The organism is Pseudomonas sp. NPDC089407 (assembly GCF_044900445.1).
In the GTDB taxonomy this organism is placed as follows: Bacteria; Pseudomonadota; Gammaproteobacteria; order Pseudomonadales; family Pseudomonadaceae; genus Aquipseudomonas.
This window is the reverse complement of sequence record NZ_JBJDNB010000002.1, coordinates 136,990-193,265: the sequence shown is the minus strand read 5'-3', so window position 1 is coordinate 193,265 and position 56,276 is coordinate 136,990. Positions and strand designations below refer to the sequence as shown.

Annotated in this window: 48 protein-coding genes and 4 pseudogenes (1 of these 52 running past the window's edge); 25 read left to right on the top strand and 27 right to left on the bottom strand. The window is 62.9% G+C overall.

Going from position 1 to position 56,276, the window contains the following annotated elements; genetic code table 11:
* From ACI2KG_RS02855 to ACI2KG_RS02840, 4 genes and pseudogenes are all read left to right on the top strand, one after another.
* Positions 1 to 331, top strand: the end of a protein-coding gene (locus ACI2KG_RS02855) for a sigma-54-dependent transcriptional regulator (RefSeq protein ID WP_404660706.1). It extends 1,004 nt beyond the left edge of the window; the window shows 331 of its 1,335 coding nt (coding positions 1,005–1,335); the start codon falls outside the window, past its left edge; it ends in the stop codon at positions 329 to 331.
* A gap of 278 nt (positions 332 to 609) precedes the next feature.
* On the top strand, positions 610 to 1,929 hold the full coding sequence (locus tag ACI2KG_RS02850) for an MFS transporter (RefSeq protein WP_258653858.1): 1,320 nt from the start codon (positions 610 to 612) through the stop codon (positions 1,927 to 1,929).
* A gap of 922 nt (positions 1,930 to 2,851) precedes the next feature.
* Positions 2,852 to 3,097 (top strand): annotated as a pseudogene (locus tag ACI2KG_RS02845) (hypothetical protein); the annotation flags it as partial.
* A 121-nt stretch (positions 3,098 to 3,218) separates the two neighbouring features.
* Positions 3,219 to 3,824, top strand: a complete 606-nt coding sequence (locus tag ACI2KG_RS02840) for a flavin reductase family protein (RefSeq protein WP_400614716.1) — start codon at positions 3,219 to 3,221, stop codon at positions 3,822 to 3,824.
* On the opposite strand, the gene ACI2KG_RS02835 is transcribed toward ACI2KG_RS02840, so the two are convergent.
* Both ACI2KG_RS02835 and ACI2KG_RS02830 read right to left on the bottom strand, forming a co-directional pair.
* Positions 3,825 to 4,058 (bottom strand): hypothetical protein, encoded by a 234-nt coding sequence (locus ACI2KG_RS02835; protein ID WP_404660705.1) that lies wholly within the window; start codon positions 4,056 to 4,058, stop codon positions 3,825 to 3,827. It lies immediately after the preceding gene.
* Between the two features lie 196 nt (positions 4,059 to 4,254).
* Positions 4,255 to 4,548, bottom strand: a complete 294-nt coding sequence (locus ACI2KG_RS02830) for a putative quinol monooxygenase (protein WP_404660704.1) — start codon at positions 4,546 to 4,548, stop codon at positions 4,255 to 4,257.
* Positions 4,549 to 4,750: 202 nt separating this feature from the next.
* Between ACI2KG_RS02830 and ACI2KG_RS02825 the strand changes: the two genes are divergently transcribed.
* Positions 4,751 to 5,671 (top strand): AraC family transcriptional regulator N-terminal domain-containing protein, encoded by a 921-nt coding sequence (locus ACI2KG_RS02825; protein WP_404660703.1) that lies wholly within the window; start codon positions 4,751 to 4,753, stop codon positions 5,669 to 5,671.
* A gap of 139 nt (positions 5,672 to 5,810) precedes the next feature.
* Here ACI2KG_RS02825 and ACI2KG_RS02820 read toward each other — a convergent pair whose 3' ends face one another.
* Positions 5,811 to 7,448 (bottom strand): 5-guanidino-2-oxopentanoate decarboxylase, encoded by a 1,638-nt coding sequence (locus ACI2KG_RS02820; protein ID WP_404660702.1) that lies wholly within the window; start codon positions 7,446 to 7,448, stop codon positions 5,811 to 5,813.
* Between the two features lie 114 nt (positions 7,449 to 7,562).
* Here ACI2KG_RS02820 and ACI2KG_RS02815 point away from each other — a divergent pair, with 114 nt between their 5' ends.
* Positions 7,563 to 8,438, top strand: a complete 876-nt coding sequence (locus ACI2KG_RS02815) for a LysR substrate-binding domain-containing protein (protein WP_404660701.1) — start codon at positions 7,563 to 7,565, stop codon at positions 8,436 to 8,438.
* A 407-nt stretch (positions 8,439 to 8,845) separates the two neighbouring features.
* Here ACI2KG_RS02815 and ACI2KG_RS02810 read toward each other — a convergent pair.
* Both ACI2KG_RS02810 and ACI2KG_RS02805 read right to left on the bottom strand, forming a co-directional pair.
* Positions 8,846 to 8,975: pseudogene (locus ACI2KG_RS02810) on the bottom strand (NAD(P)H-binding protein); the annotation flags it as partial.
* 27 nt (positions 8,976 to 9,002) lie between these two features.
* The gene (locus tag ACI2KG_RS02805; protein ID WP_404660700.1) at positions 9,003 to 9,878 is read right to left on the bottom strand and encodes an MBL fold metallo-hydrolase; all 876 of its coding nucleotides are present in this window, start codon (positions 9,876 to 9,878) and stop codon (positions 9,003 to 9,005) included.
* 102 nt (positions 9,879 to 9,980) lie between these two features.
* Between ACI2KG_RS02805 and ACI2KG_RS02800 the strand changes: the two genes are divergently transcribed.
* Positions 9,981 to 10,886: a LysR family transcriptional regulator gene (locus ACI2KG_RS02800; RefSeq protein WP_404660699.1), complete on the top strand. Its 906-nt coding sequence runs from the start codon at positions 9,981 to 9,983 to the stop codon at positions 10,884 to 10,886.
* Positions 10,887 to 11,285: 399 nt separating this feature from the next.
* On the opposite strand, the gene ACI2KG_RS02795 is transcribed toward ACI2KG_RS02800, so the two are convergent.
* The gene (locus ACI2KG_RS02795; RefSeq protein ID WP_404660698.1) at positions 11,286 to 12,155 is read right to left on the bottom strand and encodes an oxaloacetate decarboxylase; all 870 of its coding nucleotides are present in this window, start codon (positions 12,153 to 12,155) and stop codon (positions 11,286 to 11,288) included.
* A 432-nt stretch (positions 12,156 to 12,587) separates the two neighbouring features.
* Here ACI2KG_RS02795 and ACI2KG_RS02790 point away from each other — a divergent pair, with 432 nt between their 5' ends.
* On the top strand, positions 12,588 to 14,039 hold the full coding sequence (locus tag ACI2KG_RS02790) for an MDR family MFS transporter (RefSeq protein WP_404660697.1): 1,452 nt from the start codon (positions 12,588 to 12,590) through the stop codon (positions 14,037 to 14,039).
* A 222-nt stretch (positions 14,040 to 14,261) separates the two neighbouring features.
* Here ACI2KG_RS02790 and ttgR read toward each other — a convergent pair whose 3' ends face one another.
* Positions 14,262 to 14,894 carry an efflux transport transcriptional regulator TtgR gene (gene ttgR / locus ACI2KG_RS02785; protein ID WP_201207697.1) on the bottom strand — a complete coding sequence of 211 codons (633 nt, stop codon included), beginning with the start codon at positions 14,892 to 14,894 and terminating at the stop codon, positions 14,262 to 14,264.
* Between the two features lie 258 nt (positions 14,895 to 15,152).
* On the opposite strand from ttgR, the gene ttgA reads away from it, so the two are divergent.
* The 6 genes from ttgA (at position 15,153) to ACI2KG_RS02755 (ending at position 24,370) form a co-directional block, all read left to right on the top strand.
* The gene (gene ttgA / locus ACI2KG_RS02780; RefSeq protein ID WP_400614692.1) at positions 15,153 to 16,307 is read left to right on the top strand and encodes a toluene efflux RND transporter periplasmic adaptor subunit TtgA; all 1,155 of its coding nucleotides are present in this window, start codon (positions 15,153 to 15,155) and stop codon (positions 16,305 to 16,307) included.
* A 3-nt stretch (positions 16,308 to 16,310) separates the two neighbouring features.
* Positions 16,311 to 19,463, top strand: a complete 3,153-nt coding sequence (ttgB, locus tag ACI2KG_RS02775; protein ID WP_400614690.1) for a multidrug efflux RND transporter permease subunit TtgB — start codon at positions 16,311 to 16,313, stop codon at positions 19,461 to 19,463.
* On the top strand, positions 19,460 to 20,914 hold the full coding sequence (locus ACI2KG_RS02770) for an AdeC/AdeK/OprM family multidrug efflux complex outer membrane factor (RefSeq protein WP_404660696.1): 1,455 nt from the start codon (positions 19,460 to 19,462) through the stop codon (positions 20,912 to 20,914). Before ttgB ends, ACI2KG_RS02770 begins: the two co-directional genes overlap by 4 nt.
* A gap of 363 nt (positions 20,915 to 21,277) precedes the next feature.
* Positions 21,278 to 22,534 (top strand): OprD family porin, encoded by a 1,257-nt coding sequence (locus tag ACI2KG_RS02765; protein ID WP_400614685.1) that lies wholly within the window; start codon positions 21,278 to 21,280, stop codon positions 22,532 to 22,534.
* 211 nt (positions 22,535 to 22,745) lie between these two features.
* Entirely contained in the window at positions 22,746 to 23,669 is a 924-nt protein-coding gene (locus ACI2KG_RS02760; RefSeq protein ID WP_201207692.1) for a LysR family transcriptional regulator, read from the top strand.
* Positions 23,670 to 23,845: 176 nt separating this feature from the next.
* Positions 23,846 to 24,370: a DUF962 domain-containing protein gene (locus tag ACI2KG_RS02755; RefSeq protein ID WP_404660695.1), complete on the top strand. Its 525-nt coding sequence runs from the start codon at positions 23,846 to 23,848 to the stop codon at positions 24,368 to 24,370.
* A gap of 102 nt (positions 24,371 to 24,472) precedes the next feature.
* Here ACI2KG_RS02755 and pcaC read toward each other — a convergent pair whose 3' ends face one another.
* From pcaC to pcaR, 7 genes are all read right to left on the bottom strand, one after another.
* Positions 24,473 to 24,868 carry a 4-carboxymuconolactone decarboxylase gene (pcaC, locus tag ACI2KG_RS02750; protein WP_264360630.1) on the bottom strand — a complete coding sequence of 132 codons (396 nt, stop codon included), beginning with the start codon at positions 24,866 to 24,868 and terminating at the stop codon, positions 24,473 to 24,475.
* A gap of 10 nt (positions 24,869 to 24,878) precedes the next feature.
* On the bottom strand, positions 24,879 to 25,670 hold the full coding sequence (gene pcaD / locus ACI2KG_RS02745) for a 3-oxoadipate enol-lactonase (RefSeq protein ID WP_404660694.1): 792 nt from the start codon (positions 25,668 to 25,670) through the stop codon (positions 24,879 to 24,881).
* 11 nt (positions 25,671 to 25,681) lie between these two features.
* Entirely contained in the window at positions 25,682 to 27,034 is a 1,353-nt protein-coding gene (locus ACI2KG_RS02740) for a 3-carboxy-cis,cis-muconate cycloisomerase (protein WP_404660693.1), read from the bottom strand.
* A gap of 9 nt (positions 27,035 to 27,043) precedes the next feature.
* On the bottom strand, positions 27,044 to 28,333 hold the full coding sequence (locus tag ACI2KG_RS02735) for an MFS family transporter (RefSeq protein ID WP_404660692.1): 1,290 nt from the start codon (positions 28,331 to 28,333) through the stop codon (positions 27,044 to 27,046).
* Between the two features lie 201 nt (positions 28,334 to 28,534).
* Positions 28,535 to 29,737, bottom strand: a complete 1,203-nt coding sequence (pcaF, locus tag ACI2KG_RS02730) for a 3-oxoadipyl-CoA thiolase (RefSeq protein WP_404660691.1) — start codon at positions 29,735 to 29,737, stop codon at positions 28,535 to 28,537.
* A gap of 313 nt (positions 29,738 to 30,050) precedes the next feature.
* Positions 30,051 to 31,397: an MFS transporter gene (locus ACI2KG_RS02725; protein ID WP_404660690.1), complete on the bottom strand. Its 1,347-nt coding sequence runs from the start codon at positions 31,395 to 31,397 to the stop codon at positions 30,051 to 30,053.
* 428 nt (positions 31,398 to 31,825) lie between these two features.
* The gene (gene pcaR, locus ACI2KG_RS02720; RefSeq protein ID WP_400614666.1) at positions 31,826 to 32,701 is read right to left on the bottom strand and encodes a pca regulon transcriptional regulator PcaR; all 876 of its coding nucleotides are present in this window, start codon (positions 32,699 to 32,701) and stop codon (positions 31,826 to 31,828) included.
* A gap of 477 nt (positions 32,702 to 33,178) precedes the next feature.
* Here pcaR and ACI2KG_RS02715 point away from each other — a divergent pair, with 477 nt between their 5' ends.
* Both ACI2KG_RS02715 and ACI2KG_RS02710 read left to right on the top strand, forming a co-directional pair.
* Positions 33,179 to 33,379, top strand: a complete 201-nt coding sequence (locus ACI2KG_RS02715) for a hypothetical protein (protein WP_201207269.1) — start codon at positions 33,179 to 33,181, stop codon at positions 33,377 to 33,379.
* A gap of 313 nt (positions 33,380 to 33,692) precedes the next feature.
* On the top strand, positions 33,693 to 35,165 hold the full coding sequence (locus tag ACI2KG_RS02710; RefSeq protein WP_400614664.1) for an inorganic phosphate transporter: 1,473 nt from the start codon (positions 33,693 to 33,695) through the stop codon (positions 35,163 to 35,165).
* Positions 35,166 to 35,266: 101 nt separating this feature from the next.
* On the opposite strand, the gene ACI2KG_RS02705 is transcribed toward ACI2KG_RS02710, so the two are convergent.
* On the bottom strand, positions 35,267 to 36,742 hold the full coding sequence (locus ACI2KG_RS02705; protein WP_404660689.1) for a helicase HerA-like domain-containing protein: 1,476 nt from the start codon (positions 36,740 to 36,742) through the stop codon (positions 35,267 to 35,269).
* 168 nt (positions 36,743 to 36,910) lie between these two features.
* On the opposite strand from ACI2KG_RS02705, the pseudogene ACI2KG_RS02700 reads away from it, so the two are divergent.
* The 5 genes and pseudogenes from ACI2KG_RS02700 to ACI2KG_RS02680 all read left to right on the top strand — a co-directional run.
* Positions 36,911 to 37,927: pseudogene (locus ACI2KG_RS02700) on the top strand (cache domain-containing protein); the annotation flags it as partial.
* A gap of 93 nt (positions 37,928 to 38,020) precedes the next feature.
* Positions 38,021 to 38,785, top strand: coding sequence for a methyl-accepting chemotaxis protein (locus ACI2KG_RS02695; protein ID WP_400615057.1), 765 nt, complete (start codon positions 38,021 to 38,023; stop codon positions 38,783 to 38,785).
* A gap of 224 nt (positions 38,786 to 39,009) precedes the next feature.
* Complete coding sequence (locus tag ACI2KG_RS02690; RefSeq protein ID WP_404660688.1) at positions 39,010 to 40,131, top strand: glycosyltransferase family 4 protein; 1,122 nt, start codon at positions 39,010 to 39,012, stop codon at positions 40,129 to 40,131.
* Positions 40,124 to 40,888: a DUF2334 domain-containing protein gene (locus ACI2KG_RS02685; RefSeq protein ID WP_404660687.1), complete on the top strand. Its 765-nt coding sequence runs from the start codon at positions 40,124 to 40,126 to the stop codon at positions 40,886 to 40,888. Before ACI2KG_RS02690 ends, ACI2KG_RS02685 begins: the two co-directional genes overlap by 8 nt.
* A complete protein-coding gene (locus ACI2KG_RS02680) occupies positions 40,885 to 41,877 on the top strand; it encodes a lysylphosphatidylglycerol synthase transmembrane domain-containing protein (protein WP_404660686.1) in 993 nt (330 codons plus the stop codon). Before ACI2KG_RS02685 ends, ACI2KG_RS02680 begins: the two co-directional genes overlap by 4 nt.
* A gap of 292 nt (positions 41,878 to 42,169) precedes the next feature.
* Here ACI2KG_RS02680 and purU read toward each other — a convergent pair whose 3' ends face one another.
* On the bottom strand, positions 42,170 to 43,021 hold the full coding sequence (gene purU, locus ACI2KG_RS02675; RefSeq protein ID WP_110742665.1) for a formyltetrahydrofolate deformylase: 852 nt from the start codon (positions 43,019 to 43,021) through the stop codon (positions 42,170 to 42,172).
* 283 nt (positions 43,022 to 43,304) lie between these two features.
* Here purU and mvaT point away from each other — a divergent pair, with 283 nt between their 5' ends.
* The gene (gene mvaT, locus ACI2KG_RS02670) at positions 43,305 to 43,682 is read left to right on the top strand and encodes a histone-like nucleoid-structuring protein MvaT (protein ID WP_060497979.1); all 378 of its coding nucleotides are present in this window, start codon (positions 43,305 to 43,307) and stop codon (positions 43,680 to 43,682) included.
* Between the two features lie 73 nt (positions 43,683 to 43,755).
* On the opposite strand, the gene sbcB is transcribed toward mvaT, so the two are convergent.
* From sbcB to ACI2KG_RS02655, 3 genes are all read right to left on the bottom strand, one after another.
* Entirely contained in the window at positions 43,756 to 45,189 is a 1,434-nt protein-coding gene (sbcB, locus tag ACI2KG_RS02665) for an exodeoxyribonuclease I (protein WP_404660685.1), read from the bottom strand.
* A gap of 57 nt (positions 45,190 to 45,246) precedes the next feature.
* The gene (locus ACI2KG_RS02660) at positions 45,247 to 45,606 is read right to left on the bottom strand and encodes a PilZ domain-containing protein (protein WP_404660684.1); all 360 of its coding nucleotides are present in this window, start codon (positions 45,604 to 45,606) and stop codon (positions 45,247 to 45,249) included.
* A gap of 123 nt (positions 45,607 to 45,729) precedes the next feature.
* The gene (locus tag ACI2KG_RS02655) at positions 45,730 to 46,116 is read right to left on the bottom strand and encodes a tetratricopeptide repeat protein (protein ID WP_201202617.1); all 387 of its coding nucleotides are present in this window, start codon (positions 46,114 to 46,116) and stop codon (positions 45,730 to 45,732) included.
* Between the two features lie 238 nt (positions 46,117 to 46,354).
* Here ACI2KG_RS02655 and pyk point away from each other — a divergent pair, with 238 nt between their 5' ends.
* Complete coding sequence (gene pyk / locus ACI2KG_RS02650) at positions 46,355 to 47,809, top strand: pyruvate kinase (RefSeq protein WP_400614648.1); 1,455 nt, start codon at positions 46,355 to 46,357, stop codon at positions 47,807 to 47,809.
* Between the two features lie 126 nt (positions 47,810 to 47,935).
* Here pyk and ACI2KG_RS02645 read toward each other — a convergent pair whose 3' ends face one another.
* Positions 47,936 to 48,856, bottom strand: coding sequence for an iron-sulfur-binding ferredoxin reductase (locus ACI2KG_RS02645; protein WP_404660683.1), 921 nt, complete (start codon positions 48,854 to 48,856; stop codon positions 47,936 to 47,938).
* A 357-nt stretch (positions 48,857 to 49,213) separates the two neighbouring features.
* On the opposite strand from ACI2KG_RS02645, the gene ACI2KG_RS02640 reads away from it, so the two are divergent.
* Complete coding sequence (locus tag ACI2KG_RS02640; RefSeq protein WP_404660682.1) at positions 49,214 to 50,737, top strand: fumarate hydratase; 1,524 nt, start codon at positions 49,214 to 49,216, stop codon at positions 50,735 to 50,737.
* Positions 50,738 to 50,859: 122 nt separating this feature from the next.
* Here ACI2KG_RS02640 and ACI2KG_RS02635 read toward each other — a convergent pair.
* Together ACI2KG_RS02635 and ACI2KG_RS02630 are read right to left on the bottom strand one after the other, a co-directional pair.
* Positions 50,860 to 51,091: pseudogene (locus ACI2KG_RS02635) on the bottom strand (amidohydrolase); the annotation flags it as partial.
* Between the two features lie 21 nt (positions 51,092 to 51,112).
* The gene (locus ACI2KG_RS02630) at positions 51,113 to 51,703 is read right to left on the bottom strand and encodes a GNAT family N-acetyltransferase (protein WP_404660681.1); all 591 of its coding nucleotides are present in this window, start codon (positions 51,701 to 51,703) and stop codon (positions 51,113 to 51,115) included.
* Positions 51,704 to 51,818: 115 nt separating this feature from the next.
* On the opposite strand from ACI2KG_RS02630, the gene ACI2KG_RS02625 reads away from it, so the two are divergent.
* Positions 51,819 to 52,217, top strand: coding sequence for a nuclear transport factor 2 family protein (locus ACI2KG_RS02625; RefSeq protein ID WP_201202622.1), 399 nt, complete (start codon positions 51,819 to 51,821; stop codon positions 52,215 to 52,217).
* A 124-nt stretch (positions 52,218 to 52,341) separates the two neighbouring features.
* On the opposite strand, the gene ACI2KG_RS02620 is transcribed toward ACI2KG_RS02625, so the two are convergent.
* The 5 genes from ACI2KG_RS02620 to ACI2KG_RS02600 are packed head-to-tail and all read right to left on the bottom strand — an operon-like array spanning position 52,342 to position 56,129.
* Complete coding sequence (locus ACI2KG_RS02620) at positions 52,342 to 52,920, bottom strand: DJ-1/PfpI family protein (RefSeq protein WP_012274008.1); 579 nt, start codon at positions 52,918 to 52,920, stop codon at positions 52,342 to 52,344.
* Between the two features lie 51 nt (positions 52,921 to 52,971).
* Positions 52,972 to 54,129 carry a phosphatidylserine/phosphatidylglycerophosphate/cardiolipin synthase family protein gene (locus ACI2KG_RS02615; protein ID WP_404660680.1) on the bottom strand — a complete coding sequence of 386 codons (1,158 nt, stop codon included), beginning with the start codon at positions 54,127 to 54,129 and terminating at the stop codon, positions 52,972 to 52,974.
* A gap of 1 nt (position 54,130) precedes the next feature.
* Positions 54,131 to 54,712, bottom strand: coding sequence for a YceI family protein (locus tag ACI2KG_RS02610; protein ID WP_404660679.1), 582 nt, complete (start codon positions 54,710 to 54,712; stop codon positions 54,131 to 54,133).
* Between the two features lie 44 nt (positions 54,713 to 54,756).
* A complete protein-coding gene (locus ACI2KG_RS02605) occupies positions 54,757 to 55,053 on the bottom strand; it encodes an amidase (protein ID WP_404660678.1) in 297 nt (98 codons plus the stop codon).
* Entirely contained in the window at positions 55,050 to 56,129 is a 1,080-nt protein-coding gene (locus tag ACI2KG_RS02600; RefSeq protein WP_404660677.1) for a serine hydrolase domain-containing protein, read from the bottom strand. The genes ACI2KG_RS02605 and ACI2KG_RS02600 overlap by 4 nt, the downstream gene beginning before the upstream one ends.
* Positions 56,130 to 56,276 lie beyond the last annotated feature (147 nt).

Below are 56,276 nucleotides of genomic sequence, written 5' to 3'. Positions count from 1 at the left end.
CAGGCTTGGCCGTGCCGCCCCACCGCTGTCGGGTGCACAACTGGCACAGCTGCTGTCGCATGATTGGCCGGGCAATGTGCGTGAACTGGCCGATGCGGCGGAGCGGCATGCGCTGGGGCTGGGTTCACCGAACATCGAGGTGGCGCCTGGCGGGCAGTCGCTGGGCGAGCAGATGGAAGCGTTCGAGGCGCAGTGCCTGCGCGCGGCGTTGCGCCAGCACGGGGGGGCGATCAATGCGGTGATGGAGGCGTTGCAGCTGCCGCGGCGTACGCTGAACGAGAAGATGCAGCGGCATGGGTTGGTGCGTGAGGATTTTGTCGGCCGGGAATGAGCGGAAATCCGCTTATGGTGAGGGCCTGGTAGGCGGGAATTCGCTTATTACTTGGAGATTTTGGGGCTGCTTTGCAGCCCTTCGCGGGCAAGCCCGCTCCTACAAAGAAATGTGAAACATCTGGCGCAACGCGGTCCCTGTGGGAGCGGGCGTGCCCGCGAAGGGGCGTACAGCGCCCCCGTTTGGATCACCCCGCACCCATTTGGCACACCTTCTGCAATCACCTGTGCAAGCTGCGCTACGGCGCGCTCCACAAAAACAACGAGAAGGTATCCCTGATGGATAACGCCACCTCCCTGCCCGCCGGGGCGGCCACCGCGCCTGCCGCAGAAAAAACTACCGCCAGCCGCCTGAAGTCGATCTTCAGTGGGTCCATCGGCAACATGGTCGAATGGTACGACTGGTACGTCTACGCCGCATTCTCGCTGTACTTCGCCAAAGCCTTCTTCCCGGCCGGTGATTCCACTGCACAATTGCTCAACACCGCTGCGATCTTTGCCGTTGGCTTCCTGATGCGCCCGATCGGTGGCTGGCTGATGGGCCTGTACGCCGACCGCAAAGGCCGCAAGGCGGCACTGATGGCTTCGGTACTGCTAATGTGCGCGGGTTCGCTGGTCATCGCTCTCACCCCTGGGTATGAAACCATCGGCGTCGCCGCGCCGGTCCTGCTGGTCATCGCCCGCCTGCTGCAAGGCCTGTCGGTGGGTGGCGAATACGGCACCTCGGCCACCTACCTCAGCGAAATGGCCAGCAAGGAGCGCCGTGGCTTCTTCTCCAGCTTCCAGTACGTGACCCTGATCTCCGGCCAACTCATCGCCCTGGCGGTACTGATCGTGTTGCAACAGACCCTGACCACCGAGCAGCTGTACGCCTGGGGCTGGCGCGTGCCGTTCGTGATCGGTGCGCTGTGTGCCGTGGTGGCCCTGTACCTGCGTCGCGGCATGGAAGAAACCGCCTCGTTCACCAAGAAGGAAAAGGCCAAGGAAAGCCTGATGCGCACCCTGCTGCGCCACCCCAAGGAACTGATGACCGTGGTCGGCCTGACCATGGGCGGTACCCTGGCCTTCTACACCTACACCACCTACATGCAGAAGTACCTGGTCAACACCGTGGGCATGAGCATCAGCGACTCGACCACCATCTCGGCCGCCACGCTGTTCCTGTTCATGTGCCTGCAGCCGGTGATCGGCGGCCTGTCCGACAAGATCGGCCGTCGTCCGATCCTGATCGCCTTCGGTGTACTGGGCACCCTGTTCACCGTACCGATCCTCAGCACCCTGCACACCATCCAGACCTGGTGGGGTGCGTTCTTCCTGATCATGGCCGCGCTGATCATCGTCAGCGGCTACACCTCGATCAACGCCGTGGTCAAAGCCGAACTGTTCCCCACCGAGATCCGCGCCCTGGGCGTGGGCCTGCCGTACGCGCTGACGGTGTCGATCTTCGGCGGCACCGCCGAGTACGTCGCCCTGTGGTTCAAGAGCGCTGGCATGGAAAGCGGCTTCTACTGGTATGTCACTGCCTGCATTGCCTGTTCGCTGCTGGTCTATGCGACTATGAAGGACACCAAGCAGCATTCGCGGATTACTACTGACTGATATCGGCTTGCAGAAATGAAAGGGGCGTTCCAGAGCATGGGGCGCCCTTTTTTCTTACCTGCTCTGATAAAGCATCTCGGCTACCAGGTGCTTGTCAAAACATGTTTGCCGCCTTCGAGATCGAGCGCCGCCCGCGCGGCGCTTCGCGGCACAAGGCCGCTCCCACATCTGTTTCGGGCCAATTATTCCTGTGCCTTTGGCGCGCGAGCCCTGGGTGCATGGCTGGAGATTGATAATGAGCAGAGGCGCAGCCGATATCGATTGGAACAAACAAGGCGGCCAGCGGTGAACTCACAGAAGTGACTGGCCCGGAATAGATGTGGGAGCGGCCTTGTGCCGCGAAGCGCCGCGCGGGCGGCGCTCGATCTCAGCAGCACCGCAAACCTCAACCCATACCTCCAAAGCCCCTGATGAGCCGATTAAAAACCCTATTCGGCTCACAATGTGAGCCGAATAGCCCACTTAATCGGCTCATCTGTGCCTGAAAGCAGATTCAGGACATCTCCAACGCCTGACGCGGCTTACGACGCTGGTACCACCCAGCGCGGTGCTGAGGGTGTTGGAAAACAGGATCGCCACCCAGTAGAACAGCTCACGTTTTAGGTGCGGCGATGGTGCGAGCAATGCCTGAGAAATCGGTTGGTGATAGATGAAAAATACGTTCATTAACCCTATGCGTAAGATTTTTCCTTCTTAACGCGCCATTAATTCAACCCCAACAAGCTGCAATGGCTGGCAGAACGTCGGCGCATGCGCCGACCCTCCCAGAGCCAGGCCGCAGGCTGACTGGCTATGCGCGTACCCACACAAATCGAATAACCCGATCTTTAAACGCTATTTTTTGCGCTTTTTAATCAAATTAATCGGAGTAGCATTAAACCCATAGAAACAATCAACTCACGACCCTCTCGGAGCAACGACCATGAAAAACAAACTGATCCTTACCCTGGCCCTCTCGGTTTTTGCTGCTGGCGCCTTTGCCGAAGATGGCTTTGACCGTACCAACGCCCACACCTTCGCCGCAGCCCAGACTCAGTCGGCCAGCTACGCTGAAGATGGTTTCGACCGCACCGGCGGCCAACGCTTCGCCGAAGACGGCTTCGACCGCACCGGCGGCCAACGCTTTGCCGAAAACGGCTTCGATCGCACCAACGCTCACCGCATCAGCTGACCCCTGCTGCGAGCACCCAGCCCGGCTTTTGCCGGGCTTGATCATTTGCAGGCGGGCACAGGCTTGGCACACTAGGCACCTTGTCCACCAGGAGGTAGGGCCAGCAAGCCCAGCACAGATGTATTACTACGAACCCGCCAAAGGCCACGGCCTGCCCCACGACCCGTTCAATGCCATCGTCGGCCCCCGCCCTATCGGCTGGATCTCTTCACAGGACCGCGAAGGCCGTCTGAACCTGGCGCCTTACAGCTTCTTCAACGCCTTCAACTACATCCCGCCGATCATCGGTTTCTGCAGCGTCGGGCGCAAAGACAGCCTGAACAACATCGAGCAGACCGGCGAATTCGTCTGGAACCTGGCCACCCGGCCGCTGGCCGAGCAGATGAACCAGAGCTGCGCGCCGGTTGCTGCGGACGTGAGTGAATTCGAATTGAGTGGCCTCACTGCCACACCCTCGAGCATCGTCAAGGTGCCGCGCGTAGGCGAAACCCCGGTAGCCTTCGAGTGCAAGGTCAGCCAGATCGTCCAGCTAAAGCGGGCCGACCAGGAGCTGGTGCCCAGCTGGTTGATCCTTGGGGAAGTGGTAGCGGTGCACATTGCCGAGCACCTGTTGAACAACGGCATCTACGATACCGTGGCCGCCGAGCCGATTTTGCGTGGCGGCGGCCCGGCAGACTATTTCGAGCTGGGCAACCTGTTCAAGATGGGCCGCCCGCAAGCCTGATCACCAGATCAGCTCACCCTCTTCGCTGACGCCCTGCAGGCGTTGCAGCTCGGCCGTGGCCGCTTCATCGGCGGTCACGGCGCCCTTGAACACCTGCCCGTCGAGGACCTTGTGAAAACGCGGCGCGCCACCCATGCCCAGCGCCTTGACCGCAATGGCTGCGTTGTAACCACCGCCTTCCACCGGGACCATCGCCGAAACCGCTTCGAACTGCGGGAATTCCCTACGTGCCATGTTGCTCTCTACCTGGTTGATCAGTGCCCGGTATCTTACCCCAGCCACCGCGCCCCTTGTAGGAGCGGCCTTGCGTCGCGAAAGGGCTGCAGAGCAGCCCCAGGGTCTCAGCACAGATGCACAAATCGCCGGGGCTGCTGCGCAGCCCTTTCGCGACGCAAGGCCGCTCCTACAAGGGCCTGCGCCAGCTGAACAATCAATCAAAGGTATGCAGATCCAGGCTGCTGACCACCCGCGCCTGCACCAGCTCACCAAACACTTCCAGCGTCGGCGAAGCAAAGTAGCCACTCATCGCCTGCTGGTCCTGCCAGCTGCCACTGAGCAACCACAGGTCGGCATCGGCCTGCGAACGCTGCACGGTGAAGCTCAGGCAACCCGGCGCTCGCCGCGAGGGCTCGAGCAGGTCACGCAGGCGCGCGCCCAACTCCGCCGAGCGCCCGCTGCTGGCACGAATGAACGCAAGATGGGTGACCGGTTGTTTTAAGGTCATTGCTCAATCTCCTTGAAGCAGGCGGACGGAAAAGCCAGGCTGCCAAGGTTAGGGGCTCTCCCGCGCGACGCGTTAGGCCATTACTGCTGGTCGATTGCCTGATCCTGCAGCGTGGCAGGATCAGGCAATCGACGTGCAGCTTTCGACTAGCGCCCGCCATTGCCCAAACCTATGCTGCGACGGTCAGCAGAGGAAAGCCATCATGACCACCGCCACGCCCACCGACCCGCCCCTGGAACAGCAGCGCCTGGAGCTGGCCGAACTGATTACCCGCCATGCCGGCGAGCCCCACGGCCCGGCATCGGCCATTGCTGACCTGTACCTGGTGCGCTATACCGAGAACGTGCGATCGGTGCCCACCCTGGCACAACCCGCCCTGTGCATCCTGGCCCAGGGCAGCAAAAGCCTGTTCCTCGGTGACGAGCAATACGCCTACGACCCACTGCACTACATGGTGGTCTCGGTAACCTTGCCGCTCAGCGGCGTAAGGCTCGATGCCAGCCCGGAAAACCCCAGCCTGGGCCTGCGCATGGACCTGGACCCGGCCGAGATCAGCCAGCTGATCGCCGAAAGCGGGCCAATGCTGGTGCCCAACCGGCCTTCCGGTCGCGGCTTGTATGTGGACAGAACCGATGCGGCATTGCTCGACGCCCTGCTACGGCTGATTCGGCTGCTGGACACCCCGCGCGATATCGCGATGCTCGCACCGCTGTTCCGCCGCGAAATTCTCTACCGCATGTTGCGCGGGCCGCAGGGCTATCGGCTGTACGAAATTGCCTTGGCCAACAGCCAGACCCACCGGGTCTGCCAGGCCATTACCTGGCTCAACAACAACTACCAGCAGCCACTGCGTATCGAAGACCTGGCGCGTGAGGTCAACCTGAGTACCTCGACCTTGCACCACCGCTTCAAGGCAGTAACGTCAATGAGCCCGTTGCAGTACCAGAAGCAACTGCGCCTGCAGGAGGCGCGGCGGTTGATGTTGAACGACGGGCTTGAGGCGGCGGTAGCGGCCTATCGGGTGGGGTATGAAAGCCCGTCGCAGTTCAGCCGCGAATACAGCCGGCTGTATGGCGCGCCGCCGATTCGCGATGTGGCCCGGTTGCGGGCTACAGCTGGCTGAAGTTTCTGGTGGCTGTACCGGCCCTATCGCCGGCAAGCCAGCTCCCACAAGTTCGCCACAGGTCCTGAAGGTTGTGGAGTACCTGTGGGAGCTGGCTTGCCGGCGATAGGGCCAGCACCAGCAACCCAAGGCTAAAGTTTCAACCGATAACCGTTTCCTGCCACTGATTCTGGTCAACCTGAATCAAGGTCGGCCCCTTGCGCTCCACCGCCTCCCCCAGCGCCGCCTGCAATTGCGCCACATCCGCCACGCTCTGCGCCGCAGCCCCCAACGCCCGCGCCACGCCGATGAAGTCCGGGGTGTGAATATCCACCCCGACCGGCTCGATCGCCCGGTTGACCATGTACTTCTTGATTTCCTCGTACCCCTGGTTATTCCACAGCAGCACGATCAGCGGCACCTGCGCTTCCACCGCGCTGGCCAGTTCGGGCAGGGTGAACTGCAAACCGCCATCCCCAATCAGGCACACCGACGGCGCGCGTTCGCCAGCTTGCTCGGCACTGCCCAGCCAGGCGCCCATGGCCGCCGGCAGCGCGTAACCCAGGGTGCCGTAACCGGTCGAGGCATTGAACCAACGCCGTGGCTGATCCATGTCCAACGTCAGGTTGCCGGTGTACACCGGCTGGGTCGAGTCGCCCACCAGAATGGCATTGGGCAGACGTTCGAGAATCGCGCTCAGCAAGCGCGTCTGGCTCAGCGTCGGCAGGTCCCAGCCCGCCGCCAGGGCCTGGCGCAGGTTGGCCACGCGGGCCACACCCCAGGTGCTTTCACGCAGCGGTTGCGGCTGTGCATGCAAGGCGCCCAGCAGCGCGTCGGCGGCCAGTTCGGCATCGGCCACCAACGCCAACTCCGGCAGGTAGTTACGCACGGTCTGGTCGGGATCGATGTCGATACGCAGCAGGCTGCCCGGGATCTCGAAGCCGCCCTTGAAGGTCACGTCATAATCGGTTTCGGCCAGTTCGGTGCCGATCGCCAACACCACGTCGGCCTCGGCCACCAGCGCCCGCGTGGCCGGCAGCGACTGGGTCGAGCCGATCTGCAGGGGGTGGCTGGCCGGCAGCAAACCCTTGGCATTGATGGTCAACGCCACCGGCGCCTGCAGGTGTTCGGCCAGGCGTGCCAGCGCAGCACCTGCTGCCAAGGCACCACCACCGGCGAGGATCAATGGCCGCCGTGCGCTGGCCAGGCGTTCAGCCATCTGGGCCACGGCCTGCGGTGCAGCACCTGCCCGGTGACCACGCACCGGGCGGCCCGGCAGCAGTTGGTCGGCCGGCTCAACCAGTACATCCAGCGGGATCTCGATATGCACCGGGCGCGGCCGGGCGCTGTCGAATACCGCGAAGGCTCGCGCCAATACTTGTGGCAGGTCGGCCGCACTCATCAGGGTGTGCGAAAACGCCGCGACACCCGCCACCAGCGCCGCCTGGTTAGGCAGCTCGTGCAACTTGCCGCGGCCACCGCCCAGCTGGTCCCGCGACTGCACGCTGGAAATCACCAGCATGGGAATCGAGTCGGCATAGGCCTGACCCATGGCGGTGGTGATGTTGGTCATGCCCGGGCCGGTGATGATGAAACACACCCCGGGTTTGCCACGGGTGCGCGCATAGCCGTCAGCCATGAACCCGGCGCCCTGCTCGTGACGCGGGGTGATATGGCGAATCGACGAGCCCGCCAGGCCACGGTAGAGCTCCACGGTATGCACGCCGGGGATGCCGAAGACATGGTCCACGCCATAGCCTTCAAGGAGTTTGACCAGTACTTCGCCGCAGGTTGCCATTGGGGTTCACCATGAATCTTGTTGGGTTATGCGCTTATTGGACCCAAGCCACGGCTATCGCCACAATGCAAAAAAACACATACTAGCCATGTCCTGAGATCATGGCTTATTGCGATGAAACGCCTCCCGCCCCTGCCTGCCCTGCATACCTTTCTGATCACCGCCCAGTGCTGCAATTTCACCCGTGCCGGGCAGCAGTTGCACATTACCCAAGGCGCCGTCAGCCGGCAGGTCGCCGCCCTGGAGGAGCAACTGGGTTATGCCCTGTTCCAGCGCCAGGCCCGCGGTTTGAGCCTGACCCGTGAAGGCCAGGACTGGCTGCCACGGGTGCAACAGGTGTTTGCGCTGATCGAGCAAGGGGTGCGCGAGGTGGGCGAGCACAGCACGACCCTGCAGTTGAAGGCGCCCACGTGCGTGATGCGCTGGCTGCTGCCGCGCCTGATGGAATGGCAGGCACTGCGCCCCGACGTACCGGTGGAGCTGACCACCACCGTTCAGCATGGCGTGGATTTTCGCCGCGAGGGCTTTGATGCAGCGGTGGTCTATGGCGATGCACCGAACCACGGGCTACAGGTACGCAAGCTGTTCGATGAGCAACTGACGCCGGTGTGCTCACCGTCACTGCGTGAGGGGCCGCTGCCGTTGCAGCAGGTTGAAGACCTGGCGCGGCACATGTTGCTGCACCCCTCGCGGGATGAGCATGACTGGCGGTTATGGCTGCAGTCGGCTGGTGTAACGCTGGCGGCACAGGGGCCAAAGCAGCATTTCGAGACGCTGGACATGGCAATGGCCATGGCTTCGCAGGGGACAGGCGTGGCGATCGGTGATTGGTCGCTGATTGGCGATGACTTGCGCGGTGGGCGGTTGTGCATGCCGTTTGCACTGAAGGTACTGACCGGTAAAGGCTATTACCTGGTCAGCCAGGCCAGGAACCTACCGCCGGGGTTGCTGGAGTTGCTGGATTGGCTGGAGGGACAGGCCAGCTTGTGATGGCCCTTTCGCGGGCTCGCCCTAATGCCGGTCAGTTAAGAAAAGGCAAGGTGTCCTCCATGCTTTTAGCAGCGCCTATTCGATCGAGCGCCGCCCGCGCGGCGGTTCGCGGCACAAGGCCGCTCCCACATCTGTTTCGGGCCAGTTACTCCTGCCACCTGCGCACTCGCACCCTGGATGCATGGCTGGAGATTGATGAAAAGCAGCGGCGCCCCCTTCGATATCGAAGGGAACAAACAAGGCGGACAGCGGTGACCTCACAGAAGTGACTGGCCCGAAACAAACAGTGGGAGCGGGCTTGTCCCGCGAAGCGCCGCGCGGGCGGCGCTCGATCTAACAGGCAACCAAAATCCCAAGGCAAGCACCCGTCAGCCCTCACCGCTTAACTGACCGGCATTAGGGCATGCCCCGTCACGCCCCTGTAGGTGCGCAGGGTCGCGGGCAATGGCCAGCACACTGTGACCACGGCGCAGGGCCTCTTCCAGCAACTGGCTGCCCGCGCGGCCAGTTGGCACCGATGATTGCAATCTTGCTCATGGGTTACGCTCCATCAGTTGAACGGAATTACCACTTCATTTCTCCCTTGGCGACTTTGGCCCCTAGCTCCAGCGAGCTTTCATCGGCCAGGCCCGGGTAACGCTGCTTCATCGTCTTGATCAACGCGCCAGCATCTTTCGCCTTGGCGGCTTCGGCATCGAAAGCACGAATGTAATTGGCCGTGAAGCGCACGGCCTCCAGCGAGTGGCTGCTGTCGCCCAGGTAATGGCCCGGGATGACCGTGCGCGGTGTCAGCGCCTCGATCTGCGCGAGCGTGCCAAGCCAGTCGGTATGCGACTTGGCCGTTTGCGTGTCGGCCATCCACACATGAATGTGCTCGGACACCACCACGCCACCGACCACCGCCTTGATCGACGGGATCCAGACAAAACTGCGCTCAGGCTGCGGGCCGTCCAGGCCAATCACTTCGAGGGCCTGCCCCTCCAACGTCAGACGGTTGCCTTCAAGCACCTGCGGCAGCACCAGGCGCGCGGGTTTGTCCGCGCCCATCTGCGGGCCCCAGTACGCCAGCTTGGCGTCCCTGGTCTGGCGGATATGGGCAACGGTAGCGGCCGAAGCCAGCACCTTGGCGTCGGGGAAGGCCTGGGTCAGCGTATCCAGGCCGAAGTAGTAGTCCGGGTCACCGTGGCTGATGTAGATGCTGGTCAGCTGCTTGCCACCCGCCCGCAAGCGTTGTACCAGCTGCTCGGCCTGCGCCTTGCCGAACTGGGCATCGACCAGCACGGCGTCGTGCTCGCCACTGACGATCACCGAACTGACCGGGAAAATCGCCTCGTGCCCGGGGTTATAGACCTCCAGTTGCAAGGGCTCGGCAGCCCGCACCGGGCCGGCCAGGGTCACGCAGGCCAGCAGCAGGCCACGCAGGGGAATGAACAGGGACATTGGCAACGCCTTCAGCTGAACAATGCCCAACAGCTTAGTTGCCCGATCCGTGACAAAAAATGCCATGCTTGAACATAGTTTGTTTCTGAAATCGGGCAAATCATGGACCGTCTCAACGCCATGCGCGTGTTCGTCACCGTGGTCGACCTGGGCAGCCAGTCGGCGGCGGCGGACCATCTGCAACTGTCGCGCCCGGTCGTGTCGCGCTACTTGGCCGAGCTGGAAGACTGGGTGGGCGCGCGGCTGATGCAGCGCACCACGCGCAAGCTCAGCCTCACTGCCGCCGGCCAGGAAACCCTGCCGCGCTGCCGGCAACTGCTGGAGCTGGCCGGTGACCTGCAAGCTGCAGTGCAGCAGCCGGATGATGCACCAAGGGGTGCATTGCGCATCAGCGTCAGCACCTCGTTCGGCCAGGCACAACTGGTGGATGCGATCGCTGCTTATGTGCGGCGCTACCCTGGGGTAACGATTGAACTGCACATGCTCGACCGCACCGTCAACCTGGTGGACGAGCGTATCGACCTGGCCATCCGCACCAGCAACGACCTCGACCCCAACCTGATCGCCCGGCGCCTGAGCGTGTGCCGTTCGGTGGTGTGTGCGGCACCGGCGTACCTGCGCGAGCAGGGTACGCCACTATTGGTCGAGGAACTGAGCGGGCACAACTGCCTGACCCATGCTTATTTTGGTCATAGCCTGTGGCACTTCGAAGTGGCCGGCCAGCAAGTTGCCGTACCGGTGGCGGGAAACATCAGTGCCAACGAAGCAATGACCTTGCAGAAGGCGGCACTGGCCGGCGCGGGCATCGCCATGCTGCCGACTTACCAGGCCGCCGAGGCCCTGCGCAAAGGCGAGCTGGTGCGCCTGCTGCCACACGCCAAGCCACGCGAGCTGAGCCTGAATGCGGTGTATACGTCGCGCAAGCACATGCCGGCGACCTTGCGCAGCATGCTGGATTTTCTGGTGCAGCGGTTCAGGGACGAACCGGAGTGGGACCGCGATTTATAAAGTTCACGCCCCTTGTAGGAGCGGCCTTGTGTCGCGATCGGGCCGCAAAGCGGCCCCGGCAATATCTGCTGCCAAGCTGAAGACCTGGGGCCGCTGTGCGGCCCGATCGCGACACAAGGCCGCTCCTACAGGGATCGTGCGCGGCAGCACTGAAATTGGCCTAAGCTGCAAGGTATCACCTATCGCTGTACCAGGAGGTGAGCACCATGGGCATCAAATCAAGAAGAGTCGCCCTTGTCATGGCCCTGACCGCAGTCGCAGGGCTGTACGGCTCGGCCTGCTGGCGCGCTGAGCTGCTACGAAGCCAGCCAAGCGCCGCCGCCAGCTGCGAGCAGGCACATTGCGTGCCTCACACGGCAACCTTGAGCGCCGTCCGTTGAGTTGACGGCGCCCTGCCGGTCACTCCTCGACGCTCATGTATTCCTTGGCCCAACGGATGTAGTCCTCGGGCTGGGTGTAGGTGTGCGAGAGTTCGGTGGCACTGAGGTTTTCCGACTTGTTCTGCTTGCCGCGCTGCAGGCGCAGGCAGTCGTAAGTGGCCTTGATCGCCGCAAAGTAAGCCGCGTGGCCATCGACGGCAATGCGCACACCCAGGCGCGCCAGGCGCTCGTCGTCATGCAGGTTGGGGTTGCCATAGGTGACCAGCATCAGCGGCACAGTCAGGTGCTCGGCAATCTTTTCCAGCTGCTCGAAGTCCTTCACGCCCACCATGCAGATACCATCGGCACCGGCCTTCTGGTAGCTCTGGGTACGCACAATGATTTCTTCAGTGGTCAGCACGCCAGCATTGGTGCGGGCAATGATCGACAGCGAGGAATCGACCCGGGCTTCCAGCGCCGCACGGATCTTGCCAACGCCCTCATCGACCGGGATCAGGTCAGTGGACTTGCGCCCGAACTGGGCGGGCAGCAGGGTGTCTTCGATGGTCAGGGCGGCCACGCCGGCGCGCTCCAGCTCGATCACCGTGCGCATCACGTTGAGTGCGTTGCCATAGCCATGGTCGGCGTCGGCCAGAAACGGCAGCTGCGCTACGCGGCCAATACGGGTGGCCTGCTCGACGAACTCACTCAGGGTGATCAGCGCAAAGTCCGGTGCAGCCAGTACCTGCAACGAGGCAACGGACCCGCCAAGGATGCCGACTTCGAAGCCCAGGTCAGCGGCAATGCGCGCCGACATCGGGTCGAACACCGACGCGGTGTGGTAACAGGAACCTGAAGCGAGCAGCTCGCGGAAGGCAAAACGCAGATCTTGATGGGAAGCCTTGGGCATGGTCACTCCGCTAATAGTTGAAATTTTGAACGGTAACTACCGACCCCTGTAATCGGGTCTACCTGACCTGTTCCAACCGTCGCCATCTGGGCGGTCATGCTCGACATGCAGGCAGAGGAATAAAAGGTGTGGGAGACAGCTGGCTAAAAGCCTGCGGCAGATGTTGCACCAAGCTGGTGCAGGCCGCGGTTTTCAGCCCCTGTGGCATACCAACGATATCACGCGGCCATGCAGCACTGGATGAATGCGCCAATGCCGATTCGGCATAGGGGATGCAGATAGTACATAGGAAGCTATCTAACTCAGGTTACAATCCGGGTACTCCATGCTGGCCTTTTCGCGGGTAAACCCGCTCCCACAGTGACCGCGTCCGCCCTCTGTGGGAGCGGGTTTACCCGCGAAGTGGCCACCACAGCTATACAAGGTATCCCCGTGACCGCCGCCCTGCCCCCCACCACCCTGCGCAACGTGCTCACCGCCCTGATGCTGGCGATCTTCCTCGGCGCACTTGACCAGACCATCGTTGCTGTCTCGCTGCCGGCAATCTCGGCCCAGTTCAACGATGTCGGCCTGCTGGCCTGGGTCATTTCCGGCTACATGGTGGCCATGACCATCGCCGTGCCGATCTACGGCAAGCTGGGCGACCTATATGGCCGGCGGCGCATGATCCTCACCGGCATCAGCCTGTTCACCCTGGCTTCGATTGCCTGCGCCCTGGCCCAAGACATGCAGCAACTGGTGCTGGCCCGTGTGCTGCAAGGTATTGGCGCCGGTGGCATGGTCTCGGTCAGCCAGGCGATCATCGGCGACTTCGTGCCCCCGCGCGAACGCGGCCGCTACCAGGGCTATTTCAGCAGCATGTATGCCGTGGCCAGTGTTGCCGGGCCGGTACTGGGCGGCTGGCTGACCGAGTACTTGTCATGGCGCTGGGTGTTCTGGGTCAACCTGCCATTGGGGCTGGTGGCCTTGTACGCGATTCGCCGTGCCTTGGCTGGCATGCCGGTGCAGCGCCGCGAGGCACAAGTGGACTACCTTGGCGCCGTGCTGTTGATCCTCGGCCTGGGCAGCCTGCTGCTGGGTATTACCCTGGTCGGGCAAGGCCATGCCTGGGGTGACCCTGCCGTGCTGGCGCTGTTTGCCTGTGCCGTATTGGGCCTGGCGCTGTTCATCGCCCATGAGCGTCGCTGCCCCGAGCCGCTGCTGCCACTCGGTCTGTTCGGCAACCGGGTGGCGGTGCTGTGCTGGGCGGTGATCTTCTTCGCCAGCTTCCAGTCGCTTTCGCTGACCATGCTCATGCCCTTGCGCTATCAGGGCATCACTGGTGCCGGCGCCGACAGCGCGGCCTTGCACCTGCTGCCGCTGGTCATGGGCCTGCCCATGGGTGCCTTTACCGGTGGCCGCATGACCAGCCGCACCGGGCGCTACAAGCCACAGATCCTCGCCGGGGCAGTGTTGATGCCCCTGGCCATACTCGGCATGGCGCTGATCCCACCGCAGTCGGCGTGGCTCAGTGCACTGTTCATGCTGCTGACCGGCATTGCCTGCGGGCTGCAGTTCCCGACCTCGCTGGTGGGCACGCAAAGCGCGGTGGCCAGCCAGGACATCGGTGTCGCCACCAGTACCACCAACCTGTTCCGCTCGCTGGGCGGCGCCATGGGCGTGGCGTGCATGTCTAGCCTGTTGCTGGCGCTGCTGCACGGAGGTGGGTTCGAATTGCTGGGTAATCCGTTGCTGGGGAGCTTGAAGGCGGGTGAGGTGGACCTGGTGACGCAGGGGCGGTTGCTGGAGACGTTCCGGCAGCTGTTGCTCGGGAGTGCGCTGGTGGCGCTGCTCGGGCTGCTGGCGGCGGTGGCATTGCCGGACCGGCAACTGCGCGGCCGTTAAAACCTAGCGCGTTTTTTGTAGGAGCGGCCTTGTGTCGCGATCGGGCTGCTGAGCAGCCCCATGATTTCAGCGGCGGTGCAAAAATTGCCGGGGGCTGCTGTGCAGCCCGATCGCGACACAAGGCCGCTCCTACAGGATCTGTGTGCTGCCCAATGTACCAGGAAGCATTAATCCTCTCTTAACACAGAGAGGAAACACTCCCTCACAATCCTTAACAAAGTGTCATTTGCGCAGCGCCGGGCTCAAGCGCAGCATATCCAACCCGGTGTCGACCCATTTTTCGACATCGCCGAGTAGATCGACACTGTCAGGTAGCAGCAGCCAGCGCCCGATCAGGCCATCGACATAGGCAAACATGGCCACCGCCGCGCGCTCGACATCCAGCTCGCCTGGCAACTGGCCCCGGCGTACGGCATTTGCCAACGCCAAGGTAATGCCCTGGTGGCAATCCAGCACCGCACCCTGGCGCTGCTGGCGAATTTCACACATATCGTCGGTGAACTCGCACTTGTGATGCAGGATTTCATTGATACGCCGGGTTCGGGCATCGAGCACCAGCTCGTTGAACACCTGCAACAGCAGCTTGCGCATGCAGCCAAGCGGGTCGAGTTCGTCCTCGCTTTCGCTCGCCCGCGCCAAATGGTCATGGGTCTCGTGCAGGCTGTCGAGCAGCGCCTGCACCAACTCGGCCTTGTTGTTGAAGTGCCAGTAGATCGCCCCACGCGTCACGCCCGCCAGTTCGGCGATGTCGGCCAGGGTGGTTCGCGCAACCCCGCGCTTGTAGAAGGCCTTTTCCGCTGCCTCGATGATCTGGGCGCGGGTCTCCTGGGCTTCTTCTTTGGTTCGACGGACCATGGCAGTACCACCTCATCTGGCCCGAACGCGCAGCGCGAACGGGCAAACGCTCCGCGGGCACCTCTGCAGGGGGCCTTACGGATGAACTAATCAAGGCTGCGGCAGTACCCAAGTACAACCCAGCGGTATTTACAAACAACCATGAATGTAAGTATATTCCTTAGCAAGCTATTTATCCACCGGATAGCAAATTTCTCCAGATCAAGACTCTTCCATTACTCTTGAGCGTCTCCCTGCTCCTGCGACCCGAGGATCCTCATGCAATTCAAGCCAGCCGTTACCGCTCTGGTTTCCGCCGTCGCCCTGGCAACTCTGCTCAGTGGCTGTAAGAAAGAAGAAGCAGCGCCAGCGGCGCAGGCTCCTCAGGTCGGCGTCGTGACCATCCAGCCGCAAGCCTTTACCCTGACCTCGGAATTGCCGGGGCGCACCAGCGCCTACCGCGTCGCCGAAGTGCGCCCGCAGGTCAACGGCATCATCCTCAAGCGCCTTTTCAAGGAAGGTAGCGACGTCAAGGAAGGCCAGCAGCTCTATCAGATCGACCCTGCCGTGTACGAAGCCACCTTGGCCAATGCCCAAGCCAACCTGCAGGCTACCCGCTCGCTGGCCGAGCGCTACAAGCAGCTGATCGACGAGCAGGCGGTGTCCAAGCAGGAATACGACGACGCCAATGCCAAACGATTGCAGGCCGAGGCTGCGCTGAAAAGCGCCCAGATCGACCTGCGCTACACCAAGGTGCTGGCACCGATCAGCGGCCGTATCGGCCGTTCGGCATTTACCGAAGGTGCACTGGTGAGTAATGGCCAGGCCAATGCCATGGCCACCATCCAGCAGCTCGACACCATGTACGTTGACGTGACCCAGTCCACTGCCGAGCTGCTCAAGCTACGCCGTGACCTGGAAAGCGGCCAACTGCAGAAGGCGGGTGAAAACGCAGCCTCGGTGCAGCTTGTGCTTGAGGATGGCAGCCTGTTCAAGCAGGAAGGCCGCCTGGAATTCTCCGAAGTCGCGGTCGACGAGACCACTGGCTCGGTGACCCTTCGCGCCGTGTTCCCCAACCCCGATCACACCTTGCTGCCAGGCATGTTCGTGCATGCGCGGCTCAAGGCCGGGGTCAATGCCAACGCCATCCTGGCCCCGCAACAGGGCGTGACCCGTGACCTCAAAGGCGCGCCGACCGCGCTGGTGGTCAACCAGGAGAACAAGGTCGAGCTGCGCCAGTTGAAGGCCAGCCGCACCCTGGGCAGCGACTGGCTGATCGAGGAAGGCCTGAACCCAGGCGACCGCCTGATCACCGAAGGGCTGCAGTACGTGCGCCCCGGCGTCGAGGTCAAAGTCAGCGAAGCCACCAACGTCAAGAAGCCGGGCAGCCCTGATCAGGCCAACGCGGCGAAAGCAGACGCCAAAGCGGAGTAAACCATGTCGAAGTTCTTTATCGATCGCCCGATCTTCGCCTGGGTGATCGCCTTGGTGATCATGCTGGTCGGGGCCTTGTCGATCCTGAAGTTGCCGATCAACCAGTACCCCAGCATCGCACCGCCGGCCATCGCCATCGCCGTGACCTACCCGGGCGCCTCGGCGCAAACCGTGCAGGACACCGTGGTGCAGGTGATCGAGCAGCAGCTCAACGGTATCGACAACCTGCGCTATGTGTCGTCGGAAAGTAACTCCGACGGCAGCATGACCATTACTGCCACCTTCGAACAGGGCACCAACGCCGACACCGCCCAGGTCCAGGTCCAGAACAAGCTGAACCTGGCCACCCCGCTGCTGCCGCAGGAAGTGCAGCAGCAAGGTATCCGCGTCACCAAGGCAGTGAAGAACTTCCTGCTGGTGATCGGCCTGGTGTCCGAAGACGGCAGCATGACCAAGGACGACCTGGCCAACTACATCGTCTCCAACATGCAGGACCCGATCTCGCGTACTGCAGGTGTGGGTGACTTCCAGGTGTTCGGTGCCCAGTACGCCATGCGTATCTGGCTCGATCCGGCCAAGCTGAACAAGTTCCAGCTGACCCCGGTCGACGTCAAGACTGCCGTGGCCGCACAGAACGTGCAGGTGTCCTCCGGCCAGCTCGGCGGCCTGCCGGCCATGCCGGGTACCCAGCTGAACGCCACCATCATCGGCAAGACCCGCCTGCAAACCGCCGAGCAGTTCGAGAAGATCCTGCTCAAGGTCAACAGCGACGGCTCGCAAGTGCGCCTGGGTGATGTCGCCCAGGTTGGCCTGGGTGGTGAAAACTACGCGGTCAGCGCCCAGTTCAACGGCAAGCCGGCGTCCGGCCTGGCGGTAAAACTGGCCACCGGTGCCAACGCCCTGGACACTGCCAAGGCCCTGCGCCAGACCATCGCGGACCTGGAACCGTTCTTCCCGCCTGGAGTAAAAGCGGTATTCCCGTATGACACCACGCCGGTGGTCACCGAATCGATCAGCGGCGTGATCCACACCCTGATCGAAGCCGTGGTCCTGGTGTTCCTGGTGATGTACCTGTTCCTGCAGAACTTCCGCGCCACCATCATCACCACCATGACCGTACCGGTGGTGTTGCTGGGTACCTTCGGCATCCTTGCCGCCGCGGGCTTCAGCATCAACACCCTGACCATGTTCGCCATGGTCCTGGCCATCGGCTTGCTGGTGGACGACGCCATCGTCGTGGTGGAGAACGTCGAGCGGGTCATGTCCGAGGAAGGCTTGCCGCCCAAGGAGGCGACCAAGCGCTCGATGGAGCAGATCCAGGGCGCCCTGGTGGGTATTGCCCTGGTGCTGTCGGCGGTACTGCTGCCCATGGCCTTCTTCGGTGGTTCTACAGGTGTGATCTACCGGCAATTCTCCATCACCATCGTTTCGGCCATGGGCCTGTCGGTGCTGGTGGCGCTGATCTTCACCCCGGCGCTGTGCGCCACCATGCTCCAGCCGCTGAAGAAGGGTGAGCACCACACGGCCAAAGGCGGCTTCTTCGGCTGGTTCAACCGCAACTTCGACCGCAGCGTCAACGGCTACGAGCGCAGCGTGGGTACCATCCTGCGCAACAAGGCGCCGTTCCTGCTGGCCTATGCGCTGATCGTGGTTGGCATGATCTGGCTGTTCGCACGCATCCCGACCGCGTTCCTGCCGGAAGAAGACCAGGGCGTACTGTTTGCTCAGGTGCAGACTCCGGCCGGTTCCAGTGCCGAGCGCACCCAGGTGGTGGTCGACCAGATGCGTGAGTACCTGCTCAAGGAAGAAGCTGACACCGTTGCATCGGTGTTCACCGTCAACGGCTTCAACTTCGCCGGCCGTGGCCAAAGTTCGGGCATGGCATTCATCATGCTCAAGCCGTGGGGCGAGCGTTCGGCAGAGAACAGCGTGTTCAACCTGTCGCAACGTGCGCAGCAGCACTTCTTCAGCTTCCGCGATGCGATGGTGTTCGCCTTCGCCCCACCAGCGGTACTCGAACTGGGTAACGCCACCGGCTTCGACGTGTTCCTGCAGGACCGCGCGGGCGTCGGCCACGAGAAGCTGATGGAAGCGCGCAACCAATTCCTGGCCAAGGCCGCGCAAAGCAAGATCCTCATGGCTGTGCGCCCGAACGGCCTGAACGATGAGCCGCAGTACCAGCTGACCATCGATGACGAACGTGCCAGCGCCCTGGGCGTGACCATTGCCGACATCAACAACACCTTGTCGATTGCCCTGGGTGCCAGCTACGTCAACGACTTCATCGACCGCGGTCGAGTCAAGAAGGTGTACATCCAGGGCGAGCCCAACTCGCGGATGAGCCCGGAAGACCTGCAGAAGTGGTACGTGCGCAATGGCGCGGGCGAGATGGTGCCGTTCTCTTCCTTCGCCAAGGGCGAATGGACCTACGGTTCGCCGAAGCTGTCGCGTTACAACGGCGTCGAAGCCATGGAAATCCTTGGTGCACCAGCCCCTGGCTACAGTACCGGTGAAGCCATGGCCGAAGTCGAACGTATCGTCGGCGAACTGCCTACCGGCATCGGCTACTCCTGGACCGGCATGTCCTACGAGGAAAAGCTCTCCGGTTCGCAGATGCCGGCGCTGTTCGCCCTCTCGATCCTGTTCGTGTTCCTGTGCCTGGCAGCCTTGTACGAAAGCTGGTCGATCCCGATCGCCGTGGTGCTGGTAGTACCGCTGGGTATCATCGGTGCGCTGATCGCCACCAGCCTGCGCGGGTTGTCCAATGACGTGTACTTCCTGGTCGGCCTGTTGACCACTATCGGCCTGGCAGCGAAGAACGCCATCCTGATCGTCGAGTTCGCCAAGGAACTCCACGAGCAGGGCCGCAGCCTGTACGACGCTACGATCGAAGCCTGCCGCATGCGTCTGCGCCCGATCATCATGACCTCGCTGGCGTTCATCCTCGGCGTGGTACCGTTGACCATCGCCAGTGGCGCCGGCGCGGGTAGCCAGCACGCCATCGGCACCGGTGTGATCGGCGGCATGATCAGTGCGACCGTACTGGCAATCTTCTGGGTACCGCTATTCTTCGTCGCAGTGTCGTCAGTGTTCGGCAGCAAAAAGCCGGAAACAGACGCCACCCCTGAAACTCCACGTTATGAGGCTGGGCAATGACCAAGTCTTTGTTGTCCCTGGCGGTAACCGCTTTCATTCTTGGCGGCTGCTCGCTGATCCCTGACTACCAGACCCCGGAAGCGCCGGTGGCACAGCAGTGGCCGCAAGGCCCTGCGTACTCGCCGACGCAGTCGGCGGACGTTGCCGCGGCCGAACAGGGCTGGCGCCAGTTCTTCCACGACCCGGCACTGCAGCAACTGATCCAGACCTCGCTGGTCAACAACCGCGACCTGCGCGTCGCCGCGTTGAACATCGACGCCTACCGCGCGCAGTACCGCATCCAGCGGGCCGACCTGTTCCCGGCGGTTTCGGCCACCGGCAGCGGCAGCCGCCAGCGGGTGCCAGCGAACATGTCGCAAACCGGTGAATCGGGCATCACCAGCCAGTACTCGGCCACCTTGGGCGTCAGCGCCTATGAGCTGGACCTGTTCGGCCGCGTGCGCAGCCTGAGCGAACAGGCCCTGGAAACCTACCTGTCCAGCGAGCAGGCACGTCGTTCCACGCAAATTGCCCTGGTGGCCAGCGTGGCCAACGCTTACTACACTTGGCAGGCCGACCAGGCGCTGTTCAAGCTGACCGAAGAAACGCTGAAGACCTATCAGGAGAGCTATAACCTGACCCGTCGCAGCAACGAAGTGGGCGTGGCCTCTGCACTTGACCTCAGCCAGGCACGTACTGCCGTCGAGGGCGCCCGGGTCAAGTACTCGCAGTACCAGCGCCTGGTCGCCCAGGACGTCAACAGCCTGACGGTGCTGCTGGGGACCGGCATCCCTGCCAACCTGGCCAAGCCGCTTGAGCTCAATGCCGACCAGCTGGCCGAAGTACCGGCCGGCCTGCCGTCGGACATTCTCCAGCGTCGCCCGGACATCCAGGAAGCCGAGCACCTGCTCAAGGCCGCCAATGCCAACATCGGCGCCGCCCGCGCAGCGTTCTTCCCAAGCATCAGCCTGACGGCCAACGCCGGCAGCCTGAGCCCCGACATGGGCCACCTGTTCGCAGGCGGCCAGGGCACCTGGCTGTTCCAGCCGCAGATCAACCTGCCGATCTTCAACGCCGGCAGCCTGAAGGCCAGCCTGGACTACTCGAAGATCCAGAAGGATATCAACGTCGCCAAGTACGAAAAAACCATCCAGACCGCCTTCCAGGAAGTCTCCGATGGCCTGGCGGCGCGCAAGACCTTCGAAGAGCAGCTGCAGGCCCAGCGTGACCTGGTGCAGGCCAACCAGGACTACTACCGCCTGGCTGAACGCCGCTACCGCATCGGCATCGACAGCAACCTGACTTTCCTCGATGCCCAGCGCAACCTGTTCAGTGCCCAGCAGGCACTGATCGGCGATCGCCTGTCGCAGCTGACCAGCGAGGTCAACCTGTACAAGGCGCTTGGTGGTGGCTGGTACGAGCAGACCGGGCAGGCGAACCAGCAGGCGTCGGTGGAAGCACCGAAAGGCTGATTGCTGAAGCTGCTACAGCATCAAGCCCACCCTTGCGGTGGGCTTTCTGTTTTGTGTTGCCTGTACTGGCCTCATCGCCGGCAAGCCAGCTCCCACAGGGGCTACACAGGACCTGAACACTGTGGGGTCCTGTGGGAGCTGGCTTGCCGGCGATGAGGCCAGCACAGGACAACTATTAACCACCTGGAACATTCCGTTCGATTATCGCCCCGTTCCGTTTGCGACGAATTGCCTCACCCCCGCCGAACCCCGCACCATCCCCCCACGCAACGTTGCCCAAGTTCATCAAGAAAAGACCCGCACCTGCTGGCTCGACCCCGCAGTGCACCGGCTCGCCCCATAAAAACAAGAGATCCACGACAGATGAGCACTTTGCAACCCGCACGCCAGCTGCTGCCCGGCCTGTTGGCCATGTCCTGCACCCTTCCCGTGTTCGCCGCCGACCAAGGTGGTTTCCTGGAAGATGCCAAGGCTACCCTCAACCTGCGCAACTTCTACATCAACCGCAACTTCGTCGACCCGGCCCACCCGCAGGGCAAGGCCGAGGAATGGACGCAAAGCTTCATCCTCGACGCCCGCTCCGGCTTCACCCAGGGCACCGTGGGTTTCGGTGTGGATGTGCTGGGCCTGTACTCGGTCAAGCTCGACGGCGGCAAAGGCACCACCAACACCCACCTGCTGCCTGTGCACGACGATGGCCGCCCGGCTGATGATTTCGGCCGCCTGGGTGTGGCGCTGAAAGCCAAGTTGTCGGAAACCGAGCTGAAAGTCGGTGAATGGATGCCGGTCCTGCCGATCCTGCGTTCGGACGACGGCCGTTCGCTGCCCCAAACCTTCCGCGGCGGCCAACTGACCTCGAAAGAGATCGCCGGCCTGACCCTGTACGCCGGCCAGTTCCGCGGCAACAGCCCGCGCAACGACGCCAGCATGGAAGACATGTCGCTGAACGGCAGGGCCGCGTTCACCTCCGACCGTTTCAACTTCGGCGGCGGCGAATACACCTTCAACGACAAGCGCACCATGATCGGCCTGTGGGATGCCCAGCTCAAGGACATCTACCGCCAGCAGTACCTCAACCTGACGCACAGCCAGCCGCTAGGCGACTGGACCCTGGGCGCCAACCTGGGCTACTTCATCGGCAAGGAAGACGGCGCCGAGCGCGCGGGCAAGCTGGACAACCGCACCGCCTCGGCGCTGCTTTCGGCGCGCTACCAGGGCCACACCTTCTACGTCGGCCTGCAGAAGGTCAGCGGCGACGATGCCTGGCTGCGGGTCAACGGCACCAGCGGCGGCACCCTGGCCAACGACAGCTACAACTCCAGCTTCGACAACGCCAAGGAGCGCTCCTGGCAGGTGCGCCATGACTTCAACTTCGCCGCTGTCGGCGTACCCGGCCTGACCCTGATGAACCGCTATATAAAGGGTGACAACGTTACCGCTGGCGGCGTGGACGATGGCAAGGAGTGGGCACGCGAAACCGAACTGGCCTACGTCATTCAATCGGGTAGCTTCAAGGATCTTTCGGTGAAGTGGCGTAACTCCACCATGCGCCGGGACTTCAGCACCAATGCTTTCGATGAAAACCGACTGATCGTAAGTTACCCGCTGAATCTGTTGTGATCTGCAACGGCCCTATCGCCGGCAAGCCAGCTCCCACAGGCCCCCACAGTCATCAAGTCCTGTGCAGTCCCTGTGGGAGCTGGCTTGCCGGCGATAGGGCCAGCACAGCCTTTAAATAACCAAAATGAATAAACAATAAATCAAACCTTCTTTTACAACATATATAGTAACCGCTTGAATAGGCCCCTGCCCCCCGCCCCAGAGCCGTGACATGGACCTCCGTCAGCTGCGTTACTTCATCGCCCTCACCGAATACCGCAGTTTCGTCCGTGCCGCCGAGGCCATGGGCATCACTCAACCCGCCTTCAGCCGCGCCATCCAGGGCCTGGAACACAGCTTCGGCTGCCCACTGGTCGACCGCGCCAGCAAAGCTTTACCGCCCACCCCCGAAGGCCTGGTGGTGCTGCAACATGCCCGGCGTCTGGTGCAAGGCGCGGCGCAGCTAAGCAACGAAGTGCTGCAGATGACCAAGCTCGACGCGGGCGAGTTGCACTTCGGCAGCGGCCCGGCACTGGCCGTGCGCCTGGTGCCTGATGCCCTGCGCCACTTCATCGAGCGCCACCCGGGCATTCGCACCTCGCTGCTGGTGGACAATGCCGAACGCCTCGGCCAGGCGCTGCGGCGGGAGCAGATCGAGTTTTTCGTCGACGATATCCGCCCGTTCGAAGCCGACGCCAACTTTCACACCGAACCTTTGTCGCCCCGCCCTGGCCTGTTCTTCTGCCGCCCGGGCCACCCGTTGCTGGCCAAGGACAGCCTGTCGACCAACGACCTGTTCAGCTACCCGTTGGCCAGCGCGCTGCTCGCCCCGGGGGTACGCAAGCGCCTGGCCAACCTCAGCGGGCGCAGCGACTTCACCCCGCACCTGCAGACCGAGCACCTGGCCATCCTGCGCAGCGTGGTGCAGGCCAGCGATGCGATCGGTACTGCCAGCGAAGAGGCAGTGGCCGAAGACCTGGCCGCTGGCACCCTGGTGCGCCTGCACTGGCGCAACCTGCCGCCAGCGCTGGAGGTGCTGAGTGTGCGTTGCGGGGTGGTCAGCCGCAGCGGCTACCGGCTGTCGCCGGCGGCGCGGGCGATGATCGAGACCTTGGTGGGGCTGGATATGCCGGTGCGCGCTGCTGCCATTCGCTGAGCTGATGATGGTGGTGGGTGCGGGCTATCCTGAGCTATATGGGTTGCCTGTGCCGGCCTCTTCGCGGGTGAACCCGCTCCTACAGGATTGCGCGAACCGTTGTAGGAGCGGGTTCACCCGCGAAGAGGCCCTAACCGGCCACACACACCGACCAGGCAAACCAGGGAGGCACAACCATGAAAACCCTCATCGACCACCTGAGCCAGTACGCCAGCTACCACCGCGACCCACGCAACATCCTCACCCATTTCATCGGCATCCCCATGATCGTGCTGGCGGTCACCGTCCTGCTGTCGCGCCCTGGTTGGGAGGTCGCCGGTATGTGGCTGTCCCCTGCCCTGCTGGCAGCAGCCGCTTCGGTAGGGTTTTACCTGCGCCTGGACCTGCGCTTCGGGCTGGTGATGGGTTTGCTGTTGGGGCTGTGCCTGTGGGCAGGCCAGGTGCTGGCAGTGCAGGCCACTGGGCTGTGGCTCGCTGCCGGGCTGGGGGCGTTCGTGGTGGGCTGGATCATCCAGTTCGTCGGCCATTACTACGAAGGGCGCAAACCGGCGTTTGTCGACGATGTCAGCGGGTTGATCATCGGGCCGCTGTTTGTGGTGGCTGAAGCGGCGTTCATGCTGGGCTTGTGCCCGACCCTGAAGCAGGCCGTCGAAGCCAACGCCGGGCCGGTGGCCGTGCGGCAGAAGAATGCGGCTGTGTGAACATTCAATGGCCCAATCGCCGGCAAGCCAGCTCCCACAGGGACTACATCAGGCCTGAACCCTGTGGGAGCTGGCTTGCCGGCGATAGGGCCGGTACAGGCATTACTGCTGTCGCGACTCTACACCCAACTCATCCCACACCGACTCTGCCATGTGGAAGGTGGCATTGGCCGCCGGAATGCCGCAATAGATCGCGCTCTGCATCAGCACTTCCTTGATCTCCTCGCGGGTCACGCCGTTGTTGGCCGCCGCACGCAGGTGCAACTTCAACTCGTCGTTGCGGTTCATGCCGATCAGCATGGCAATGGTGATCAGGCTGCGGGTGTGCCGCGGCAGGCCCGGGCGGGTCCAGATGTCACCCCAGGCGTGGCGGGTGATCATTTCCTGGAACTCGCCATTGAAGTCGTTGAGCTTCTCCAGGCTGCGGTCGACGTGGGCATCGCCAAGCACCGCGCGGCGCACTTGCATGCCGGCGTCGTAACGTTGTTTCTCGTCCATGGCGGTGTCCTCAGTGAGCCAGCAGGAAGTCGAGCACGCGGCAGCTGAACGCCTCACCAATCTCGACGTTGGACAGGTGCGCCGCCGGGAAGTCGACGTACTCGGCACCGGCAATACCGGCCTGCATGAAGCGGCCATGCTCCGGGGTGGTGACCACGTCCTCGGTACCCGCCACAATCAGCGCCGGCACCTGGATACGGCCCAGTTGTTCACGGTAATCGGCATCACGCACTGCGGCGCAGTTACCGGCGTAGCCCTGCGGGCTGGTGTGCGCCAGCATCTGGCAGATGCGTTGGGCCTGCTCTGCGTGGGCCTGGGCAAAGCCTGGCGTGAACCAGCGGGCGATCGAGGCATCGCGCAGGTCGACCATGGCCTGCTGGCCGCCCTTGAGCACGGTGTCGATACGGGTGTTCCACACCTCGTCGTTGGCGATCTTGGCGGCGGTGTTGCACAGGGTCAGGCTGTGCAGGCGGTCGCCGGCGTTGATACCCAGCCACTGGCCGATCAGGCCACCCATCGACAGGCCGACGAAGTGGGCCTTCTGAATGTCCAGGCCATCGAGCAGGGCCAGTACGTCGCGGCCCAGCTGGTCGATGCTGTACGGGCCTTCAGTGACCAGCGATGCGCCGTGGCCACGGGTGTCGTAGCGCAGCACACGGAAGTGCTGGCTCCACAGCGGCATCTGGGTGTCCCACATGCCCAGGTCGGTACCCAGCGAGTTGGAAAGGACCAGCACCGGGGCGTTTTCCGGGCCATCGATTTGGTAGTTCAAAACGCCATCGGCCAGTTGCAAATGCGCCACAGCGGTCTCCTTCAGGCAGTGAAACGTTGATGTTCGGATACGGCCCGCGCCACCCAGACCCGGGCCTGGCCCAGGTAATGGGCAGGGTCGAGCAGGCGATCGAGTTCTTCAGCCGACAGTTCGGCACTGACCTGCGGTTCATCACCCAGCACGGCACGCAGATGGCGCTGTTCGGCAACGGCACGCTGGCAGCATTGTTCCAGCAGGTGGTGGGCGCGGTCACGGCCCAGGCGCTGGGCGAGGACAATGCTGACCGCCTCGGCCAGCACCAGGCCCTGGGTCAGGTCGAGGTTGCGGCGCATGCGCGCGGCGTCCACCTCCATGCCCTCGGCAATCACCTGGGCCTGGCGCAGGGCGCCGGAGACCAGGCAGCAGATTTCCGGCAGGGTTTCCCACTCGGCATGCCACAGGCCCAGGCTACGTTCGTGTTCCTGGGGCATGGCGCTGAACAGTGTCGATACCAGGCCCGGCACGCGGGTGGCGGCACCGATCAATACGGCAGCGCCCACCGGGTTACGCTTGTGCGGCATGGTCGACGAGCCGCCCTTGCCCGGCGCGGAAGGCTCGAACACCTCCCCCGCCTCGGTTTGCATCAACAGGCTGACATCGCGGCCGAACTTGCCCAGGCTGCCGGCCACCAGGCCTAGCACCGATGCAAACTCCACCAGGCGGTCACGTTGGGTGTGCCAGGGTTGTTCTGGCAGGGTCAGCTTGAGCTGCTCGGCCAGTGCCTCGGCCACCAGCATCGCCTTGCTGCCCAGGGCCGCCAAGCTGCCCGAGGCACCGCCAAACTGCAGCACCAACAAACGTGGGCGCAGTTCCTGCAGGCGCTGACGGTGACGGGTCAAGGCGCCCAGCACCCCGGCCAACTTCATGCCCAAGGTCACCGGGGTCGCGTGCTGCAACCAGGTGCGGCCCACCAACGGTGTATCGGCATGCTTCAAGGCCTGCTGCGACAAGGTTTCGGCCAGCTTGCCAAGGTCGGCTTCGATCAGCGCGAGGGCATCGCGCAACTGGAGCACCAAACCACTGTCCATGGCGTCCTGGCTGGTGGCGCCCAGGTGCACGTAGCGCTCGGCCTCCGGCACGCCAGTGGCGATCACCTTGCCCAACGCCTTCACCAGCGGGATTGCCGAGTTGCCGGCTGAGGCGATGGCATTGGCCAACGCGCCAACGTCATAGCGCTCGGCCTGGCATGCGGCCTCGATGGCCGGCACGGCACTGTGCGGGACCAGGCCGGCAGCGGCTTCGGCACGGGCCAGCGCCGCCTCGAAATCGAGCATGCCCTGCAGGCGGCCACGGTCAGAGAAAATCTCGCGCATGGCCGGCGCGGTGAAATAGGCGTCGAACAGTTGGTTGCTCATGCAGCGTCCTTAGTGGTCATGGTGCAGGTACTCGGCCTGTTTCGGCAGGCGCAGGCTGAACAGGAAGGCAATCGCCATCATCGCGGTCACGTACCAGTAGAAGGTATTTTCCATGCCCAGGGTCTTCAACCCCAGGGCCACGTATTCGGCCGAACCGCCGAAGGCCGCGTTGGCCACCGCATAGGCCAGGCCCACACCCAGCGCGCGTACCTGCGGCGGGAACATCTCGGCCTTCACCAGGCCGCTGATCGAGGTGTAGAAACTGACAATGCACAGTGCCAGGGTAATCAGCACGAAGGCCATGAACGGGCTGGTCACGGTTTTCAGCGCCATCAGCAGCGGCACGGTGAACAGCGTGCCCAGGGCGCCGAACAGCAGCATCGAGTTACGCCGACCAATGCGGTCGGACAGCATGCCGAAGAACGGCTGCAACACCATGAACAGGAACAGCGCACCGGTCATCACGTAGCTGGCGTTCTTCGCCGTCATGCCGGCCGTGTTCACCAGGTACTTCTGCATGTAGGTGGTGAAGGTGTAGAAGATCAGCGAGCCGCCTGCGGTGTAGCCCAGTACTGTGATGAACGCCGCCGTGTGGTTGCGGAACAAGCCGCCGATCGAGCCGGCATCCTTGTCGTTGCGGGTTTCGGCGCTGCTGGTTTCGTGCAGCGAACGGCGCAGCATCAGCGAGATCAGCGCAGCGATGGCACCCACCACGAACGGGATGCGCCAGCCCCAGGCGCGCAGTTCATCTTCGGTCAGCAGTTGCTGCAATATCACCACCACCAGTACCGCCAGCAACTGGCCGCCGATCAGGGTCACGTACTGGAACGAGGCAAAGAAGCCGCGCTGGCCGCGCAGGGCCACCTCGCTCATGTAGGTAGCGGTGGTGCCGTACTCGCCACCCACCGACAGGCCCTGGATCAGGCGCGCCAGCAACAGCAGCGCCGGGGCCCAGGTGCCAATGCTGGCGTAGGTGGGCAGGCAGGCGATCATCAGCGAGCCGAAGCACATCATCAGCACCGAGATCATCAGGGAGTTCTTGCGACCATGGCGGTCAGCGAGGCGGCCGAAGATCCAGCCACCAATGGGGCGCATCAGGAAGCCTGCGGCGAATACGCCCGCCGTGTTCAACAGCTGCACGGTAGGGTCGTCGGAGGGGAAGAAGGCCGGGGCGAAGTAGATGGCGCAGAAGGCGTAGACATAGAAGTCGAACCATTCCACCAGGTTGCCCGAAGAAGCACCAACGATAGCGAAGATGCGTTTGCTGCGCTCTTCGCCGGTGTAATAGGTTGAGGTCATGGTGAAATTACTCCTGAAGGGTCACAGGTAATTCTAGACACACCTGGTAACACCTCGTTCCGCTTTGAGGCTGGCAACTGGCCTTGGGTCGTAAGTGCCGGCCTCTTCGCGGGACAAGCCCGCTCCCACAGGTTCCCGTTGTGCAGTGGGCAACGATCATCCTGTGGGAGCGGGTTTGTCCCGCGAAGAGGCCGGTACAGGTCAAACCCGTTCGATAGCCAGCGCCAAGCCTTGGCCAACGCCCACACACATGGTCGCCAGGCCTTTACGCCTACCGCTCTTCTCCAGCTGGTGCAGCGCCGTCAGTACCAGGCGCGCACCACTCATGCCCAGCGGGTGGCCCAGGGCGATTGCGCCGCCATTCGGGTTTACCTGCGGCGCATCGTCGGCCACCCCCAGCTCGCGCAGCACCGCCAAACCTTGGCTGGCGAACGCTTCGTTAAGCTCGATCACATCGAAGTCATTTACCGCCACACCCAGGCGCTCGGTCAGCTTGCGCACCGCCGGCACCGGGCCGATGCCCATCACCCGTGGTGCAACGCCGCCACTGGCCATGCCGAGCACACGGGCACGCGGTGTCAGGCCATGTTTCTTCACCGCTTCGGCCGAGGCCAGGATCAACGCAGCGGCACCGTCATTCACGCCCGAGGCGTTGCCGGCAGTGACAGTCTTGTCCGGGCCGTTGACCGGTTTGAGCCTGGTCAGCGCTTCGAGGGTGGTTTCCGGGCGCAGGTGCTCGTCACGCTCGACGATGATCTCGCCTTTCTTATGGGCAATACGCACCGGCACGATTTCTTCGGCGAAAAAGCCGGCGGCCTGTGCGGCGGCGGCCTTCTGCTGGCTGCGCAGGGCGAAGGCGTCCTGGTCAGCGCGCGAAACCTGGTAATCGTCAGCCACGTTGTCAGCGGTTTCCGGCATGGAATCCACGCCGTACTGGCGCTTCATCAGCGGGTTGATGAAACGCCAGCCAATGGTGGTGTCTTCCAGCTTCATGTTGCGCGAATAGCCGCTTTCGGCCTTGCCCATGACGAACGGCGCACGCGACATCGACTCGACGCCGCCGGCAATCGCCAGCTCCATTTCACCGCTGGCGATAGCGCGGAAGGCGGTGCCGATGGCATCCATGCCCGAGGCGCACAGGCGGTTCAGGGTCACACCGGGGATGCTCTCTGGCAGGCCCGCCAGCAGCAGCGCCATGCGTGCCACGTTGCGGTTGTCTTCACCAGCCTGGTTGGCGCAGCCGAAGAACACCTCGTCAACCTGGTCCCATTGCACGCTGGGGTTACGCTCGATCAGCGCTTTCAGCGGCACAGCGGCCAGGTCGTCGGCCCGCACACCGGCCAAGGCACCGCCAAAGCGGCCGATCGGGGTACGGATGGCGTCACAGATGAATACGTCGCGCATTAAGCTTCTCCTGCGGTACGGGCTTCGAGGTCACGCAGGGCGGACGGCTCGACTTCAGTGGTTCGGGGGTGGTCTGCTGGAGGCTACTGGTCAGGGTGCTTCAGTAAGCTCAGATTAAGGAGAGTGGCAGCTCGCTTACAATCCGATAATCGACTATTTGGGCGATTATCGAACTATTTGTTAGATTCCTATCTACCCCCTTCACTGCCTGTACGGGCTTCATCCGGCAAGCCAGCTCCCACAATAACTGCACAAGTCTCAAAGGGTGCGCTGTACCTGTGGGAGCTAGCTTGCCGGCGATGAGGCCGTTGCGTCAGGTCGCGTCCGCGTGGCTTACCAGCCCCTTCACGATCACGCCCACAGTCGCCAGCGCCGCCGGCACCAGCAGCGCCGTCAGCACCTGCTCGAAGTTCCAGCCAAGGCCCAGCAACGTCGCGCCACTCCAGGCCCCGAGAATCGCGCCAAAGCGGCCGATGCCCAGCATCCACGATACACCCGTGGCACGGCCCTGGGTCGGGTAGAAGCGTGCCGCCAGCGATGGCATTGCCGACTGCGCGCCGTTCACGCACATGCCGGCGACCAGCACCAGCGTAGCCAGCACGGTAATGTTGCCCAGGCTCTGCCCTACGGCGTAGGCGAACACGCCGGCCAGCAGGTAGAAAATGCCGATCACCTTGTGCGGGTTGAAGCGGTCCATGGCCCAACCCACAAAAACCGCACTCAGCACACCACCGAACTGGAACAACGCGCCGATGAACGCGGCCTGCTCCATGCTCGCGCCACTGTCGCGCATCAGGGTTGGCAACCAGCTGGTCAGCAGGTAGACGATCACCAGCCCCATGAAGTAGGTCAGCCACAGCAGCACCGTGCCCAGGCCATAGGTGCCCGAGAAGATCACCGCGAACACGTTGCGGGCGGCCACGGCCTTTTGTTCCGGCACGCTGAAGCTACCTGCCTCGGCCACCACCTGCGGCGCAATCGGCGACAGGGTCTTGCGAATCTTGTCGGTACCACGGTTGCGTACCACCAGGAAGCGTGCCGACTCCGGCAGCCAGACCATCAGCACCAATGCCAGCAACAGCGGCAGCACGCCACCAATCACCAGCAGGCTATGCCAGCCGTAGGCAGGGATCATTTTGGCGGAAATGAAGCCACCACCGGCCATGCCCAGGTTAAAACCGCAGAACATGCTGGTTACCAGTAGCGACTTCAGGCGCTCCGGTGTGTATTCGGACAGTAACGTGGTGGCATTGGGCATGCCGGCGCCAAGGCCCAGGCCGGTCAGGAAACGCAGTACCAGCAACTGGTCGACGTTGGTGGCATAGGCCGAGGCCAGGCTAAAGCCGCCAAACACCAGTACCGCGCCCACCAGCACGCCCTTGCGGCCGAAACGGTCGGCCAACGGCCCGGAGCCCAGAGCGCCGAACACCATGCCGATCAAGGCAGCACTCATGACCGGGCCAAGGCTGGCGCGGTCGATACCCCACTCCTGCGACAGGGCCGGGGCGATGAAGCCCATGGCAGCAGTATCCAGGCCGTCAAGGAAGACGATCAGAAAGCACAACAGCACGACCCGCCACTGATAGCGAGACAACGGCTGCTGATTGATGAACGACTGAACGTCGAGGCTTTTGCCGACGTTGGATTGCGCTTGGTTCATTGTTGTTATCCAGAATGAGGGGCACAGCCAGGCCACTGCACACGGTTTACCGGTACAAATTGGCAATGATTGGGGGTATGGCCTGTGTCAGCCTGGATACAACTGGACTGCGTGCGGGTGCGGCCGCGGCAGCGAAGGGACAGTATGCATGGTAAGTGCCTCTTATGTTTTTCTTGTTCGGTCGGCACAGCCGACCGTTGCGAGAGACATTAATCAGCGGGCGCAGGTGAAGCAATTCACCGGGAGCGACACTGTGCGTTTATCGCACAGGAAACGGTTTTGCCTGTTCAATATTTGAATGGGGGCGCTGTGCGCCCCAATCGCCGGCAAGCCAGCTCCCACAGGTGGTGTACAGGTTTCAGGCCTTGTGCTTTACCTGTGGGAGTTCGGCTTGCCGACGATTGGGCCTCACAGCGGCCCAGGCAATCTCAACCAAACAACTGATGGCAAAGGTCGCGACTGGCCGCCAGCAAAATCGGCAGGAAGCGCTGCTCCAGTTCGCTGCGCGTCACCCGCCCAACGTGGGTACTCACGTTCAACGCCGCCAGCACCTGCCCCGAAGCGTCATACACCGGCACCGCAATCGAGCGCAGCCCCTGCTCCAGCTCCTGGTCCACCACGCACCAGCCTTGGGCGCGCACCTGCTGGATGCAGGCGAACAATGATTCAGGGTCGTGCAGGGTACGGCTGGTGCGCGCCTTCAGGTCGGCACGGTCCAGGTACTCACGCAGGCTGGTGTCGTCCAGGGCCGCCAGCAGGATACGCCCCATCGACGTGCAATAGGCCGGCAGCCGCCCGCCCACCGACAGGTCAACCGAAATCAGCCGCTCCACCGTGGCCGAACGGGCTATATAAAGGATGTCATCACCTTCAAGGGTGGCCATGTTGGCCGCCTCGTGCAGCTGGTCGCTGATGCGGTCCAGGTAAGGCTGGGCCGAAATGGCCAGTGGCGTCGATGACAGGTAGGCATGCCCCAGCGTCAGCACCTTGGGCAGCAGTGAGTAGGTACGCCCGTCTGTGGTGGCATACCCCAGTTTGATCAGCGTATGCAGACACCGGCGCACCGCTGCGCGGGGAATTTCCGTGCGGTGGCTGATCTGGGCGATGGTCAGGTGGCGCTTGCGCTCCTGGAAGGCCTGGATCACCGCCAGGCCACGGGCCAGGGAGGTCATGAAGTCCGGGTCGCCGGTAAAAGCCTGAATGCGCTTGGCCGGGGAGGCCACGATCGGCGGTGCCATGGCAGCCGAAGCAGGTCGTGCCGCCTCCGGGTTGGCGGAATCGTTGCCCTGGGTTTCGTCACTCATCGCACACCTCAAAAAAAACGCCGGTTCGTGCGATTATCGAACAAACGGCCGATAATCGCAATTGACCGCCGACACGTTTGCTTATACATTTCTCCTGCCACTTGTGGCTTCTTTGGAGAGACTGGTCAGGTACCCACCGTAGAAGTCCCCAGGCAACGGCCTCGCCTTTGGCGAGGCCGTTTTTCATTCCCGCCCCGCCCTCGACATTGCGGCGAACTTTTATCCGCCAAGCCTTTCAAACTTGTACGAAAGGTCGAAATTGTTTATAGGCACATTTCACAACTTGCGTCAGAGGGTGTCAGGGTTGGGTAAATAACCCTGTTCGGCGAATTATCGGTTGCTATAATCGGTTGCGTAGGCCCCGACGTTACTGCGGTAACGAACCTTCCGCTGTATCAAACTGTTGCGGCCGGCAAAGCCTGTGCATGCTGCACAGCACCTAACTATTAGTCATTACACTTCATTCAGGTACTGCATGTGACGAAAGATGAACTGCGCGCAGAACTCGAGCGCCAGGCTGAACGTTACAAGGATGTTTACGGTGGCGAAGTCACCACTTACGCCGCCCAACCGGATCCGGAACGCAAACCTTGGCGCAAACGTGCCAGCGTGCGCGACCAATCGTTCAGCCAGGAACTGGAACGGATGGAAAAGGAACTGCGCAGCGATACGCCCTGACCCACAGGGCCACGCGAGCGCGTCGTCGCCCGGCCAGCCCGGGCGCGGTCGATCTTTACCGCCAGGCCGAAGGTGAAATGGAATTTCACAAATTTCATACAACCGTTTGAACGACAGCGAAACGGCTTCAACACAGCTTTTATGCCTGGTTTCACTGACTTTTGCGCTTTTTAGGCGACATTTTCCTACGTCGATACGTCTCCACGCGAGCTGCATCATCGCCATGAAGATTGCCATCGGTCTATAGCAGGTGCATCGATTGCCAAGGTTTTCTGGCATAATCCCGCCCCCCTATGACCGCCAGACAACCTTCATGATCGATTTATTCAGCGGACTGGATGCCTGGGTGTTGGTGAGCCTGCTGCTCGCCTTGACCTTCGTGCTCGCCTTCGAGTTCATCAATGGCTTTCATGACACCGCAAACGCGGTAGCAACCGTCATCTATACCAAAGCCATGCCACCGCACCTCGCCGTCTTCTTCTCCGGCGTGTTCAACTTCCTTGGCGTTCTGCTCGGTGGTGTCGGGGTGGCCTATGCCATCGTTCACCTGTTGCCGGTAGAGCTGCTGATCAATGTGAACACCGGGCACGGCCTGGCCATGGTCTTCTCGCTGTTGGCTGCGGCCATCACCTGGAACCTTGGCACCTGGTACTTTGGTATTCCCGCGTCCAGCTCGCACACGCTGATCGGCTCCATTCTGGGTGTCGGCCTGGCCAACGCGCTGATCAACGACATCCCGCTGGGCGACGGCGTCAACTGGCAGAAGGCGATCGACATCGCCATGTCGCTGGTGGTCTCGCCGATGGCTGGCTTCGCTGTTGCCGCCCTGGTCCTGATCGGCCTGAAATGGTGGCGCCCGCTGTCGAAGATGCACAAAACCCCTGACCAGCGTCGCAAGCTCGACGACAAGAAGCACCCGCCGTTCTGGAACCGTCTGGTCCTGGTGGTTTCCGCCATGGGCGTAAGCTTCGTGCACGGCTCCAACGACGGCCAGAAAGGCATCGGCCTGATCATGCTGGTGCTGATCGGCATCGTCCCGGCCAAGTTCGTCCTCGACCTGAACAGCACCACCTACCAGATCGAGCGCACCCGCGACGCCACCCTGCACATGAGCCAGTTCTACCAGCGCAACGCCGCCACACTGGGCGAGTTCCTGGCACTGGGCAAGGCCAAGGCCAGCGACCTGCCGGAGCAGTTCAGCTGCAACCCACAGCAGACCGAGCCGACCATTGCCGCCCTGCAAACCTCGCTGCAAGGCGTGACCGACTACCACAGCCTGGACGCCGACAAGCGCGTTGAAGTGCGCCGCTACTTGTTGTGCCTGGATGACACGGCGAAGAAAGTAGGCAAGCTGCCAGGCCTGGACGCCCGTGAAAAGGCCGACCTGGAAAAGCTGCGCAAAGACCTTACCGCCACCACTGAATACGCCCCGTTCTGGGTGATCGTGGCCGTCGCCCTGGCCTTGGGCCTGGGCACCATGGTGGGCTGGAAGCGTGTGGTGCTGACCGTAGGCGAGAAGATCGGCAAGCAAGGCATGACCTATGCCCAGGGCATGTCGGCACAAATCACCGCAGCCTGCGCCATCGGCCTGGCCAACGTGTTCGCCCTGCCGGTATCGACTACCCACGTACTGTCGTCCGGCGTTGCCGGCACCATGGTCGCCAACAAAAGTGGCCTGCAAGGCGGCACCGTCAAGACCATCCTGATGGCCTGGGTGCTCACCCTGCCAGCCTCGATGGGCCTGGCGGCCGGCCTGTTCTGGCTGGCGTCCAAAGCCATTGGCTGAGCGACACCGCAAATAGAAAAAGGCGCCTCCGGGGGCGCCTTTTTTCATGTCTGTGAAAAACCGCTTCTTGTAGGAGGGGCCCGTGCTAGCCAAGAGGGTCACTACTTTTTCTTGCCCCCCAACAACGACCCCATCAACCCACGCACCAACTGCCGCCCCAGCTGATTAGCTGCCTGGCGCACCGCCGATTTGATCGCCTGCCCCGCCGCACTCTGCAGGAATTCACCGGCTTTGTCGGCAAAGCTCTCTTCATCCGCCTTCGGTTGCGGCGCCGGCTCTACCGCCTCACCTTTACGCTGGGTGAGCATTTCATAGGCCGATTCACGGTCCACCGGCTTGTCATAGCGCCCGGCCAACGGCGAAGCCGTAATCAGCGCACTGCGCTCAGCCGCACTCAACGGCCCGATCCGCGACTGCGGCGGTGCCACCAGCACCCGCTGAACCATGGCCGGCGTGCCCTTCTCTTCCAGCGTTCCCACCAACGCCTCGCCAATCCCGAGTTCGGTCAGCACCGCCAGGGTGTCGAATGCCGGGTTGGGGCGAAAGCCATCAGCCACGGCGCGCAGCGACTTCTGCTCCTTGGCAGTAAACGCCCGCAAGCCGTGCTGAATGCGCAAACCCAGCTGGGCCAACACCGCATCTGGCAAATCGCCAGGCGACTGGGTAACGAAGTACACGCCAACCCCCTTGGAGCGGATCAGCCGCACTACTTGCTCCAGGCGCTCCTGCAGCGCTTTGGGTGTACCGTTGAACAGCAGGTGCGCCTCATCGAAAAACAACGCCAGCACCGGTTTGTCGGCATCGCCGCGTTCAGGCAGCTGTTCGAACAACTCCGCCAGCAGCCACAACAGGAAGGTCGCGTACACCTTGGGGGCTTCATGCACCAGCCGGCTGGCATCGAGCAGGTGGATCCGGCCGCGGCCATCCGGGTCCGGGCGTAGCAGGTCTTCCAGCTGCAATGCCGGCTCGCCGAACAACGCCTCGGCGCCCTGTTGCTCCAGCGTCGCCAGCCGGCGCAGCAGGGCCTGGGTGGATGCCGTGGTCATCAGCGCACTGTCTTCACCGAGCAGTAGCGGGTTGTCCTTCAGGTGCGCGAGCAGCGCCTTGAGGTCCTTGAGGTCCAGCAACAACAGGCCCTCACGGTCGGCCACCTTGAACGCGGCATACAGCGCCGCCTGCTGGCTGTCGGTCAGTTCCAGCAAGTTGCCCAGCAGCAACGGCCCCATCTCGCTAAGGGTGGTGCGCAGCGGGTGGCCAGACTGCCCGGCGATATCCCACACGCTGACCGGGTAGCCCCGCGGCGTATGCGCCAGCCATGGCATGCCGGCAATACGCTCGGCGACCTTGCCCTGCGGCGCACCGGCAGCGCCCAAACCGCAGAGGTCGCCTTTGACATCGGCGGCGAACACTGCCACCCCGGCATCACTGAACACCTCCGCCAGCCGCTGCAGGGTGACGGTCTTGCCAGTCCCCGTCGCCCCTGCCACCAGGCCGTGGCGGTTGGCCAGCCGCATTGCTTGCCCGACGGGCTGGCCATCAGGGCCTGCGCCTACAACGATGGTGGAATTTTCCGACATCTCTTAATCCTCTGCTCAAGCTTTAGCTTAATTCGGCCGATACCTTTGGGTCATATTCGCCTTAATAGAGAGGAACAACCGAAAAGGGACTTTTCGGGATGTTGCACTGCCTTGCGGCTCTACGCGTGCGAACGCCTGATATAAAACCTTAGCGGAACCGATTACGCCATGAACAAAAGCCTTCGTTTCAGCCACAAGATTCTTTTGGCGGCTTCACTGATCGTGATACTCGCCTTCAGCCTTTTCACCCTCTACAACGATTACCTCCAGCGTAATGCGATCCGCGAGGACCTGGAAAACTATCTGGCTGAAATGGGCACCTCCACTTCGACCAACATCCGCAACCTGTTCGAAGGGCGTATCAAACTGGTGGAAAACCTGGCGCAGAACATTGCCCAGAGCCCGGCTAATGCTGAAACCCTCATGGGCCAGAATGCGCTGATTTCCAGTTTCCTCACTGTTTACCTGGGCAAGGTCGATGGCGGCTTCAGCGTGCGCCCAGATTCGAAAATGCCCGATGGCTATGACCCGCGCACCCGGCCCTGGTACAGAGATGGCATGAATGCCAGCGGGGCAACCCTGACCGAGCCGTACATCGACATGACCACCAACAAGATGGTCATCGGCATCCTCAGCAAGGTCTCCAGCAGTGTCGGCGTGGTGGGCGGCGACCTGGCACTGGACGGCCTGGTGCAAATCATCAACTCGCTGAACTTCGGTGGCATGGGCTACGCCTTCCTGGTCAACGACCAGGGCAAGATTCTGGTGCACCCGGACAAAGACCTGGTGATGAAGTCGCTGTCGGACCTGTTCCCGCAACACACCCCGAAGCTTTCCAGCGAGCTGACCGAAGTGCAGAGCGATGGCCAGGCCCGCTTGCTGAGCTTCACCCCGATCAGCGGCCTGCCGTCGGCCAACTGGTACATCGGCCTGTCGGTGGACAAGGACAAGGCCTTCTCGATGCTCAGCACCTTCCGCACCTCGGCGGTGATCGCCACGGTCGTGGCGGTGGTGATCATCATCGGCCTGCTTGGCCTGCTGATCCGCGTACTGATGCAGCCGTTGCACACCATGACCCGTGCCATGGAAGACATCGCCGAAGGTGAAGGCGACCTGACCAAGCGCCTGCGCATTCACAACCACGACGAATTCGGCATCCTCGGCAACGCCTTCAACCGCTTCGTCGAGCGCATCCATGGCAGCATCCGCGAAGTGTCCTCGGCCACCGAGCAGGTCAACGAAGTCGCCTTGCGGGTGATCAGCGCCTCGAATTCGTCGATGACCAACTCCGACGAGCAGTCCAACCGCACCAACAGCGTGGCCGCCGCCATCAACGAGCTGGGCGCCGCCGCCCAGGAAATTGCCGGTAACGCCGCCCAGGCTTCGCAGCACGCCAGCTCCGCACGCCTGCTGGCCGAAGAAGGCCAGCAAGTGGTCGAGCGCAACATTGCCGCGATGAACCGCCTGTCGGACCTGATCGTCACCTCCAGCGAGCACATCGAAACCCTGAACAGCAAGACCGTGAACATCGGCCAGATCCTTGAAGTGATCACCAGCATCTCCCAGCAGACCAACCTGCTGGCGCTGAACGCCGCCATCGAAGCGGCCCGCGCCGGTGAAGCCGGGCGTGGTTTTGCCGTGGTTGCCGATGAAGTGCGCAACCTGGCACACCGCACCCAGGAGTCGGCGCAGCAGGTGCAGACCATGATCGAAGAACTGCAGGTGGGCGCCCGCGATTCGGTCGAGACCATGGACCAGAGCCAGCGTCACAGCCAGGACAGCGTGCAGATCGCCAACCAGGCCGGTGAGCGCCTGGACAGCGTGACTGTGCGCATCGGCGAGATCGACGGCATGAACCAGTCGGTCGCCACCGCCACGGAGGAGCAGACCGCCGTGGTCGAGGCAATCAACATGGACATCAACGAAATCAACATGCTCAACCAGGAAGGTGTGGAGAACTTGCAAGCGACCTTGCGGGCGTGCTCCGACCTGGAGAAGCAGGCTGGCCGCCTGAAGCATCTGGTGGGCAGTTTCCGTATCTGACAGTCAGGCCGAGTCGCTTGCTTCGCGGGTAAACCCGCTCCTACCGGTTTACGTTATCCCCTGTAGGAGCGGGTTTACCCGCGAACAAGCCAGCACCACTCTCCAGCGTTACACCGCCACCCAACTCCGATCGAACAAACTATTCTTCTGAAAGGTCAACCTTTAGGCGCGTCATCGCCGGCAAGTTACCGCTTGATGACACACCCGAAGACGATCCCGGAGGGATGCTGATCGTGCACATCGCCGACATCACCATGTTCTACGCCCCGGCCAGCGGTGGCGTACGTACCTATCTTGATGCCAAACATCACCGTCTCGAAGCCATCCAGGGTGTACGCCACAGCCTGTTGATTCCCGGTGCCAGCGCCCACAACGCCGATGGTATCTACCACGTGCCGGCGCCCCCCTTGCCGTTCGGCAAAGGCTATCGCTTTCCGGTACGCCTGGCCCCCTGGTGCAAGACACTGCGCACGCTCAAGCCCGACCTTATCGAAGTCGGCGACCCCTACCTGACGGCCTGGGCGGCGCTGGAGGCGCGGCGCCAGCTCGACGTGCCGGTCATCGGTTTCTATCATTCGGACCTGCCGTTGCTGGTCAGCAACCGCATGGGCAACTGGTTTAAGCCGAATGTAGAGGCCTATGTCAGCAAGCTGTACGGCAATTTCGACCGGGTGCTGGCCCCCAGCCAGGTCATGGCCGACAAGCTGCGCCGCCTGGGTGTGCGTGACGTGCACGTACAGCGCCTTGGCGTAGACCTGGCCACCTTCAACCCCGCACGGCGCGACCCACGCCTGCGCGCCGAACTGGGCATTGCCGACACCAGCCGCCTGCTGATCTATGCCGGCCGAGGCTCGCGGGAAAAGAACCTGCCGGTGCTGCTCGACTGCATACAACAGCTTGGCAGCCCCTACCATTTGTTGCTGGTGGGCTCGAACATGCCGGCCAACGTGCCGAACAACGTCAGCGTGATCGACCACTTCTGCCCTGCCCCAGAGGTCGCGCGGTTCATGGCCAGCGCCGACCTGCTGGTGCATGCGGGCGATCAGGAAACCTTCGGCCTGGTCATTCTCGAAGCCATGGCCAGCGCCACACCGGTGGTAGCCGTGCGCGCCGGTGCCTTTGGCGAAATCATCAACGAACAGTGCGGCCGCCTGTGCGCGCCCAACGATGGCCGCGCCATGGCAGCGGCCGTACGCGAGGCGTTCGAGGCCGGTACACGCAAACTCGGTGTGCAGGCCCGGCACCACGTGGAGCAGCACTACGCGTGGGACAACGTGGTCAACGGCCTGCTGCAGCACTACCAGGCCGTGCTGGGTCACCAGCCACAGGTACGCGCCCATGCTTGAGCCACTGCCGCCATCGCGCAGCCTGATGCTGGTGCTGCACGATGTCGCGCCCGAGACCTGGCCCGACTACCAGCCCTTTGTCCAGGCCGTCGACGCCATCGGCGGCGTACCCATGACCTGGCTGGTGGTGCCGGACTTTCACCAGCGCAACCCGCTGCTGCGCTCACCGGCTTTCTGCCGCCTACTGGAACGGCGCCTGGCCCAAGGAGACGAGCTGGCCCTGCACGGCTATTACCATGCCGACAATGGCCCGCCACCCCGTACGCCCGGTGAATACTTCATGCGCCGCATCTACACCCATGAAGGCGAGTTCTTCGGCCTCGACCGGCAACAGGCGTTGCAGCGCCTGGAGCACGGCCTGGCGCTGTTCGACCAGCAGGGTTGGCCGGTGGCAGGCTTCGTCGCGCCGGCCTGGTTGATGAGCGAAGGCACCCGCCAGGCGCTGCGCAGCCTGCCGCTGCGTTACACCAGCACGCCGCAGCACCTGTACCGCCTGCCCGACTTCACGGCCATCAAGGCACCGGGGCTGGTGTGGAGCGCCCGCAGTGCCTGGCGCCGTGGGATGTCGCGGGTACTGTGCGACTGGCAATGCCGGCGCTGGCACAACGCCGAGACGCTGCGCCTGGGCCTGCACCCGGTGGACATGCGCCATCGCACCTCCCGCGAGTACTGGCTGAACACCTTGCGCACCCTGCTGGCACAAGGCCGTGAGCCACTGACCAAATCGGCCTGGCTGGACCGCCAGGCGAACGCATGAACCGCCTGGCCTGGCTTGGCCTGGCACTGCTCGGCGCGGTGCTGGTACCCACCCTGCTGGGTGGCAGCGAGCTGCTGCCCAGGCTGAAAGGCTTCGAGCCCGGCCTGCTGCTGACGCTGTTGGGCATGATCCTGCTGTGCTGGGTGATCAATGCCATCCGCCTGCGCCTGCTGCTCGGCCAGCAAGGTGAAAGGCTTGGGCGCATGCGTAGCCTGGGCGTGGTGATGGCCACCGAATTCGCCATTTGCACCACGCCCGGCGGTAGCGGCGGCCCGTTGACCCTCATGGCTCTGCTTGCGCGTGAACGCATCGGCCCGGCGCACAGTGGCGCCGTGTTCGCCATGGACCAGCTCAACGACTTGCTGTTCTTCTTCTGCGCCATGCTGGCGATTGCCGGCTATGCGCTGTTCCACAGCCTGGGTCGCAGCCAGGAAAGCATGCTACTGGGCAGTGCATTGCTGCTGTGCACGGCGCTGGCCGGGGTAATCGGCCTGATGCGCTATCGACGCGTGGTGATGCGCGTAAATGGCAAGCTGCTGCAGCGGGTGGGCGTCGGCAGGCAGCGCCAACGGCGTTGGGCACGCAAGGTGCTGCATTTCATCGACGCGCTGGCGCAAACCTGGCGCCTGCCCAAACGCACGCTGGCAATGGTGTTCACCTTGACCTGTGCGCACTGGAGCTTGCGCTACAGCGTGTTGTACCTGGTATTGCGCGGGCTGGGCGTGAATTTGGCGTGGATCCCCAGCTTCCTGGTGCAGATGCTGTCACTCAGTGCTGGGCAGTTCAGCCTGCTGCCGGGTGGGGCGGGAGCCGCCGAGCTGACTTCGGCCAGCCTGCTGACGCCACTGGTGGGCAGTTCGACCGCCGCGGCGGCGATCCTGATATGGCGGGCGGTTACTTACTACTTTTATCTGCTCGCGGGTGGGCCGGTGTTCGTGTGCCTGCTGGCGCGTCCGCTGCTGGAGCGCTGGCGGCGTCAGGCGGGTTGAGCTGTTGCCAGAGTTCGGCGGCGCCGGGGAAGTCGGTGCCGTCGGTGTCGGCCAGGGCTTCGGGGTCGTAGCGGGCCAGGCAACCTTCGCCCAGGGTGGGTGGGGGTGAGGCGGTGGGTTGGTTGCGTTGCTTTGCCACTGTAGTACCCCTCAAGATCGCCGGGGGCGCGTTGCGCCCCATCGCGACACAAGGCCGCTCCTACACAAAGCACGGCGTACACCTTGTAGGAGCGGCCTTGCGTCGCGATGGGCTGCGAAGCAGCCCCAAAATCTCACAGCCAACCCGACTGCATCAGTCAAACACCACCGTCTTGTTGCCATGCACAAGCACGCGGTCTTCCAGGTGATAACGCAGGCCACGGGCCAGTACCATCTTCTCCACGTCACGGCCAAAGCGGACCATGTCCTCGATGCTGTCGGCATGGCTGACACGTACCACGTCCTGCTCGATGATCGGGCCGGCGTCCAGCTCTTCGGTGACGTAGTGGCAAGTTGCACCGATCAGCTTCACGCCACGCAGGGACGCCTGGTGATACGGCTTGGCACCCACGAACGAGGGCAGGAAGCTGTGGTGGATGTTGATCACCTTCTCGGCATAATCCCGGCACAGTTGCGGCGGCAGGATTTGCATGTAGCGGGCCAGCACTACCACGTCGGCAGCATGTTCCTCCACCAGGCGCGACACCTCGGCAAACGCCGGGGCCTTGTCCTTGGGGTCGACCGGTACATGGAAGAACGGAATACCGTGCCACTCGACCATGCTGCGCAGGTCGTTGTGGTTGGAGATCACGCAAGGGATCTCGCAGTCCAGCTCGTCGGTGTGCCAGCGGTGCAACAGGTCGGCCAGGCAGTGCGACTCACGGCTGGCCATCAAGACCACGCGCTTTTTCTGCGCCGAGTCGGTCACGCGCCAGGTCATGGAAAACTCTTCAGCGATCGGTGCAAAGGCCTCGCGGAAGGCTTCGATACCAAACGGCAGTGATTCAGCGCGGATTTCATGACGCATGAAGAACCAACCACTCTGCTCATCGGAGTGGTGGCTGGCTTCGTTGATCCAGCCATTGTACAAGGCCAGGAAATTACTGACTTTCGCCACGATGCCTACACGGTCGGGGCAGGCGATCACCAGACGATAGGTGCGCATGAATGAGACTCCAGAACTTCGCAAAGGCGCTCATTCTAGCGGCACACCAGCAAAAACGCAGTATTGATTGCAGCGAGGGCGGCCTGTGTAGCCAGCGCGCTGCACTGCGGGCAATGTCTGACAGACATGACCAACGTCTCGGCGCTTATGTAAATTTTTGTTCACCTGAGAAATATTGTCACAGCTTAATTAACAGTTAACTGCCCAATATTATGTTTACTTGCGAGTATCGGCTGTCTATTATTGCCCCACACATTTCCGAACACGCATTAAGGAACACTCCATGTCCCTGATCAACGAGTACCGCGCTACCGAAGAAGCCATCAAGGAACTTCAGGCCCGCCTGGCCAACCTGTCGCAGGATGACAAGCTGAAGAAAGAACTGGAGTTCGAAGGCAAACTGCGCACCCTGATGGGCGAGTACTCCAAGTCGCTGCGCGACGTGATTGCCCTGCTCGACCCAGAGTCGAAATTGAGCAAAGCACCCCGTGGTGCGGTCAAGGCTGTTGCCACCAAGCGTGCACGCAAGGTCAAGCAATACAAGAACCCGCACAACGGTGAAGTGATCGAAACCAAAGGCGGCAACCACAAGACCCTGAAAGAGTGGAAAGCCACTTGGGGCGGCGACGTGGTTGAAAGCTGGGCTACTCTGCTGGACTGATTGTCCACCTACGCCTTTGCTTGTCGCAAAAGAAAACGCCGGCACATTGCCGGCGTTTTTGTTTGTCTGGCCTTCAGCCAATAGCTAACTGTTGCTGCAATTGCCGGGCATGCAATTGCCAGGCATCCAGCACTCGCCTGCCCGCCTCGTCGGCGCCCTCCCAGGCTTGCTGACGCGCCTGTTCGAAGTCGCCCAGGGTATTCGGCGCGCCCCATTGCGGGTCGCTCAGGCGCTGCTGGCAGAAGCCCTGCCAACGCTGTCGCTCTTCGTGGCTCAAGGTGTCAGGGAAGTTACGTGCCCGATAACGGAACAACAGTTCCGGCAGCCGCGGATCATCGAACATCCAGTGCCCGCTGCCCAACTGTGCAGGGTCCAGCGTACGCACTTGCTCGCACAAGCGCCGGTCGCGATCACCGATAAAACCGTCATACAACTGCTGTTCCGGGTCGTCACTCGGGGCAAAGTCTTCCTTGCCGTAGATGTGCTCCAGCTTGTCTTGCCATTGCGCCTGTTGATTGGCCAACTGTTCGCCGCGCAATTGTAACAACGTCAAGTCGAGGCCCAATCGTTGTTGATCGACCGGGCGCAATACCGACAGCGGCGCCAGTACCGGACAACGATTGATCTGCACCAGTTTCAGCGGAACCGGTAATTCACCTTCGGCCAATTCATCATGTCGGGTGTACAAGCGCTGACGCAGAACTTCAGCACTTTCCCTTAGTAACGGTAGGGTTTCCTGATGCAAGTCGCACACAATCAGTGCATTGCGATTGCGCGGGTGCCAGGCCAGCGGCAATACCACGCCCAGGTAATTTGGCGCCGCCGAAAAGCGCCCGGATATATGTACCAGCGGCTGCAGCAGGCGGACCTGTTCCATCACTTTATGCTTGCTGCGCAACTGGAACAGCCAGTCATACAACTTGGGCTGTTTCTGCCGGATCAGGCGGGCCAGGGCGATGGTTGCCCGCACGTCGGAAAGCGCTTCGTGGGCATGCCCGTGGTCAATGCCATTGGCCTTGCTCAACAGTTCCAGGCGCAGGCTGGTGCGCCCGTCCTGCTGCGGCCATTGAAGACCATCAGGGCGCAAGGCATAGGCGGTGCGCACAATGTCGATCAGGTCCCAGCGGCTGTTGCCGCCCTGCCACTCACGGGCATAGGGGTCGAAAAAATTGCGGTACAGGCTGTAGCGGGTTACTTCGTCATCGAAGCGCAGCGTGTTGTAGCCGGCGCCGCAGGTGCCCGGCTGCGCCAGTTGCGCATGCACCCGGGTCATGAACTCGGCTTCGCACAGGCCCTGTTCGGCCAGCAACTGCGGGGTGATACCGGTCACGAGGCAGGCTGCCGGGTGCGGCAGGATATCGTCCGAAGGCCGGCAATAAAGGCTGATCGGCTCGTCGATCTCGTTGAGGTCGAAGTCGGTGCGCAGGCCGGCCACCTGCAGCGGCCGGTCACAGCGCGGGTTGATGCCGGTGGTTTCGTAGTCGTGCCAGAAAATGCTGGAGGTCACGGGGTCGTCCTGTATCAAGGTCGACCCGATTCTAGCGCGATTCTGCAATGCCAAGGCTCAGGCAGAGGCGTTGGCCGGGCGGAAGCTGAAATAGTCGCGCAGCGAACGGACGAAATCCTCGTACTCGCGCGGTGCCTGCAGCAGCATGAACCCCGAATCGTAATGCCCGGGGGTCTGGTCTTCGCTGCACCACAGGCAGCTGGCAGTGAGATTGACGAACTGGTGGCCGCCGCCGACAAGAGGCATGCGCAACTGCAGCTCGTAATCGGGCCCAACCAGCACGGGTAGCTGGCTGATGACCATCAAGCCGTCTTCGGAGGCATTGCCCAGCTGGCCGATCTCCTGACCGGTAAAGCGGTTGAATACCTTGAGGACACAAGGCAGCTGATGGCGTTCGATATGGCGCTTGTTGAACATGATCGCGAGTGTATTCCGTACCTGGTGCCAGGAATACAAGGTACTGGCGGTTGTTGTAACAGCTGATTTACAGATTAGCGCAGCGCACGCTGCAAATCTCGTGAAATAAACCACACCTTGGTGTTAGCGCCAAGGTGCGGTCGTCACCGGGCTGGCCACAGCTGCTTCGCTGCCGCGCAAGTGGCCTAGTTTTTCCAGCGTCTGCAGACGTGCCTGGGCCCGGTAGGCGTACTCGTTGCGCGGGTACTGCTGAATCAGGTACTGGTAGGTCTGCGCAGCATCCACATACAACGCCTGGCGTTCCAGGCACTGACCACGCAGCAGCGACACCTCGGGGTGGATGAACGGTCGTGCACGGCTGGTGCGGTCGACCTGCGACAGTTCAAGCATGACCCGCGCACAATCGCCACGGTCGTAGGCGCGGTAGGCATTGTTCAGGTGGTGGTCCATGGACCAGCGGGTGCAGCCGGTGGCGCTGACGGCCAGGGCTAAAACGATCAGGGCTCGCATGGGGATCTCCTTTGATGGGAAGTATATCGGCTTGGAGTGGGTTTTCTTCAATCGCGAAATGCAAGCTGCAAGCTGCAAGAAAAAGCAGCGTATGCGCCGCTCGCGCTTTTACTTGTAGCTTGCCGCTTGTAGCTTGCAGCTGCCCTATCCCGGAAGGTCGCAGGTAGTGCAACGGAACAATGACTACAGCGAGATTCAGGAGTAGCCTTTCGCTGCGCTTCACTATAGGAGTCTGTGCATGAGCATCCGCCGTACCAAAATCGTCGCCACCCTTGGCCCCGCCAGCAACTCGCCGGAAGTGATCGAACAGCTGATCCTCGCCGGCCTGGACGTGGCACGCCTGAACTTCTCCCACGGCACTCCGGACGAGCACAAGGCCCGCGCGCGCCTGATTCGTGAGATCGCCGCCAAGAACGGCCGCCATGTTGCACTGCTGGGCGACCTGCAGGGTCCGAAGATCCGCATCGCCAAGTTCGCCAACAAGCGCATCGAATTGAAAATCGGTGACAAATTCACCTTCTCCACCGCCCACCCGCTGACCGAAGGCAACCAGGACATCGTCGGTATCGACTACCCCGACCTGGTCAAGGACTGCGGCGTCGGTGACGAACTGCTGCTCGACGACGGCCGCGTGGTCATGCGCGTCGAAACCGCCACCGCCGATGCCCTGCATTGCGTGGTGATCATTGGTGGCCCGCTGTCGGACCACAAAGGCATCAACCGCAAAGGTGGCGGCCTGACCGCACCGGCCCTGACCGAAAAAGACAAGGCCGACATCAAGCTGGCCGCGGAAATGGACCTGGACTACCTGGCCGTGTCGTTCCCGCGTGACGCCAGCGACATGGAATACGCGCGCAAGCTGCGTGACGAGTCCGGCGGCAGCGCCTGGCTGGTGGCCAAGATCGAACGCGCCGAAGCGGTTGCCGACGACGAGACCCTGGACAAGCTGATCCTTGCCTCCGACGCCGTCATGGTTGCCCGTGGTGACCTGGGCGTGGAAATCGGCGACGCCGAGCTGATCGCCATCCAGAAGAAGATCATCCAGCACGCCCGCCGCAACAACAAGGCGGTGATCGTGGCGACCCAGATGATGGAGTCGATGATCCAGAACCCGATGCCGACCCGTGCCGAAGTGTCCGACGTGGCCAACGCCGTGCTCGACAACACCGACGCGGTGATGCTGTCGGCCGAGAGTGCTGCAGGTTCCTACCCGATCGAAGCCGTACAGGCCATGGCCCGTATCTGCTCGGGCGCCGAAAAGCACCCGACCAGCCAGAAGTCCAGCCACCGCCTGCACACCACCTTCGAGCGCTGCGACGAGAGCATCGCCTTGGCGGCCATATACACCGCCAACCACTTCCCGGGCGTGAAGGCGATCATCGCCCTGACCGAAAGTGGCTACACCCCGCTGATCATGTCGCGCCTGCGTTCGCACGTGCCGATCTACGCGCTGTCGCCGCACCGCGCTACTCAGGCCCGGGCCAACATGTTCCGTGGCGTCTACCCGATTGCCTTCGACCCGGCTTCGCTGCCGGCCGACAAGGTCAGCCAGGCAGCCGTCGACGAACTGCTCAAGCGTGGCCTGGTGGAGCAAGGTGACTGGGTGATCCTGACCAAGGGTGACAGCTACCACACCATTGGTGGCACCAATGGCATGAAGATCCTGCATGTGGGTGATCCGCTGGTCGGTTGATCTGCTGCTCTAATGGGGCCGCTTTGCGGCCCATCGCGACGCAAGGCCGCTCCTACAAGGGTTACGCATTTCCCCTGTAGGAGCGGCCTTGTGTCGCGAAAGGAGGGCGAAGCCCTCCCAGCATTCTCAAACATGCTCAACGAACACATCAGCAAACACCTGCCCCCGCGGCACGCCGGCGATAAACAGCCGCCGGGCAAACCGTTCGACACTCCCCGGCGCACCACACACTAGCGCCACCGTCTGCCGCGATGACGGCCGCAATCCGGCCAGCGCTTCCTCCAGTTGCTCCGCCAGCACCAACTCCACCTTCACCCCTGGCAACTGCAACAGCGGTTCCGCCAGATAGTGCCCGGCCAGGTCCCGCGCCACATGCACAAGCCTGATCTCGCCCCGATGCCCCTGGCGCAATGCCTCGCGCAAGATGCCCCACAGTGGCGCCAGCCCGGTACCCGCTGCCAACAGCCACAGCGGTCGGTCCTGCCAGTCGGGGTCGTAGTGCAACGCGCCACCTCTCAGCTCACCCAGACGCATCTCATCGCCCACCTGCAGCCCACGCGCCTTGTCACAAAAAGCCCCAGGTCGCCGGCAATCGATATGGAACTCAAGCTGATCATCCTCACCCGGCAGGCTGGCCAGCGAATACGGCCGTGCGACTTCGCCAAGCCACAGCACCACATGCTGACCGGCCTGATAGCGCAACGCTCGCCCGGGCTTTAAACGCAATCGCAAGACATCGCCGAACCAGTCCAACCCGCTGATCCTGGCCGGCACGCCATCGCGCCGTGGGTCGAACAGCGCAACCTGCAGGTTCTCGACCACCCGGCACTGGCAGGCCAGGCGCCAGCCCTGGGCATGCTTGTCCAGGGCCAAGGCTTCGGGCAGGGCGTCCAGCGGCTGCCCAGCCTGACAATGCACCAGGCAGGCATGGCAGCTGCCGGCGCGGCAACTGTAGGGCACATTCAGCCCGGCCTCGTTCAGGGCATCGAGCAGGTTGCTGCCGGTCGGCACCGCCCAGCGGCGCTCGCCCACGCAAAGTTCGGGCATGTTCAGCAATATCTCCGGACCAGTGTTGTCATCTGGGGGCGCCTTGCGCCCCATTCGCGGCGCAAGGCCGCTCCCACAAAGGCCGGTGTGAGCGGCCTTGTGTCGCGATCGGGCTGCGCAGCAGCCCCATCGATTTTAAGGCCTGTCACATGAGTCAGCAGCAAAAAGGATGCCTGGCGCCCAACCGACCATGGTCCAGACCACGCGCAGGTGTTTCACGCGGTGAGGCACGCTATACTGCCGCGCCCTTTTGCGTCGGCCATGCTGCCGGCGCGCCTTTGCAAGGCGTTTCGACATGCTGGTCGGCACCGTCGAGCGTCTCTATGAATGTTCCCGTCTTTAAGAGGAGCGCGCTGCATGACCGTGATCAAGCAAGACGACCTGATTCAGAGCGTCGCCGACGCCCTGCAATTCATCTCGTACTACCACCCCGTCGATTTCATCCAGGCCATGCACGAGGCCTATCTGCGTGAAGAGTCGCCCGCTGCGCGCGATTCCATCGCCCAGATCCTGATCAACTCGCGCATGTGCGCCACCGGCCACCGCCCGATCTGCCAGGACACCGGTATCGTCACCGTGTTCGTGCGCGTGGGCATGGACGTACGCTGGGACGGCGCTACCCTGAGCGTCGACGACATGATCAACGAAGGTGTGCGTCGCGCCTATAACCTGCCTGAAAACGTCCTGCGCGCCTCGATCCTGGCCGACCCGGCCGGTGCCCGCAAGAACACCAAGGACAACACCCCGGCAGTGATCCACTACTCCATCGTCCCCGGCGACAAGGTCGAGGTCGATGTCGCAGCCAAGGGCGGCGGCTCGGAGAACAAGTCGAAGATGGCCATGCTGAACCCGTCCGACTCGATCGTCGACTGGGTGCTGAAGACCGTGCCGACCATGGGCGCTGGCTGGTGCCCGCCTGGCATGCTCGGCATCGGCATCGGCGGTACCGCCGAGAAGGCCGCAGTCATGGCCAAGGAAGTGTTGATGGAGTCCATCGACATCCATGAGCTGAAAGCCCGTGGCCCGCAGAACCGCCTGGAAGAAATCCGCCTGGAGCTGTTCGAGAAGGTCAACCAGCTGGGCATTGGTGCCCAGGGCCTGGGTGGCCTGACCACCGTGCTCGACGTCAAGATCATGGACTACCCGACCCACGCCGCCTCGCTGCCGGTGTGCATGATCCCCAACTGCGCCGCCACCCGCCACGCCCATTTCGTGCTCGATGGCTCCGGCCCGGCCGAGCTGGAAGCGCCGTCGCTGGACGCTTACCCGGAAATCGTCTGGGAAGCTGGCCCGAGCGCCCGTCGCGTCAACCTCGACGACATCACCCCGGAAGAAGTCGCAAGCTGGAAGCCAGGCGAAACCATCCTGCTCAACGGCAAGATGCTGACCGGCCGCGACGCCGCGCACAAGCGCATGGTCGAAATGCTCAACCGTGGCGAACAGCTGCCGGTGGACCTGAAAGGCCGCTTCATCTACTACGTCGGCCCGGTCGACCCGGTCGGTGACGAAGTGGTAGGCCCGGCTGGCCCGACCACCGCCACCCGCATGGACAAATTCACCCGCCAGATCCTCGAGCAGACTGGCCTGCTGGGCATGATCGGCAAGTCCGAGCGTGGCCCGACCGCGATCGAAGCGATCAAGGACAACAAGGCCGTGTACCTGATGGCCGTGGGCGGCGCTGCCTACCTGGTGGCCCAGGCCATTCGCAAGTCGAAGGTTCTGGCCTTCGCCGAGCTGGGCATGGAAGCGATCTACGAGTTCGAGGTCAAGGACATGCCGGTAACTGTTGCCGTAGACAGCAACGGTGAGTCGGTACACATCACTGGCCCAGCCCTGTGGCAGAACAAGATTGCCCAGAGCCTGGCCGTTGAAGTGAAGTAAGCCTGATGTAACCGTGTCGCCTGCTTCGCGGGTGAACCCGCTCCCACAGGGACCCCACAGGATTCGAGACCTGTGATGTTGCTGTGGGAGCGGGTTCACCCGCGAAGAGGCCCTCCCTGTTTTCACAGAATCCGGTCAAACTGCTCCGGCCAGTCTCTACGGGCAAACACTTGCCCTTCCTGCCTCACCCGCCGCACCTTCTCAAGATCCACCTCACACACCAGCCACTGGCTGCTCTGCGGGCTCAACGCCTCACTCAACGCCACCACCCCGTCCCCCCGGCATCCCGTGATCCGGCGGCACGAACAACCCTGCCCGCCCGATGTTCTTGTCCAACGCCGGCGACCGCGGCGCCCGCCTCCACCGCTTCACGGATCAAACCGGCAGCTCCTTGGTCCAGAACGACATCAGCTTGTCGGAGCTTTCCGCCTCGTCGAGGTCGCGCCAGGCATAACGGGTGCGCAGCGACGGATCGTGCAGGAAGCCGCGGTTGCGCCAGAAACCGTGCAACGGTTTGTAATCGGCCGGGCGGCGTGGGTGCACGCCTGGCCGCTCTACGGCGCAGAACGCGCAGTAATCGAACTCGGCCAGTTTGTGTGCGTAGGACTCGCGCTCGATGAAAAAGCGCACGCCCAGGCCCTGGCCACGGTACTCCGGCAATACCAGCGATTCACCGAAGTAATACACACTGGCCGGGTCGCGCCCCTGGGCCAGGAATGGCTGCTGGAATTGCGGCGCAACATCCACCAGCGGCAGGCCGGTAGAAGCGCCGATTACCTTGCCGTCGTCCAGCGCCAGCACCACCAGGCTGCGCCCGGAACGGGCATAGCTGGCCAGGTAGTCGGCTTCGTACTCCGGGGTGCCGTCGTACAGGTAGGGAAACTCGCGAAACACCGTTAAGCGCAGGCGAGCGAGGTCATCGATGTAAGGCGCGATAGCGGCGCCGTGCAACAGGCGTATTTCCATGCTTGGCGGTCGTTTTGTCGATGTGGATGACGCGCTCGGCTAAGCCGGGCTTGAGGGGAAACCCTATCATCCGGGGCAACGACCCGCCTTTTCCCTACACGACAGGTATTGTTCCATGACCGCTACCGAACTGGTAAATGCTTACTATGCCGCCTTCAACGCTGGCGACATGCCGGGCTTCCTGGCGCTGCTGAGCGAGGACGTGATCCACGACATCAACCAGGGTGAGCGGCAAATGGGCAAGGCCAGGTTTGCGGCGTTCATGGACAAGATGAACCGCTGCTACCGCGAGCGGCTGGCCGATATCGTGGTGATGCAGAACGCCGAAGGCAGCCGCGCGGCGGCGGAGTTCACCGTACACGGTGAGTACCTGGCCGATGATGAAGGGTTGCCGGCGGCCAACGGGCAGACCTACGTGTTGCCGGCGGGGGCGTTCTTCTACATTCACTGCGGCAAGATTGCCCGGGTGACGAACTACTACAACCTCAATGACTGGGTTGAGCAGGTCGGTTGAGCCTGGCAGAGGTGTATTGCCTGTACTGGCCTTATCGCCGGCAAGCCAGCTCCCACAGGTACTCCACAGGTCTTGAAACCTTCGCTAAACCTGTGGGAGCTGGCTTGCCGGCGATAGGGCCCGGTCAGGCGATACGGGTGCCCAGCACCTTGAGGAAGGCCGCCAGCCACGCCGGGTGCGCTGGCCAGGCCGGTGCGGTCACCAGGTTGCCATCTACATGCGCCTGGTCCACGGCTATGTCGATGAACGTGCCACCCGCCAGCCGCACCTCCGGCGCACACGCCGGGTACGCGCTGCATTCCCGTCCTTCCAGCACCCCGGCCGCCGCCAGCAACTGCGCGCCATGGCACACCGCCGCAATCGGCTTGCCCGCCTGGTCGAACGCGCGCACCAGCTCCAGCACCTTTTCATCCAGGCGCAGGTACTCCGGCGCGCGGCCACCGGGGATCAGCAGCGCGTCGTAACTCTCGGGCCGCACCCGCACAAAGTCGTAGTTCAGGGCAAAGTTGTGCCCAGGTTTTTCGCTGTAGGTCTGTTCACCCTCGAAGTCATGAATCGCGGTACGTACCGTCTGCCCCGCCAGCTTTTCCGGGCACACTGCGTGCACCGTGTGGCCGACCATGCTCAGCGCCTGGAACGGCACCATCGCTTCGTAATCCTCGACATAATCACCCACCAGCATGAGAATTTTCTTCGCCGTCATCGCATCCACTCCTTCCATTGCCCGTGAACAGTCATTGCACGATAGCCGCTATCAGTCACGGCGGTCGAGCACGTTCACTACCAGGCGGTCGAGCCAGCCCCACACCCGTTGCTTGACCCGCCGCCACAGCGGCCGGGCATGCCAGTGAGCAAGGTCAACCTCCTCGCTCAGGGCAAAGTCGCGCTCGAAGCTGGCAACCACGGCGGCGGTCAACGGCGGGTCCAGCGCCTCGATGTTGGCCTCAAGGTTGAAGCGCAGGTTCCAGTGGTCGAAGTTGCACGAACCGACGCTGACCCAGTCATCCACCACGGCCATTTTCAGGTGCAGGAAACACGGCTGGTACTCGAAAATACGTACCCCTGCGCGCAGCAGGCGCGGGTAGTAACGGTGCCCAGCGTAGCGCACCGAAGGGTGATCGGTGCGTGGGCCGGTCAGCAGCAGGCGCACATCCAGGCCCTTGCTGGCGGCGCGACGCAATGAGCGGCGCACGCTCCAGGTCGGCAGGAAGTACGGCGTGGCCAGCCATACCCGCTGCTTGCCGCTGTTCAGCGCCCGCACCAGCGCATGCAGGATGTCCTGGTGCTGACGGGCGTCGGCATAGGCTACCCGGCCCAGACCCTGCCCCTGTGCAGGCACCTTGGGCAGGCGCGGCAAGCCGAAGCCTTCGGCGGGGCGCCAGGCGGTGCGGCGGTTGTTGGCGTGCCATTGGCGGTCGAACAGCAGTTGCCAGTCGGTCACCACCGGCCCCTCGATCTGCACCATGACTTCGTGCCAGTCACTGGTGGCATCACCCGGTGTCCAGAACTCGTCGGTAACCCCGGTGCCGCCCACCGCGGCCCAGCGCTCGTCCACCAGCAGCAGCTTGCGATGGTCGCGGTACAAGTTGCGCAGGCCACGCGTCCAGCGCAGCCGGTTGTACCAGCGCAGGTACACACCCGCATCCACCAGGCGCTGGCGCAACTTGCTGTTGAAGGCCAATGAGCCGTAGTCGTCGAACAGACAGCGAACCCGTACGCCACGCCGGGCGGCCTGCTCAAGTGCTTCAACCACGGCTTCGGCACAGGCGCCAGCTTCGACCAGGTACAGTTCCAGGTCGACCTGGAACTCGGCACGCACGATCGCAGTGAGCATGCGCGGAAAGAACTCGGGGCCGTCGATCAGCAGCTCGAACTGGTTGCCATCCCGCCAGGGGAAGACCGGCCCCGCCATGTCAGCGGGCGGTGAAAATCAGCACCGCATTCACCGGTACCGATGGGTTGATGGATTTCAGCTTGGCGAACTTGCGCAGGCTTTCCAGCCCCGGCAGCAGGCCGAAATCCTCGGCACGCAGCACCACTGGCTCAAGGGTCACCACCTGGAAGCGTCGCGCATCCAGGCGGGTGGCCAGCAACAGCGCGTTATAACTGTGCGACTGGCCATGCAGGGTCACCGTCAGTGGCAGGCGCAGTTCGACCTGCGCCCCGTCGGCCAGGTCGTTGATCGGGCGCAGGTCGATTTGCGCCTTCACGCTGGCTTCGGCAAACCGCTCGACCTCGAACAGGTGGTCGCGCATCTGCTCGTCGCGCAGCGGAATGCCGCTGCTCACCGAGTCCATCTCGATGCGCAAGCCCGCCGCGCCCTTGCGGTCGACCGAACCATGCAGCACCAGAAAACGATGCACTTCGGCGGTATCACCGTTCTTGCCGGTAATGAACGACAGGCGCGAAGACTCGCCATCAAGGTGCCAGTTGGCATGGGCGGGCAGGCACAAAGCCAGCAACAGGGCGGGGAGCAGACGGGGCAGCTTGAACATGACAGATCTCGTGAAACCAGGCCGCCAACCTTACCCGCCCGCCTTCACGGCAGCAAGCGGCAACCCGCGCGCGTGCCGTGCCAGGCGGCCTGGTTGCGCTGGCCCAGGCCTTCGGCGGTCACCAGACGCTGCGGGGTGTCTTCCTCCAACCGGCGCAAAGGCAGCCATTGCTTCACATAGCCTCGGCAATACCCCTCGTCGAAGCCCATGACAAAGCGGCACGAGCAGTACTCCTTGGCCGAGTAGGCCGAGAGGATGCCGGGGAAGTCCGCCAGCGCCTGACGCTCCAGCCACGCCCAGCCGAGCAGGGCCACCAGCACCAGCAACAGCACGCGCTTCATGCACCCTCCTTGGGCAACGCCGCCAGCACCCGTTTCAGCAGTTCGTCATGACGGTAGCTGCCGTCACGGTCATCGCCGTAGCGCACGATCACCAGCTTTTGCGCAGGCAACACATAAAGCGCCTGGCCCCAATGCCCCAGGGCCGCGAAGGTGTCTGCGGGCGCATTCGGCCACGGCCGTTCGGCGCCGGCCAACGGCTGGTTGAGCCACCAGTGGCCGCCGGGGTTAGCCTCGCCGGGCAGCGCTTCGGCCTGGGCAAATGCCGTACGGTTGAAGGCCACCCAGGCCTGGGGTAGCAGTTGCTGACCCTGCCAGCGCCCGTCGCGCTGCATCAGCAGGCCGATACGTGCCAGGTCGCGGGCCGTGAGGTACAGATAAGAAGAGCCAACGTAAGTGCCCGCACGGTCACGCTCCCACACCGCACTCTCGATACCCAAGGGGCTGAACAGTGCCTGCCAGGGGTAGTCATCATATTGACCGGGGTCGAGCATGCCGCGCAGTGCGGCGGCCAGCAGGTTGCTGTCGCCACTGGAATAGAGAAAGCGCTGGCCGGGGCTGGCTGCCATGCCCCGCGCCGCCGCGTAGGCGGCCATGTCCGCGCGACCACGGGTATACAGCATGGCCACCACCGAGGATTTCAGCGGGGCGTATTCGTAGTCTTCCTGCCAATCCAGGCCGCTGGCCCAGTGCAGCAGGTCGGCCATGCGCACGCCAGGGTGGGCGCGCATCGGCGGGTAGAAGCGGCTGACCGGGTCTTGCAGCTGGAAGCGGGCTTGGCCTTGGGCGACGCCCAGCAGTGTGGCGAGTACGCTTTTGCTGATCGACCAGGTGAGGTGTGCGGTGGCCGCTGTGGTGGGCGCGGCGTAGCGTTCGTGGAGGATGCGGCCATCGCGGATGATCAGCAGGGCGTCGGTGCGAATACCAGTGTGCTCGGCGCTGGTGGAAGCGGGAAAGGCGTAGGCGTCGACGGCTTGCCAATCATCAGTGGCGTTATCGATCACCCAGTCTGGCTGGGGCCAATTCTCTGCCAAGGCACAACCCGTAACCATCAGCAGTGTCAGCAGGAGTGCCTTCATGGTAATCGCCATTTTTGGGGCTGCTGTGCAGCCCATCGCCGGCAAGCCAGCTCCCACAGGTACCTCATGAACCTTGAGCATCGCGCCGCCTGTCCTGGCCCCATTACTGGCCAGCCACCTACAAGTACTGCATAGGCTTCGGCATCG

Excerpts from the sequence above, each read along its gene's own strand:
- ACI2KG_RS02630 (WP_404660681.1), bottom strand. The coding sequence starts at position 51,703 with ATGGAAATACGCCTGTTGCACGGCGCCGCTATCGCGCCTTACATCGAT.
- ACI2KG_RS02835 (WP_404660705.1), bottom strand. The coding sequence starts at position 4,058 with ATGGCACGTAGGGAATTCCCGCAGTTCGAAGCGGTTTCGGCGATGGTC.
- pcaF (WP_404660691.1), bottom strand. The coding sequence starts at position 29,737 with ATGCGCGACGTATTCATCTGTGACGCCATCCGTACCCCGATCGGCCGC.
- ACI2KG_RS02840 (WP_400614716.1), top strand. The coding sequence starts at position 3,219 with ATGTATTACTACGAACCCGCCAAAGGCCACGGCCTGCCCCACGACCCG.
- ACI2KG_RS02830 (WP_404660704.1), bottom strand. The coding sequence starts at position 4,548 with ATGACCTTAAAACAACCGGTCACCCATCTTGCGTTCATTCGTGCCAGC.
- ttgB (WP_400614690.1), top strand. The coding sequence starts at position 16,311 with ATGTCGAAGTTCTTTATCGATCGCCCGATCTTCGCCTGGGTGATCGCC.
- ACI2KG_RS02740 (WP_404660693.1), bottom strand. The coding sequence starts at position 27,034 with ATGAGCAACCAACTGTTCGACGCCTATTTCACCGCGCCGGCCATGCGC.
- ACI2KG_RS02655 (WP_201202617.1), bottom strand. The coding sequence starts at position 46,116 with ATGCGAGCCCTGATCGTTTTAGCCCTGGCCGTCAGCGCCACCGGCTGC.
- ACI2KG_RS02690 (WP_404660688.1), top strand. The coding sequence starts at position 39,010 with ATGCTGATCGTGCACATCGCCGACATCACCATGTTCTACGCCCCGGCC.
- ACI2KG_RS02735 (WP_404660692.1), bottom strand. The coding sequence starts at position 28,333 with ATGACCTCAACCTATTACACCGGCGAAGAGCGCAGCAAACGCATCTTC.
- ACI2KG_RS02850 (WP_258653858.1), top strand. The coding sequence starts at position 610 with ATGGATAACGCCACCTCCCTGCCCGCCGGGGCGGCCACCGCGCCTGCC.
- ACI2KG_RS02815 (WP_404660701.1), top strand. The coding sequence starts at position 7,563 with ATGAAACGCCTCCCGCCCCTGCCTGCCCTGCATACCTTTCTGATCACC.
- ACI2KG_RS02805 (WP_404660700.1), bottom strand. The coding sequence starts at position 9,878 with ATGTCCCTGTTCATTCCCCTGCGTGGCCTGCTGCTGGCCTGCGTGACC.
- ACI2KG_RS02625 (WP_201202622.1), top strand. The coding sequence starts at position 51,819 with ATGACCGCTACCGAACTGGTAAATGCTTACTATGCCGCCTTCAACGCT.
- ACI2KG_RS02615 (WP_404660680.1), bottom strand. The coding sequence starts at position 54,129 with ATGGCGGGGCCGGTCTTCCCCTGGCGGGATGGCAACCAGTTCGAGCTG.
- ACI2KG_RS02760 (WP_201207692.1), top strand. The coding sequence starts at position 22,746 with ATGGACCTCCGTCAGCTGCGTTACTTCATCGCCCTCACCGAATACCGC.
- ttgA (WP_400614692.1), top strand. The coding sequence starts at position 15,153 with ATGCAATTCAAGCCAGCCGTTACCGCTCTGGTTTCCGCCGTCGCCCTG.
- ACI2KG_RS02645 (WP_404660683.1), bottom strand. The coding sequence starts at position 48,856 with ATGCCCGAACTTTGCGTGGGCGAGCGCCGCTGGGCGGTGCCGACCGGC.
- ttgR (WP_201207697.1), bottom strand. The coding sequence starts at position 14,894 with ATGGTCCGTCGAACCAAAGAAGAAGCCCAGGAGACCCGCGCCCAGATC.
- ACI2KG_RS02725 (WP_404660690.1), bottom strand. The coding sequence starts at position 31,397 with ATGAACCAAGCGCAATCCAACGTCGGCAAAAGCCTCGACGTTCAGTCG.
- ACI2KG_RS02800 (WP_404660699.1), top strand. The coding sequence starts at position 9,981 with ATGGACCGTCTCAACGCCATGCGCGTGTTCGTCACCGTGGTCGACCTG.
- pcaR (WP_400614666.1), bottom strand. The coding sequence starts at position 32,701 with ATGAGTGACGAAACCCAGGGCAACGATTCCGCCAACCCGGAGGCGGCA.
- pyk (WP_400614648.1), top strand. The coding sequence starts at position 46,355 with ATGAGCATCCGCCGTACCAAAATCGTCGCCACCCTTGGCCCCGCCAGC.
- ACI2KG_RS02610 (WP_404660679.1), bottom strand. The coding sequence starts at position 54,712 with ATGTTCAAGCTGCCCCGTCTGCTCCCCGCCCTGTTGCTGGCTTTGTGC.
- ACI2KG_RS02640 (WP_404660682.1), top strand. The coding sequence starts at position 49,214 with ATGACCGTGATCAAGCAAGACGACCTGATTCAGAGCGTCGCCGACGCC.
- ACI2KG_RS02685 (WP_404660687.1), top strand. The coding sequence starts at position 40,124 with ATGCTTGAGCCACTGCCGCCATCGCGCAGCCTGATGCTGGTGCTGCAC.
- ACI2KG_RS02710 (WP_400614664.1), top strand. The coding sequence starts at position 33,693 with ATGATCGATTTATTCAGCGGACTGGATGCCTGGGTGTTGGTGAGCCTG.
- mvaT (WP_060497979.1), top strand. The coding sequence starts at position 43,305 with ATGTCCCTGATCAACGAGTACCGCGCTACCGAAGAAGCCATCAAGGAA.
- ACI2KG_RS02680 (WP_404660686.1), top strand. The coding sequence starts at position 40,885 with ATGAACCGCCTGGCCTGGCTTGGCCTGGCACTGCTCGGCGCGGTGCTG.
- purU (WP_110742665.1), bottom strand. The coding sequence starts at position 43,021 with ATGCGCACCTATCGTCTGGTGATCGCCTGCCCCGACCGTGTAGGCATC.
- pcaC (WP_264360630.1), bottom strand. The coding sequence starts at position 24,868 with ATGGACGAGAAACAACGTTACGACGCCGGCATGCAAGTGCGCCGCGCG.
- ACI2KG_RS02765 (WP_400614685.1), top strand. The coding sequence starts at position 21,278 with ATGAGCACTTTGCAACCCGCACGCCAGCTGCTGCCCGGCCTGTTGGCC.
- ACI2KG_RS02795 (WP_404660698.1), bottom strand. The coding sequence starts at position 12,155 with ATGCCCAAGGCTTCCCATCAAGATCTGCGTTTTGCCTTCCGCGAGCTG.
- ACI2KG_RS02620 (WP_012274008.1), bottom strand. The coding sequence starts at position 52,920 with ATGACGGCGAAGAAAATTCTCATGCTGGTGGGTGATTATGTCGAGGAT.
- ACI2KG_RS02605 (WP_404660678.1), bottom strand. The coding sequence starts at position 55,053 with ATGAAGCGCGTGCTGTTGCTGGTGCTGGTGGCCCTGCTCGGCTGGGCG.
- ACI2KG_RS02820 (WP_404660702.1), bottom strand. The coding sequence starts at position 7,448 with ATGGCAACCTGCGGCGAAGTACTGGTCAAACTCCTTGAAGGCTATGGC.
- ACI2KG_RS02825 (WP_404660703.1), top strand. The coding sequence starts at position 4,751 with ATGACCACCGCCACGCCCACCGACCCGCCCCTGGAACAGCAGCGCCTG.
- ACI2KG_RS02600 (WP_404660677.1), bottom strand. The coding sequence starts at position 56,129 with ATGAAGGCACTCCTGCTGACACTGCTGATGGTTACGGGTTGTGCCTTG.
- ACI2KG_RS02660 (WP_404660684.1), bottom strand. The coding sequence starts at position 45,606 with ATGTTCAACAAGCGCCATATCGAACGCCATCAGCTGCCTTGTGTCCTC.
- ACI2KG_RS02770 (WP_404660696.1), top strand. The coding sequence starts at position 19,460 with ATGACCAAGTCTTTGTTGTCCCTGGCGGTAACCGCTTTCATTCTTGGC.
- ACI2KG_RS02695 (WP_400615057.1), top strand. The coding sequence starts at position 38,021 with ATGACCAACTCCGACGAGCAGTCCAACCGCACCAACAGCGTGGCCGCC.
- ACI2KG_RS02755 (WP_404660695.1), top strand. The coding sequence starts at position 23,846 with ATGAAAACCCTCATCGACCACCTGAGCCAGTACGCCAGCTACCACCGC.
- ACI2KG_RS02705 (WP_404660689.1), bottom strand. The coding sequence starts at position 36,742 with ATGTCGGAAAATTCCACCATCGTTGTAGGCGCAGGCCCTGATGGCCAG.